General features: G+C 42.5%; 55 protein-coding genes (2 of these 55 running past the window's edge). 19 read left to right on the top strand and 36 right to left on the bottom strand.

Translation table 11 applies throughout. The features are described 5' to 3' along the window. From KXQ82_RS07740 to yidC, 4 genes are all read left to right on the top strand, one after another. Window positions 1-105: the final stretch of a deoxynucleoside kinase gene (locus KXQ82_RS07740; RefSeq protein ID WP_219487613.1), read on the top strand. 510 nt of this gene lie to the left of the window's left edge; 105 of the gene's 615 nt are visible here — the last part of the coding sequence; its start codon lies off the left edge, out of view; its stop codon occupies window positions 103-105. 3 nt (window positions 106-108) lie between these two features. Beyond that, entirely contained in the window at window positions 109-843 is a 735-nt protein-coding gene (kdsB, locus tag KXQ82_RS07745) for a 3-deoxy-manno-octulosonate cytidylyltransferase (protein ID WP_219487614.1), read from the top strand. A gap of 197 nt (window positions 844-1,040) precedes the next feature. Next, window positions 1,041-2,651 (top strand): CTP synthase, encoded by a 1,611-nt coding sequence (gene pyrG / locus KXQ82_RS07750; RefSeq protein ID WP_219487615.1) that lies wholly within the window; start codon window positions 1,041-1,043, stop codon window positions 2,649-2,651. Window positions 2,652-2,674: 23 nt separating this feature from the next. Beyond that, on the top strand, window positions 2,675-4,513 hold the full coding sequence (gene yidC, locus KXQ82_RS07755; protein WP_219487616.1) for a membrane protein insertase YidC: 1,839 nt from the start codon (window positions 2,675-2,677) through the stop codon (window positions 4,511-4,513). A 64-nt stretch (window positions 4,514-4,577) separates the two neighbouring features. Here yidC and KXQ82_RS07760 read toward each other — a convergent pair whose 3' ends face one another. From KXQ82_RS07760 to KXQ82_RS07775, 4 genes are all read right to left on the bottom strand, one after another. Further along, complete coding sequence (locus tag KXQ82_RS07760) at window positions 4,578-5,027, bottom strand: hypothetical protein (RefSeq protein WP_219487617.1); 450 nt, start codon at window positions 5,025-5,027, stop codon at window positions 4,578-4,580. A gap of 63 nt (window positions 5,028-5,090) precedes the next feature. Next, entirely contained in the window at window positions 5,091-5,660 is a 570-nt protein-coding gene (locus tag KXQ82_RS07765) for a Spy/CpxP family protein refolding chaperone (protein ID WP_219487618.1), read from the bottom strand. Window positions 5,661-5,675: 15 nt separating this feature from the next. Next, window positions 5,676-6,014, bottom strand: a complete 339-nt coding sequence (locus KXQ82_RS07770) for a hypothetical protein (protein WP_219487619.1) — start codon at window positions 6,012-6,014, stop codon at window positions 5,676-5,678. Then, on the bottom strand, window positions 6,004-6,576 hold the full coding sequence (locus KXQ82_RS07775) for an RNA polymerase sigma factor (RefSeq protein WP_219487620.1): 573 nt from the start codon (window positions 6,574-6,576) through the stop codon (window positions 6,004-6,006). Before KXQ82_RS07775 ends, KXQ82_RS07770 begins: the two co-directional genes overlap by 11 nt. 200 nt (window positions 6,577-6,776) lie before the next feature. Between KXQ82_RS07775 and KXQ82_RS19945 the strand changes: the two genes are divergently transcribed. Both KXQ82_RS19945 and KXQ82_RS07785 read left to right on the top strand, forming a co-directional pair. Further along, window positions 6,777-7,577 (top strand): energy transducer TonB, encoded by an 801-nt coding sequence (locus tag KXQ82_RS19945; protein WP_219487621.1) that lies wholly within the window; start codon window positions 6,777-6,779, stop codon window positions 7,575-7,577. 35 nt (window positions 7,578-7,612) lie between these two features. Continuing rightward, window positions 7,613-8,029 (top strand): energy transducer TonB, encoded by a 417-nt coding sequence (locus tag KXQ82_RS07785; protein WP_219487622.1) that lies wholly within the window; start codon window positions 7,613-7,615, stop codon window positions 8,027-8,029. Between the two features lie 104 nt (window positions 8,030-8,133). On the opposite strand, the gene rpmA is transcribed toward KXQ82_RS07785, so the two are convergent. From rpmA to KXQ82_RS07830, 9 genes are all read right to left on the bottom strand, one after another. Next, window positions 8,134-8,577: a 50S ribosomal protein L27 gene (rpmA, locus tag KXQ82_RS07790; protein ID WP_219487623.1), complete on the bottom strand. Its 444-nt coding sequence runs from the start codon at window positions 8,575-8,577 to the stop codon at window positions 8,134-8,136. A 51-nt stretch (window positions 8,578-8,628) separates the two neighbouring features. Next, window positions 8,629-8,937 carry a 50S ribosomal protein L21 gene (gene rplU, locus KXQ82_RS07795; RefSeq protein ID WP_219487624.1) on the bottom strand — a complete coding sequence of 103 codons (309 nt, stop codon included), beginning with the start codon at window positions 8,935-8,937 and terminating at the stop codon, window positions 8,629-8,631. Between the two features lie 310 nt (window positions 8,938-9,247). Beyond that, window positions 9,248-9,748, bottom strand: coding sequence for a hypothetical protein (locus KXQ82_RS07800; protein WP_219487625.1), 501 nt, complete (start codon window positions 9,746-9,748; stop codon window positions 9,248-9,250). Between the two features lie 60 nt (window positions 9,749-9,808). Continuing rightward, window positions 9,809-10,528 carry a Dph6-related ATP pyrophosphatase gene (locus tag KXQ82_RS07805; protein WP_255563517.1) on the bottom strand — a complete coding sequence of 240 codons (720 nt, stop codon included), beginning with the start codon at window positions 10,526-10,528 and terminating at the stop codon, window positions 9,809-9,811. 31 nt (window positions 10,529-10,559) lie between these two features. After that, window positions 10,560-11,015: a putative signal transducing protein gene (locus KXQ82_RS07810; RefSeq protein ID WP_219487626.1), complete on the bottom strand. Its 456-nt coding sequence runs from the start codon at window positions 11,013-11,015 to the stop codon at window positions 10,560-10,562. Between the two features lie 8 nt (window positions 11,016-11,023). After that, entirely contained in the window at window positions 11,024-11,446 is a 423-nt protein-coding gene (locus KXQ82_RS07815; protein ID WP_219487627.1) for a putative signal transducing protein, read from the bottom strand. Window positions 11,447-11,495: 49 nt separating this feature from the next. Then, window positions 11,496-12,218, bottom strand: coding sequence for a head GIN domain-containing protein (locus KXQ82_RS07820; protein ID WP_219487628.1), 723 nt, complete (start codon window positions 12,216-12,218; stop codon window positions 11,496-11,498). Window positions 12,219-12,267: 49 nt separating this feature from the next. Continuing rightward, window positions 12,268-14,160 (bottom strand): RecQ family ATP-dependent DNA helicase, encoded by a 1,893-nt coding sequence (locus tag KXQ82_RS07825; protein ID WP_219487629.1) that lies wholly within the window; start codon window positions 14,158-14,160, stop codon window positions 12,268-12,270. Window positions 14,161-14,205: 45 nt separating this feature from the next. Then, a complete protein-coding gene (locus tag KXQ82_RS07830) occupies window positions 14,206-14,808 on the bottom strand; it encodes a hypothetical protein (protein ID WP_219487630.1) in 603 nt (200 codons plus the stop codon). A 353-nt stretch (window positions 14,809-15,161) separates the two neighbouring features. Here KXQ82_RS07830 and KXQ82_RS07835 point away from each other — a divergent pair, with 353 nt between their 5' ends. From KXQ82_RS07835 to KXQ82_RS07850, 4 genes are all read left to right on the top strand, one after another. Continuing rightward, window positions 15,162-15,668, top strand: a complete 507-nt coding sequence (locus KXQ82_RS07835) for a hypothetical protein (RefSeq protein ID WP_219487631.1) — start codon at window positions 15,162-15,164, stop codon at window positions 15,666-15,668. Window positions 15,669-15,775: 107 nt separating this feature from the next. Continuing rightward, window positions 15,776-16,330: a hypothetical protein gene (locus tag KXQ82_RS07840; RefSeq protein ID WP_219487632.1), complete on the top strand. Its 555-nt coding sequence runs from the start codon at window positions 15,776-15,778 to the stop codon at window positions 16,328-16,330. A gap of 12 nt (window positions 16,331-16,342) precedes the next feature. After that, window positions 16,343-16,888 carry a hypothetical protein gene (locus KXQ82_RS07845; protein ID WP_219487633.1) on the top strand — a complete coding sequence of 182 codons (546 nt, stop codon included), beginning with the start codon at window positions 16,343-16,345 and terminating at the stop codon, window positions 16,886-16,888. Window positions 16,889-17,064: 176 nt separating this feature from the next. Further along, on the top strand, window positions 17,065-20,298 hold the full coding sequence (locus KXQ82_RS07850) for an amidohydrolase family protein (protein ID WP_219487634.1): 3,234 nt from the start codon (window positions 17,065-17,067) through the stop codon (window positions 20,296-20,298). 373 nt (window positions 20,299-20,671) lie between these two features. Here the strand turns inward: KXQ82_RS07850 and KXQ82_RS07855 are convergent, their stop codons facing one another. After that, window positions 20,672-21,886: a BaiN/RdsA family NAD(P)/FAD-dependent oxidoreductase gene (locus KXQ82_RS07855; protein WP_219487635.1), complete on the bottom strand. Its 1,215-nt coding sequence runs from the start codon at window positions 21,884-21,886 to the stop codon at window positions 20,672-20,674. On the opposite strand from KXQ82_RS07855, the gene KXQ82_RS07860 reads away from it, so the two are divergent. Continuing rightward, window positions 21,885-22,493 carry an NADH-quinone oxidoreductase subunit A gene (locus tag KXQ82_RS07860; RefSeq protein WP_219487636.1) on the top strand — a complete coding sequence of 203 codons (609 nt, stop codon included), beginning with the start codon at window positions 21,885-21,887 and terminating at the stop codon, window positions 22,491-22,493. The genes KXQ82_RS07855 and KXQ82_RS07860 overlap by 2 nt on opposite strands. After that, window positions 22,486-22,980, top strand: a complete 495-nt coding sequence (locus KXQ82_RS07865; RefSeq protein WP_219487637.1) for an NADH-quinone oxidoreductase subunit B — start codon at window positions 22,486-22,488, stop codon at window positions 22,978-22,980. Before KXQ82_RS07860 ends, KXQ82_RS07865 begins: the two co-directional genes overlap by 8 nt. 71 nt (window positions 22,981-23,051) lie before the next feature. Here KXQ82_RS07865 and KXQ82_RS07870 read toward each other — a convergent pair whose 3' ends face one another. Both KXQ82_RS07870 and KXQ82_RS07875 read right to left on the bottom strand, forming a co-directional pair. Then, window positions 23,052-23,645 (bottom strand): fasciclin domain-containing protein, encoded by a 594-nt coding sequence (locus tag KXQ82_RS07870; protein ID WP_219487638.1) that lies wholly within the window; start codon window positions 23,643-23,645, stop codon window positions 23,052-23,054. A gap of 245 nt (window positions 23,646-23,890) precedes the next feature. Continuing rightward, the gene (locus KXQ82_RS07875; RefSeq protein WP_219487639.1) at window positions 23,891-24,412 is read right to left on the bottom strand and encodes a fasciclin domain-containing protein; all 522 of its coding nucleotides are present in this window, start codon (window positions 24,410-24,412) and stop codon (window positions 23,891-23,893) included. A 207-nt stretch (window positions 24,413-24,619) separates the two neighbouring features. Here KXQ82_RS07875 and KXQ82_RS07880 point away from each other — a divergent pair, with 207 nt between their 5' ends. Both KXQ82_RS07880 and KXQ82_RS07885 read left to right on the top strand, forming a co-directional pair. Then, complete coding sequence (locus KXQ82_RS07880; protein ID WP_219487640.1) at window positions 24,620-25,417, top strand: S1/P1 nuclease; 798 nt, start codon at window positions 24,620-24,622, stop codon at window positions 25,415-25,417. Between the two features lie 164 nt (window positions 25,418-25,581). Next, on the top strand, window positions 25,582-26,451 hold the full coding sequence (locus tag KXQ82_RS07885) for a polysaccharide deacetylase family protein (RefSeq protein WP_219487641.1): 870 nt from the start codon (window positions 25,582-25,584) through the stop codon (window positions 26,449-26,451). A 299-nt stretch (window positions 26,452-26,750) separates the two neighbouring features. Here KXQ82_RS07885 and KXQ82_RS07890 read toward each other — a convergent pair whose 3' ends face one another. Genes KXQ82_RS07890 through KXQ82_RS07900 form a run of 3 tightly spaced genes read right to left on the bottom strand, consistent with a single transcriptional unit; the run spans window position 26,751 to window position 32,077 of the window. After that, window positions 26,751-29,846, bottom strand: a complete 3,096-nt coding sequence (locus KXQ82_RS07890) for an efflux RND transporter permease subunit (protein WP_219487642.1) — start codon at window positions 29,844-29,846, stop codon at window positions 26,751-26,753. A gap of 1 nt (window position 29,847) precedes the next feature. Then, entirely contained in the window at window positions 29,848-30,783 is a 936-nt protein-coding gene (locus KXQ82_RS07895; RefSeq protein ID WP_219487643.1) for an efflux RND transporter periplasmic adaptor subunit, read from the bottom strand. A gap of 1 nt (window position 30,784) precedes the next feature. Then, window positions 30,785-32,077 carry a TolC family protein gene (locus KXQ82_RS07900; protein ID WP_219487644.1) on the bottom strand — a complete coding sequence of 431 codons (1,293 nt, stop codon included), beginning with the start codon at window positions 32,075-32,077 and terminating at the stop codon, window positions 30,785-30,787. A 186-nt stretch (window positions 32,078-32,263) separates the two neighbouring features. On the opposite strand from KXQ82_RS07900, the gene KXQ82_RS07905 reads away from it, so the two are divergent. The 3 genes from KXQ82_RS07905 to KXQ82_RS07915 all read left to right on the top strand — a co-directional run bounded on the left by KXQ82_RS07905 (window position 32,264) and on the right by KXQ82_RS07915 (window position 37,540). Further along, window positions 32,264-33,331, top strand: a complete 1,068-nt coding sequence (locus tag KXQ82_RS07905) for a M20 family metallo-hydrolase (protein ID WP_219487645.1) — start codon at window positions 32,264-32,266, stop codon at window positions 33,329-33,331. Between the two features lie 161 nt (window positions 33,332-33,492). Then, entirely contained in the window at window positions 33,493-33,957 is a 465-nt protein-coding gene (locus KXQ82_RS07910) for a hypothetical protein (RefSeq protein ID WP_219487646.1), read from the top strand. A gap of 46 nt (window positions 33,958-34,003) precedes the next feature. After that, complete coding sequence (locus KXQ82_RS07915) at window positions 34,004-37,540, top strand: PKD domain-containing protein (protein WP_219487647.1); 3,537 nt, start codon at window positions 34,004-34,006, stop codon at window positions 37,538-37,540. 20 nt (window positions 37,541-37,560) lie between these two features. Here the strand turns inward: KXQ82_RS07915 and KXQ82_RS07920 are convergent, their stop codons facing one another. Both KXQ82_RS07920 and KXQ82_RS07925 read right to left on the bottom strand, forming a co-directional pair. After that, entirely contained in the window at window positions 37,561-38,037 is a 477-nt protein-coding gene (locus KXQ82_RS07920; protein WP_255563521.1) for a deoxycytidylate deaminase, read from the bottom strand. 29 nt (window positions 38,038-38,066) lie between these two features. After that, window positions 38,067-39,374, bottom strand: a complete 1,308-nt coding sequence (locus KXQ82_RS07925; RefSeq protein WP_219487648.1) for a sugar MFS transporter — start codon at window positions 39,372-39,374, stop codon at window positions 38,067-38,069. Between the two features lie 140 nt (window positions 39,375-39,514). On the opposite strand from KXQ82_RS07925, the gene KXQ82_RS07930 reads away from it, so the two are divergent. Both KXQ82_RS07930 and KXQ82_RS07935 read left to right on the top strand, forming a co-directional pair. Next, a complete protein-coding gene (locus KXQ82_RS07930; RefSeq protein WP_219487649.1) occupies window positions 39,515-40,156 on the top strand; it encodes a LysE family translocator in 642 nt (213 codons plus the stop codon). A gap of 20 nt (window positions 40,157-40,176) precedes the next feature. Further along, window positions 40,177-40,554 (top strand): hypothetical protein, encoded by a 378-nt coding sequence (locus tag KXQ82_RS07935; protein WP_219487650.1) that lies wholly within the window; start codon window positions 40,177-40,179, stop codon window positions 40,552-40,554. 210 nt (window positions 40,555-40,764) lie between these two features. On the opposite strand, the gene KXQ82_RS07940 is transcribed toward KXQ82_RS07935, so the two are convergent. From KXQ82_RS07940 to bamA, 15 genes are all read right to left on the bottom strand, one after another. Continuing rightward, a complete protein-coding gene (locus KXQ82_RS07940; protein ID WP_219487651.1) occupies window positions 40,765-42,672 on the bottom strand; it encodes a class II glutamine amidotransferase in 1,908 nt (635 codons plus the stop codon). Window positions 42,673-42,892: 220 nt separating this feature from the next. After that, window positions 42,893-44,197 carry an ammonium transporter gene (locus KXQ82_RS07945; RefSeq protein WP_219487652.1) on the bottom strand — a complete coding sequence of 435 codons (1,305 nt, stop codon included), beginning with the start codon at window positions 44,195-44,197 and terminating at the stop codon, window positions 42,893-42,895. An 85-nt stretch (window positions 44,198-44,282) separates the two neighbouring features. Beyond that, on the bottom strand, window positions 44,283-45,791 hold the full coding sequence (locus KXQ82_RS07950) for an NADH-quinone oxidoreductase subunit N (RefSeq protein ID WP_219487653.1): 1,509 nt from the start codon (window positions 45,789-45,791) through the stop codon (window positions 44,283-44,285). Window positions 45,792-45,797: 6 nt separating this feature from the next. Beyond that, window positions 45,798-47,687: a mucoidy inhibitor MuiA family protein gene (locus tag KXQ82_RS07955; RefSeq protein WP_219487654.1), complete on the bottom strand. Its 1,890-nt coding sequence runs from the start codon at window positions 47,685-47,687 to the stop codon at window positions 45,798-45,800. 9 nt (window positions 47,688-47,696) lie between these two features. Further along, window positions 47,697-49,298 (bottom strand): complex I subunit 4 family protein, encoded by a 1,602-nt coding sequence (locus KXQ82_RS07960; protein ID WP_219487655.1) that lies wholly within the window; start codon window positions 49,296-49,298, stop codon window positions 47,697-47,699. Window position 49,299: 1 nt separating this feature from the next. Beyond that, complete coding sequence (gene nuoL / locus KXQ82_RS07965) at window positions 49,300-51,327, bottom strand: NADH-quinone oxidoreductase subunit L (RefSeq protein WP_219487656.1); 2,028 nt, start codon at window positions 51,325-51,327, stop codon at window positions 49,300-49,302. 4 nt (window positions 51,328-51,331) lie between these two features. Next, window positions 51,332-51,631, bottom strand: coding sequence for an NADH-quinone oxidoreductase subunit NuoK (gene nuoK / locus KXQ82_RS07970; protein WP_219487657.1), 300 nt, complete (start codon window positions 51,629-51,631; stop codon window positions 51,332-51,334). Between the two features lie 2 nt (window positions 51,632-51,633). Then, window positions 51,634-52,179: an NADH-quinone oxidoreductase subunit J family protein gene (locus KXQ82_RS07975; RefSeq protein WP_255563524.1), complete on the bottom strand. Its 546-nt coding sequence runs from the start codon at window positions 52,177-52,179 to the stop codon at window positions 51,634-51,636. Window positions 52,180-52,181: 2 nt separating this feature from the next. Further along, window positions 52,182-52,772, bottom strand: coding sequence for a 4Fe-4S binding protein (locus KXQ82_RS07980; protein ID WP_219487658.1), 591 nt, complete (start codon window positions 52,770-52,772; stop codon window positions 52,182-52,184). An 8-nt stretch (window positions 52,773-52,780) separates the two neighbouring features. Continuing rightward, window positions 52,781-53,851, bottom strand: a complete 1,071-nt coding sequence (locus KXQ82_RS07985; RefSeq protein WP_219487659.1) for a complex I subunit 1/NuoH family protein — start codon at window positions 53,849-53,851, stop codon at window positions 52,781-52,783. An 82-nt stretch (window positions 53,852-53,933) separates the two neighbouring features. Next, the gene (gene murI / locus KXQ82_RS07990) at window positions 53,934-54,764 is read right to left on the bottom strand and encodes a glutamate racemase (RefSeq protein WP_219487660.1); all 831 of its coding nucleotides are present in this window, start codon (window positions 54,762-54,764) and stop codon (window positions 53,934-53,936) included. A gap of 72 nt (window positions 54,765-54,836) precedes the next feature. After that, the gene (locus KXQ82_RS07995; RefSeq protein ID WP_219487661.1) at window positions 54,837-55,373 is read right to left on the bottom strand and encodes an OmpH/Skp family outer membrane protein; all 537 of its coding nucleotides are present in this window, start codon (window positions 55,371-55,373) and stop codon (window positions 54,837-54,839) included. 80 nt (window positions 55,374-55,453) lie between these two features. Beyond that, the gene (locus tag KXQ82_RS08000; protein ID WP_219487662.1) at window positions 55,454-55,987 is read right to left on the bottom strand and encodes an OmpH/Skp family outer membrane protein; all 534 of its coding nucleotides are present in this window, start codon (window positions 55,985-55,987) and stop codon (window positions 55,454-55,456) included. A gap of 48 nt (window positions 55,988-56,035) precedes the next feature. Further along, window positions 56,036-56,566 carry an OmpH/Skp family outer membrane protein gene (locus KXQ82_RS08005; protein WP_219487663.1) on the bottom strand — a complete coding sequence of 177 codons (531 nt, stop codon included), beginning with the start codon at window positions 56,564-56,566 and terminating at the stop codon, window positions 56,036-56,038. A gap of 6 nt (window positions 56,567-56,572) precedes the next feature. Beyond that, window positions 56,573-57,671, bottom strand: partial view of an outer membrane protein assembly factor BamA gene (gene bamA / locus KXQ82_RS08010; protein WP_219487664.1) — the 3' portion only. It continues 1,454 nt past the right edge of the window; 1,099 of the gene's 2,553 nt are visible here — the last part of the coding sequence; its start codon lies off the right edge, out of view; the stop codon is at window positions 56,573-56,575.

The following is a 57,671-nucleotide window of genomic DNA, read 5'->3' on the forward strand; positions in this document are numbered from 1 at the left end:
AAGCTATTGATATTGGATAAAGATGTATTGGATTTTACCAATAACCCCGAAGACCTGGGTAATATCATCAACAAGATCGAGGTGGAGATAAATGGCTTGTTTTAACAGATGAAAGTACTTGGCATTATTCCCGCCCGCTATGCCTCTACCCGTTTCCCGGGAAAGCCATTGGTTGATATCGGTGGTAAAAGCATGATACAGCGCGTTTACGAACAGGCTAAAAAATGCACAGCGTTAAGCGATGTTTTTGTCGCGACGGATGATGAGCGCATTTTTAACCATGTGCAGCAATTTGGCGGCAAAGCGGTAATCACCTCCGATACCCACCAAAGCGGAACCGACCGCTGCGCCGAAGTAGCCCAAAAGCACCCTGAATACAACATCATTATCAATATACAGGGTGATGAGCCTTTTATTGACCCGGAGCAGATAGCCAAAGTGATCAGTTGTTTTGATGAGACAGGCACACAACTGGCTACCCTTATCAAAAAGATCAACACTACCGAAGAACTGTATAACCTGAGTTCGCCAAAGGTGATCGTTAATAAACTATCAGAAGCTATATATTTTTCCCGCTCAGCCATCCCCCATGTACGTGGCGAGGAGCCGCAGCGCTGGCTGTATCACAACACCTATTACAAACACATTGGTATTTACGGCTACCGTGCCGATATTTTGCAGCAAGTAACCCAACTACCCGTATCATCACTCGAAAAAGCAGAAAGCCTGGAGCAGCTACGCTGGATAGAAAATGGCTATCGCATTAAAGTTGCCGAAACCGACCTAGAAACATCGGCAATTGATACACCTGAAGATCTGGAAAAGCTGATAAAGAGTTTATAACTCCGGCCTGCCAATTAAATGGTTGATTTCAGGTACTAAAAAATCATTCATTCAATCACTCAGTAAATCAATCATTAACATCTAACAAAATCAATTTTCTCAACAAATTGGGCAAAACTCAGTATTTTTCTTACCTTTGAATCCCGTACACAAACATTTGGTTTCTTCGTTTTTGAAGCCCAAATCCATAAAAACATATGACTAAATATATTTTTGTTACGGGTGGCGTTACCTCGTCGTTAGGAAAAGGTATTATTTCTGCCTCTTTAGCTAAGCTGCTCCAGGCCCGCGGTTACCGGGTAACCATCCAAAAGTTCGACCCTTATATCAACATCGATCCGGGAACGTTAAATCCCTACGAACACGGCGAATGCTTTGTTACCGAAGATGGCGCTGAAACCGACTTGGACCTTGGCCACTATGAGCGCTTTTTGAACACCCCGACATCAAAAGCCAACAACATTACTACCGGCCGTATTTACCAGAACGTAATTAACCGTGAGCGCGAAGGTGCCTTTTTAGGTAAAACCGTACAGGTAGTACCCCACATTACCGATGAGATAAAACGCAACGTACGCATACTGGGCGAAACAGGCGACTATGATATCGTGATCACCGAAATTGGCGGTACCGTTGGCGATATCGAATCGTTACCATTCATTGAGGCTGTGCGCCAGTTCCGCTGGGAATTGGGTCAGAATGATTCATTGGTGATACACTTAACCCTTATCCCCTTTCTTGCTGCCGCAGGCGAGCTGAAAACCAAGCCAACACAGCACTCGGTAAAAATGTTATTGGAGTACGGTATACAACCCGATATTTTGGTTTGCCGTACAGAACACCACATTAATGCCGACATCCGTAAAAAGATCGCGTTATTTTGTAACGTAAATATCAACGCGGTAATCGAATCAATAGACGCGTCTACCATATACGACGTACCGTTGCTGATGTTGAAGGAACAATTAGATAAAACAGTATTAAGCAAGCTAAAGCTGCCAACCAAGCAAGAGCCCGTGCTGGATAACTGGAAAGACTTTTTGGGTCGCCTTAAAAACCCTACTGCCGAGATCAGGATTGGTTTGATAGGTAAATATGTAGAGCTACCCGATGCTTATAAATCAATCATCGAATCGTTCATCCACGCGGGTGCTAAAAACGAGTGTAAGGTTAAGGTAGAAAGTATCCAATCAGATTCGCTTACGCCCGATAATGCAGTTGAGCGCTTAAAAGGCCTGCATGGCGTATTGGTTGCACCGGGCTTTGGTATACGTGGTATAGAAGGTAAAATAGAAACCATTAAATACGTTCGCGAAAACAACATACCTTTCTTTGGCATTTGCCTGGGTATGCAGTGTGCCGTTGTTGAGTACGGCCGTAATGTACTGGGCCTGAAAGGCGCGCACAGCACCGAAATGGACCCTGAAACGCCATACCCGGTTATCGGCATGATGGAAGACCAGAAGAACATTACACAAATGGGCGGCACCATGCGCCTTGGCTCGTACGCTTGTGATCTGAAAAAAGGCAGTAAGGCTGCCGCCATATACGGCAAATCGCAGATCACGGAAAGGCACCGCCACCGTTATGAGTTTAACAACACGTACCGCAAACAATACGAAGCGGCAGGTCTTATCCCATCGGGTATAAACCCTGAAAATGACCTTGTTGAGATTGTTGAACTAAAAAACCACCCGTTTTTTGTAGGCGCTCAATTTCACCCCGAATTAAAATCAACGGTTGCTAATCCGCATCCACTTTTTGTTAACTTTGTGGCCGCTGCTCTGGCCTATAGCCGTAAAAATTAGTAGCAGATAGTTATTTTAAGATAATGGATAGAAATACGTACACAGGATTTTTCCTGATATTGCTTATTCTGGTAGGGTTCTCTTTTTGGATGAACAACGGAAATAAAGAAGAATTAGCAAAACAAAGAAAACAACACCTAACCGATTCGGTAAGAAGAGCCGACTCATTAAAACAGATCAAGCTTTCGGCCAAATTTGCTGCCGATACCACAAAAAAGGGCGTCGTAGTTGATTCGGCATTATTAAAAGCTCCATTTGGTGTAGCAACGGTAGGTACCGAGCAATTGGTTACTGTTGAGAACAAGGATGTTCGCATGATCGTGTCAACATTAGGTGGCCGCATCAAATCATTAGAGTTAAAAAACTTTAAAACATTTGATGGCAAACCGCTGATACAATTTAACGGTCCTCAAAACCACTTCGGTTTAAAATTTGCGGCAGCCGGTAAACCAATTAACACCAATAACTATTACTTTAAGCCAAGCGCAGGCGCATTGGTTGCTAACGGTGCCGATTCAACCATTACTTTTCGTTTAAGCTATAGCCCTACACAGTATATTGATTATATATACTCATTAAAAGCAAGCGGGTATAACGTTGGCTTATCCATTAAACTTACAGGCCTTGAGCAGGTTGTACCTAATACGGGCTTAAACCTGAGCTGGCAGGCAAGTTTACTGAAGACAGAAAAAGATATGTCGCAGGAGCGTTTATATTCTACAGTGTACTTTAAAAATACATTGGAAGAAGTAAATGAGCTAAGCACCGGTAAAGACGATACTATTGAAGTGAAAGATAAATCCATGCAATGGATTTCCTTCAAACAACACTTTTTCTCCAATGTGCTGATCTATAAAGATGGCTTTAAAAGCTCAAACCTAAAGGTTAGCGTTGATGAAAAATCGACCACCGAGGTTAAACAAATGCTGGCATCGGTACAGTTACCTGCTAACACCACGGGCGTTTACCCCTTCGAGTTTTACTTTGGGCCAAACTCATTTGATGTTTTAAAAGCACAACCTTACCAACTGGTTAAACAAATAGATTTTGGCTGGGGGCCGCTTAAATTCATCAACCGTTACGCGGTACTGTATGTTTGGGATTTCCTGAAATCATCCGGTTGGAATTATGGTATCATCATCTTGCTGCTTACACTGGCGCTTAAATTGGTATTATCGCCGCTTACCTACAAATCTTACCTGTCAATGGCTAAGATGCGTGTAATGAAGCCTGAAATTGACGAGATAAAAGCTAAAGTTGGCGAAGATAACCCTACACTGTTGCAACAGGAAACTATGAAGCTTTACAAAAAGGCTGGCGTTAATCCGCTGGGGGGTTGTTTACCAATGGTATTGCAGTTACCTATCGTATTCGCGTTCCTGCGTTTCTTCCCGGCTTTATTTGAGCTACGCGGCGAAAGCTTTTTATGGATGAAAGATCTGTCAACTTATGATGATGTGATCAAATTTGGCACAACCATACCTTTCCTTGGTGATCACTTAAGTTTAATGTGCTTGCTGATGACCATTTCAACATTCATTTATACTTACTTTAACAACCAGATATCGGGTGTTACCGGGCAAATGAAATACATTGGCTACATTACGCCGGTTATTTTTATCGTTGTGCTTAACAAATATCCATCGGGCTTAAATTACTATTACTTTTTAGCCAACATGATGACCTTTGCACAGCAATACATCATCCGCCTGATGGTTGATGATAGTAAGATACATGCCCAGCTTCAGGAAAACAAAAAGAAGCCTGAAGACAAAACCAAAAAGAAATCGGGCTTTGCCGACCGTATGGAACAATACATGCGCGATCAGCAAAAACAAGTTCCGGCTTCAAAAAAGAAATAACAAGTTACTTAGCTAAAAAAAACGATGGACCTTTTCAGGTCCATCGTTTTTTTTGTGATATAGTTTATGGTTTATTAGGGGCTGGTGGTGGCGGCCCTTGCTGACCGGGCGGATGCGGCGGGCGCATCGTTTTTTCTATCTCCTTGTATTTGGTAAACTGCGCCGGCGTTAAGGCTTTCTTTATCGATGCATCGCGTATCGCCGAAAGGCTATCTGCTTTTTTCTTTGTACCCGGCGGCATTGGCGGCGGCGGTGGCGGCAATTTCATTTTTCCACGTATCTTCTGCATTTCCGAAAAAAATGCCTGGTAAGCAGTTGATACCTTTGCGGCCTGGGCTTTACTCAGCGTCAGATCCTTTTCCAGTTTAGCTGCAACCTCTTTTGAATGTTCTTCGGGCGACCGTGGCGGCCCCTGTGGCCTGCCCTCTCCTGCCGGCGGCGGTTGTTGCTGCGCATTGGCTACGCAAGCTGCAAGCATCAAGCCGGATAACATCATCCTGATCTTTGTTTTCATAATTAATTAGTTTGGGTTTTATATATAAGATGCCATCCCGCGTCAAAACCTGCGCCGGTTTTATTATTGTTGTGGCGGTGGTGGCGGTAGCCTGTCGCCCTGTGGTGGCGGCATACCTCCTCCCGGCCCTCCTTCAGCATCAGGCGGCCCCTGTGGCCTTCCGCCCGGTGGCGGCGGTCCCATCATGCGCATTACCTGTTTTATACAGTTATCCATTTTTATCTTTTGCTCCGGCGTACACATGGCCCTCACTTGTTTAAAGTGGTTAAAGGTTTGTACATCCAGGTCTTTCTCCAATTTGCCTATGGTTGAGGACGCAGCATCAATAGTAGCTGCCGAAACCGTAGTATCGCTTAACTCATCAAAAAAGCTATCCTTGGCAATGTGCAGCTGATCACGTATATCGCGCACACGCTGTTGATGTTGCCTCACCAGTTCCAGATACCGGGCCTGCTGGCTTGCAGTAAAGCCCACCTGTTTAATAATAAAGGACGAAGCATTACCATTTCCTTGTGTATTACCAGCCTCTGATAGTTTAATATTATGTATTTTGTAATACCAAAATACACCGAGCGTGATGATGTTTGCCGCAACCAGCACAACTAATACAATACCTAAATACCTGCTTTTCATACTTACCCTCTTTTATTAATTTGCATATACCGATGTGCTGTTCAAATTATACTCTGTAGCAAAGCTCTGCGCATCCGATGAGTTGCTTTGCGTTTTTGATGGCGACATCACACCCTTAATGGCAACAACATTTAGCACTAAAAAAAGCACCAGTACACTAATGCCAATTACAGGTTTACTGAGAAATTTTAGTCCACGGCTAATTACCGAGCTCTGCTCCTTTTCCATCCGGCTAATAAGGCGGGTATAAAAGTATGGTGGGGCCTCGGCCCTTTTTATATTGTTGAGGCTGTTTAAAGTAGCCTCAATGTTTTTTTCTAATTTACTATCTGTTGCATTCATTTCATTGCTCATTAGTGTAAAAATCCTCTAATAGTTTACGCAGGTTTTGCTTGGCGCGATGCATGTACGATTCTACCGCCCCAACGCTCGCTCCCATTATTTCGGCTACCTCCTGGTAGGTTTGATCTTCTATTTTTATCAGTAAAAATGCCACTTTCTGATTTTCAGGTAATTTATCAATAGCCCTGAACAATATTGCTGATCGTTCTTTATTTTCCATTAACACGCCCGGGTGTATAAAATCAGGCGGATCGGTCAGTACTTCATTATTTATCCCGAAAAGGCTGGTCACCACCGCAAAGCGCTTTTTACGTTGTTTACGTCGTTGCCAGTCCAGCGCCTTGGTTATGGTAATACGGTAAAGCCATGTTGATAGTTTTGACTCGCCTTTAAACTGATCTATCGACTCATAAACCTGCATAAATACCTCCTGGGCAACATCTTCGGCTTCTTCCTGAACGTGAATGATACCAAGGGCTGTACTAAAAACCATGTGCTGAAAACTGTCAACCAAAGCTGAAAATGCAGCCTGTTGCCTGCTTTTTAACCCTTCAACCAATAGCTGTTCAACCAAACCCGGAGTATTATTTATGTTATTTGACGATAGCCGTTGCTAAAACCTGCGCAGCATTTAAATAAAATTTAAATTACTGAAAAATCTGATCACTATGATGTATTAACTATAATATAAATGTGCCGCAAGTCGTTTGTATTATACAGGTAAGAACAGTGTGAATTGCGCAAGCATCATTTATTTTTAATACATTAGTAATTGTGAAAAGGTACTTGCCCCTGCTGCTTTTATTTTACATACCCTTAGCTTTAAAAGCGCAAAAAGATACAGTAGCGCAAAAGATCAATAAGCTGCCTTATGTTCGTGTGGATGCCGACCCAAAGTTTCCCGGCCAAACATTCGAAAAATACCTTACGGACCATATTCTACTACGTACTTACTCAAAAGCTGTTAATTATGGCAATGCGGTAGTAGCTATAAAAATAGAAAGCAATGGTTCGGTATCAGATACAAAACTATTAAAAACCCTATCGCCCGATGTGGATAAAGAGATATTGCACATTATAAACACATCGCCAAAATGGAAGCCTGCAATTGCAAACAACAGCCCCATAGGCGTTTATGTAGTATTTAACATTGCCATTTCGGCTCAGGGTCCGTTGCAGGCCGCAATACCCAAAAAGCAGATCAGCATTACCCCGGTTACCATGCAAAATCCGGCACCTAAAGCACCTCCAAAACCCAAAATAAGACCAGTTTCTACAATACCCGAATTTCCCGGAGGCGATGATGCCTTTGGCAAGTACCTTGGTGCAAATATTGTTTATCCGGCAAATGCCAGAAAGGCTAAGGTAGAGGGCATTGTACTTATCGCTTTTGTGATAAACAATGATGGAATAGTAGGCCAAACCCGTATCATCAATTCACCATCGGCCGATCTGAGCGAAGAGGCTGTAAGAGTGATTAAGGCATCGCCCAAATGGAAACCGGCTACCGAAAATGGCAAGCCTGTTGAAGGCACCCGCACCATACCGATCAATTTTAAGCTTCAAAATAATTAATAAAACAATATCCGCCTTAAATTACTTTTATCTACATGACCAGGTATTTCCCACTCTTATTATTATTCTTGTTTTCATCCGCTTTAAAAGCGCAAACCATAAATGTAATTAAAACAGGGCCACCGCCTGCAATTAAGGCTATTGATGTTGAGCCGGAATTTCCGGGTGGTACTAAAGCATTTTATAAGTACATATCCAAAAGCATCACCTTCCCTGCCGATGTTGATCCCGAACAGGTACAGGGCATAATAACTTTAAGTATGGCCATTGAAAAAGATGGCAGCCTTACCGATATTAAGATACTAAAAGGGCTTACAGAAACAATGGACGTAGAAACCCTGCGAATAATGAAAGCATCGCCACGATGGAAACCAGGGATGCAGCATGGAAACCCCATCAGGGTACGTTATACGTTTAATATTAACTATTCGTTGGTCGGGAAAAAGAAATGATTGAACAAACATAGCGGGGTTCTAAAACCCGTACTAAATTGATCACAACAAAAAAGGCGTCACGATAATATCGCGACGCCTTTTTTGTAATGTTATATTGCTAATTAAGCTTCTGCTTCTTCAGACGGAGCTGCAGTTTCAGTAGCCGGAGCTTCTGCAGCTGGTGCTGCTTTTTTAGCTTTAGGTGCTTTAGCCACAGGTGCTTCTTCAGCAACAACTTCTGCAACCGGGGCAGCTTTCACTGCTTTTTTTGCAGCAGGCTTAGGTGCAGCTACTTCTGCAACTGGTGCAGCCTCGAAAGGAAGTACAGATACGTATGAACGGTTATCTGCTTTCTTTTTGAAAACTACTGTACCATCAATCAAAGCAAATAATGTATGATCTTTACCTATACCTACGTTTTTATCAGGGTTATGTGGGGTACCACGCTGACGAACGATAATATTGCCGGCAATTGCTGGCTGACCGCCAAAAATTTTAATACCTAAACGCTTGCTATGTGACTCGCGACCGTTTCTGGAACTACCGGCCCCTTTTTTGTGTGCCATTTTATTTTCTTTTATGATCCGTCAAATGACAGATCGTTGTTTTAAATTAAATTATAACGAAATACCTGTGATCTCGATCTTGGTGAATTGTTGACGGTGACCGTTTTTCTTTTTGTAACCTTTTCTGCGTTTCTTTTTGAAAACGATTACTTTATCACCTTTTAAATGAGACACGATCGTAGCTGTAACTTTAGCGCTTTTCAAATCGGAACCCAATTTTACTCCACCTTCGTTTTCTGCTAACAATACCTGGTCAAATTCAATACTAGCGCCCTCATCACCTTGTAACCTGTGTACAAAGATCTGCTGGTCTTTAGCAACTTTAAATTGCTGTCCGGCTATACTTACTATTGCGTACATTGTTAATTATTTATATTTATTTAAAATGAGGTGCAAATATATGGTTTTAGTTTTCAAATAACAAGAGGGATTTTAATATTAGTTGATTAAGTGAGATGTTTATTGGGTGAATGGTTATCATCTATTATGCACAAATCAACTAATGAACAAATAAACCAATTAACTAATTTGGGCGTTGCCTGCGGCCCGCGCTATCCGTTCCAAGTCCTCATTCAGCTGATAGAAGCCTCATTCCGGGCTTTCCACTGCTATCGCTAACGCGGGATTGTGGTTAAATAAAATCCGAAATCGAACATCCGAAATCAAAAAACTATCTTTTCTCTGCTTCTTCCAGGCGGGTTTGTATTTGTTTAATGAGCAGGTCGGCAGCCTCTTTTAACTTGGCATTATCATTATAAGCTGCATTGTATAGTACGGTTTTGCTTTTACGCTTGTAATTGAACTGGATATAATATTTAGGCGCTTTATCAAAACCGGGGGTTAAGCTATCTGCATCAATATGTGCCGGGAAATCCCAAAAACCAAGGTCGGCCGCTTTGCGGTGCAATATCACCAGATCGTTATCATTCAATTTTAAATGTTTATGAATGATCGAATCGTGCGCATTGACGAACTGGTAATCTCCCGTTTTTGAATTGTAGGTATTTTTCAGGCTGTCGCCATCTCCATATTTAAACACGATCGAATCGAACTCAGTAAATTTATAGGGTGCGTTTTTTATCATCATACCGTAATAGTAAAAGCAATACAGCAAAAACGGAACAACGATACTTAATATAAAGAATATCTTTTTTGAACGGAGAGAAGCCATGAGCGCATGTTAATTAAAATGCAAAAGTAAAAATTAAATAGAACCCGCAACCTTTAAATATCAAATGGCTAACAGATCGCAATACCAAAAGCCCGATATGGTTGTTGAGGGATTAGATGAGCCACAGGTATCATCGGCATTTTTTGGCGCCTCGTATTCTTTAAACACCTTCTCCCCTGTTTTGTAGGCAATTGGCGATGAAAATATCGGCCCTTTAAACGCGAAGGTATGGAACTCGCCGTTCTCGCCGCAAACATCAACTTCGGGTGGCAGGTTATTTATAAGCTCCCTGGTTATCTCTTTCCCAACAAAATCGCCGAGCCAGGCTTGTGTACAGGCTATTACAGTGCCAAAGCCCAGGTCAATAAACTCGTTTATCAGCTCATGAGTATCGCGCTTCCATAACGGGTATATACCCGTCATACCGGCTTCGGCCAAACGCTCATCCCTGTACTTTTTAAGGTCTTCCAAAAAGATATCGCCAAATATTGCGTGCGTTATACCCTCTTCTCTAAATTTTGCCATGTGCAGGCGCATGGTATCATCATACTCCTTCATTCCGGGCATTTCGGGCAGGCGTATCTGGTATAAGGGTATACCAATGCGCTCGGCCTGCAGCAACAGCAATTCTTCGCGTACACCATGCATAGATACCCGGTTCATGGCATCATTAACTGATGTAACCAGGTATTTTATTTCGATATCGGGGTTTTGAAGGCAGTGGTATAGGGCTAATGAACTATCCTTACCACCGCTCCAGTTGAAGATGCATTTTTTCAATGATCGAATGATTGATTTATTGAATGATTGATTATTGTTGTTCAAAATCTTTACCGCAATTAAAACAGTGCCAGGCTTTGCGCGTACCAAATGGTTTAAGCGCGATTGCCGAAAAAAGAGCCATTACAGCCAATAACATCGACCACCAATTATACTGCCTATCAATAGTGTAGCCATAGCGCACATTAGTTGAACTACAATTTGAACAAGTTATACCGTACGGATTTTTATCAGGCATTATCACCGGGCCTTCATTATCAGGTGCAACACTTTCGCTCAAAATTGCTTCGCAAGCTGCTATATCACGCTCAAATACTTTGAGTTTTATGCCGCCCGCGGCGATATTATAAAATGGATTGAGGGTTGATATATTCTCGTCTTGTATAAAGCAGTTAATACCTGCATCTTCCAGCCGGGAACGCTCAATGTGCGCCAGCATGGGGTCGTAATACGTGCGAAAGGTTACAATAGGTTCTTCCTTGGCCATAATTGGGGTCAAATATCAAAATCTTTCCCGCAATTAAAGCAATGCCACTCAGGGTCATCGCCCAGTGGGATACTTTTAAATAACGAATCCATGGTTTTGGTAAGCCAGTTGGAATCATCGGGGGTAGATAACTTATTACGCACATTATTAGAGCCGCAATTAGGGCAAATAACAGCGGTGTCTTCATCAGTAACGGGCTCTACGGTTAATTCAGCATCTTCTGCAAGTATGGCTTCGGCCTTTTCCACATCGCGCTTAAACACCCTTAGCTTTATACCACCGGCAGCGTTACTGTAAATAGGATAAACACTCATCATGTTATCATCAACAGTGCAGGGTATCCCGCTTTCTTCCAGCCTGGTGCGAATGATATGCGCCAGCATCGGATCATAATACGTACGGAGGATAACTATTGGTTCTTCGTCTTCCATGAGTTTTCTATTTCACAGATCTATAGTACTTTTTATTCCCCTTTAGGGGCTATTCTATCTCTTTTAATGAGCCTACACCAGATTTGTTATTACTGATGTTTTTAGGATTACCGCGGTATTCAATATTGGAAGCACCGCTGCTGTTAATGCTCAGATCGTTCAATACATTGATCTTAAAGTCGGTAGCGCCGCTGCTTTCAATTTTGTATTGACTAACTACAAAGTTCAACGCATCAACCTGCCCTGAGCCACTTAAATTTATTTTATGTGATACGGCCTGCCCTGTCAGGCTAAGGTCGGTTAAACCACTGCCAGTAGTGCTTACCTTATCTGCATTAAGGTCCATATTTATTTTTGCCACGCCCGAAAGATCAAACTCAAAGTCTTTAGCCGTTATTTTGCCTGCTGATGTTAATTTCACCTCTCCGGCGGTTTTAATGGCCGACAAATTTTTAGTACTGATACTCACAACAATCTGCCCTGATGGGCAGATGCCGCTTTCGGTTTTAACCTCAAGCTTATCGCCGCTAACATTGGTTTTGATCTCCTTCATCAGGTTATTATCAGCTGTAATTTTCACCGATGAAACACTGTCTTGTTTAACAGTTACCACAAACGGCCCCGAAATGTCAATTTTAGAAAATACGCCTGCATCACGTGTTTCGGTAGCGGAAATACCCGAGCCTTTTGTACAGCCCGAATGGCATGATGAAAATATGTTTGCGACAGCTAATACCGATAAGGCAAAAGCAAAGAGTTGAGTTTTTTTCATGGTTTTTTATGTGTTATAAAGGTATAACATTTACAGCGAGAATAGTTTGCTATAAATAGTAATGTTCGCCATCAGTTTTAATCTTACCGGCATCTAACAGCGTCCTGATGACTGTTATTCGCTCTTTCTCATTACCTGCGGTTACCGATCGTATCAGAGAATCAAGGTTCATCCTGTCGGTGCTTAGCGCCCGCGCTATTTCATCCGTGATCAGGTCAGCAGTATTAAAACTGCTCTCGCGGCGTTTCTCGTCCAGGCAAACATCGCAGATACCGCATTTGTGGGCATTATGTTCATCAAAATAAGCCAGCAATAGCTGGCTGCGGCATTGGCTTGTTTCGGCGTAATTAAACATAGCCTCCATTTTTTGCCTGAACACCTCTTTACGCTGCTCCAGATACCGTTTATCTATCAGTACATCTTTTATATTAAGCCGTTCGCTTAAAAAAGTAACCTGGGGCTTATCTGTTTGTGGCAAATAATAAAGCAGCTCCATTTGTTGCAGTTGATTTAACCCCTCTATTATTTGCTGCACGCTGGTATCCATACGTTTTGCCAGGTCAAACTCGCGGATGTTCACATAGTTTTCAAATGCCCCGGCGTATGAGCGCAATAAGGTTTTCACAAAATTATCCCAGCCACGGTTTTGGATCTGGAAATTGTACAGGTCCTCGTTCATTACCCTGAACCTGAAACGCGACGGTAAAAAAACGCTTTCGGTAAAAGCCACTAACTCACTGCGTTCTAAAAACTTAAGCGCATTGAGCGTCTTTATCGGATCGAATTGGAACTTAGCGCAAAAATTGCCAATATCAAGGTCAAAGTTAATGCCCTCGCCTGCTCCGTATGCCAACTGGTAATAGTTGCACAGGTTATGGTAAACTTTTTTTATCTCATCAACCGTAGGGAAGCTCAATTCGAACTTTTTAGCGAGCTTATGCCTGTCGCCCTGGTTATATAGTAATACGGCATAGGCCTTTTGTTCATCGCGACCCGCACGGCCGGCCTCCTGGTAATAGGCTTCAAGACTTTCAGGAATGTCTTTATGAATAACAAAGCGCACATCGGGTTTATCAATACCCATCCCGAACGCGTTTGTGGCAACTATGATACGGGTACGGCCTGTTTTCCAGTCCTCTTGCCTGCGCGAACGTTGGGTTGCCTCTAATCCCGCATGGTAATAGTCGGCAGAATAGCCTTCCTGGTTTAATATCCGGGCAATATCAACGGTTTCTTTACGGCTGCGAACGTATATGATACCTGTGCCTTTAACACCATTTACAATATCCAGCATTTTTTGCTGCTTATTTTCCTGCTGCTGTACCACATAGGCTACGTTTTTACGCTCAAAACTCTTTTGGAAAACGTTGTTTTCTTTAAAATTCAGCTTTTGCTGGATATCATCACGCACGGTAGCGGTAGCAGTGGCCGTTAAGGCCAGTACAGGTACATCCGGGTGTAATTCGCGCAGATCGGCAAGGTGCAGGTATGGCGGGCGGAAATCATATCCCCATTGTGATATACAATGCGCCTCATCCACCGCGATGAGGTTAACCTTCATGTAACGGATACGCTCCTGCACCAGTTCGGATAACAAACGCTCGGGCGAGAGGTACAGAAATTTAACATCGTTGTAAATAGCTTTATCCAAAGCCAGGTCAACCTCGCGCTTGCTCATGCCCGATACTATAGAAATGGCATTAATGCCTTTTTCTTTCAGGTTTTCTACCTGGTCTTTCATCAAGGCTATTAATGGCGATATGACAATGCATATCCCCTCTTTAGCTAAAGCGGGCACCTGGAAACATACAGACTTACCTCCGCCGGTAGGGAGCAACGCCAGGGTATCGCGACCTAAAAGCACAGACTGGATGATCTCTTTCTGTAAAGGGCGAAAATGATCGTGTTTCCAATAATGTTTAAGGATTTTCTGTATGGTCATTTGTACTAAAATGACCCGAATATATGAAAAATAGGCGGCAGCAGCTTAGTTGCCCAAATCGATCTTGTACACCAGCCTGAGACTCAGGAAACTTTTCAAAAACAATTCACCAAAAACATCGGTCTGGTTATAGGCTTCATACCGCAAACCAAGATCAAGTGCACCTTGCCCGAACGGGACAGCCACTCCAATACCCGGCGCGTATGTTAGCGTGGTTTTAAAACTGTTTGAAGCATTGACTATACCACCGGCCTCACCTTCAACATAAAAGTTTTCGCCCCAATAGTATTTTAAACCGGCCTTAACAGGAATAAAATAGTACACCCTTTCGGTATAGGTATTTGGTCTGCCCAAAATATGACGTACTGTTTGATCTGAAAGAAAAGCCGTTACACCTGTTGTTGCTGTAAAGTTGAGGTTTGATTCCATATTATAAAACGGATGCTCATACCTGCTCACAAAGCCAAGGCCTATTTGGTATGGTGCATATTGCTGTGTGCCGTCAAATTGTTTGGCAAAAGAACCATTGCCTTCAAAACCAAAACTTAAGGATTTGCCGATAGTTACAGGCGAACCACCATATTGCGCAAAAGCGGGTTGAACAAACTGCAAACAAAAAATAAAAGCCGCGGCGCAAAATAATTTCATAGAAAATAGTATATATTATATCGGGGTGTACTATTCAAAAACAATGCCTCACATACCCCACATTGATATTTCAGTCAATTTTACGATATTTTTTGGGAAAGGGTTTGTTTTTATTGCGCAAAGCCTCATGTTTTGGTATTATGTTTAATTAACCTGTGGAATTAAATCCCCTTTTCATATAAACCCTTCCACAATAAAATATCCCTTTATCAACTTTTAATAAAGGGATACAAATCATTTTATTATTAAATAACGTATCAGAGTAATATTTAACCTTAATTGATGCATGGTACATGGTATTGGTATGATTATGGAATAAGGCTCAATGACTTTATAGTTAAGATATTCTAACAATGAAAAAATTATTACTTATCATTTGTGTTTGTTTAATAGCAGCGGCATTTACATCTTGTAAAAAAATAGCCGAGCTTGAAACTGTTAACAGTACAACTTTTGGAGCCGGCAATTACCTGGTAAAAAAAGGTACCGTAGCTGTTACCACGCCGGATACTACATATGTATTTACTGCTCCTGCCGATCAGATCATCTTTTCGGGCGACGGTAACTATTTTAACATTAATTGTTACCGCGACAATACAACCAGCCTGAGCATTACCTCTACAGATAAAGCGGTTAGCAATGCTATCACAAATATTTATGAAGTACACCTGTTTGGGATGTATAAAAATACCGCGCAGGTTTATACCAATATTACAACAACCAATATTGGCACCATAACCTTAGGTGAGGTTAATTTAGGCGAAACAGCCGCTAAGGGAACCTTTATTGCCACTGCAGGTAATGGCGCTACCGCCACTGCAAAGATCACCGGGACATTTGATCTGCGATTGAATAAGTAATATAATCACCCGTAATAATTAGCTTAAAGGGCGATGAGTTTTAAATTTATCGCCTTTTTTGTGTACCTTAACCGTGATTTTTAAAATCACAATAAAAATAAAAGATCATGAGATCGTTATACATTCTGTTAGCCGTTATTATCACTATCGCTTTTGCATCATGCGGTAAAAAGAACAGTGCCGATCCGGCCGATCCTAATGCTAACTTTACTACCGTACCCGATACCGGCGGCTATCAAATAAAAACAGGTACCGTTACAGTTACCTCGCCGGATAGTACTTATTCTTACGATGCGACTAAAGACTACGTAGCTATTTACGGTAATACCACAAAATACTACATTGTGTGTAATAACATTAAAAACGAATTACTATTCATTCAGGCCGCGGCAAAACCAACCCTGTCTGCACCAGCCGCGCTCGAATTGGTGCAGCTTACCGGCGTACCGCTCAGGTTGGGTTATTATTATATAAACGTATCCACTATTAACCCTACTTTTGGTACAATCAGCTTAACTAATTATAACACCAATGCAGTGGCGGCATCGGGCAGCTTTACAGCCAGCCTGAATAAGGTTTATAATAACACCTACACATATGTAAATGCCAACAATTACACTGTTTCGGGCACATTTAACCTGAAATTGAATCCGAAACAGTAATTGGGTATAAATATGAAGCCGCTATTATTTTGTTTATGTATTGGTTTTATTATTGGCTTGGGTTCATGCAGCAAAAGCTCGGTTGATAGTAATACCAACTATTCGCTTGTACCCGATACCGGGGTATACATCGTTAAGGCCGGAACCATTACCGCTGTTTCACCGGACGGCACTTACATTTTTAACGGGGAGAAAGATAATATCACGCTCTACCATAGAAAAGATAAAAAAAATCCTGAAATATGGAGTATGTATTGTTATGGCAGCACAGGTGGTGGTTTTGAGATAGATGCTCCGGTGGTACCTACAACAGGAAACTCTGCTTTAAGCCTTTCGAGGCTTTACGTGCCGCCGCCACAAAATCTAAACTACTATTACTATTCATATTCCAACACTAACGCGGGCACAGTAACCATGAACACCTATAATTCTAATGGCGTAGCTGCTTTGGGTACCTTTACTCTGAACGTTGGAACATACTTAAACTCTTATTCAAGATTAGGATTTACAAATTACACCATCACCGGTTCGTTTGACCTGAAGTTGAACGCTAAATAACGCATCGTTTGCATATCAAAAAATAGCGGTGGGTTTAAAATCCACCGCTATTTTTTTGATGCCTAATTTCATAATGATTAACTGGCTTTCCGATAATTGTAAAATTTATGATCGTGATTAAAACCCGCGCTACAAAACCTTAAATTAGCCGTTCATAAAACTGCCCTTATAACAAAATGAAAAAACTGACCCTGCCACTGCTCCTGCTGCTATACATCAATACACAAGCTCAAAAATGGAGCGTTGATAAAGCACCGGAGCAATCCAAAAAAATAAGTTTCACTACCGACGAAGGCACCTGGATGGACCTTGATGTTAGTCCGGATGGTAAAACTATTGTTTTTGATATGCTGGGCGATATTTATACCATGCCCATTACAGGTGGTAAAGCTACGCTTATAGCGGGTGGACGTAGTTGGGATGTGCAGCCAAGGTTTAGCCCCGATGGGCACCTGATCAGCTATACCAGCGACCGTGATGGCGGCGATAACATATGGACAATGTATACCGATGGCAGCAACAAACGCGCCATTACCAAAGAGAATTTCAGGCTATTAAATAATGCCAGCTGGACACCAGACGGGCAATACCTGGTGGCACGCAAGCATTTTACAGCTACCCGCAGTTTGGGCGCGGGCGAAATGTGGTTATACAACAAAAATGGCGGCGATGGTGTACAACTTACCAAACGCAAAAACGACCAGCAGGATGCCGGCGAACCCGTAGCATCGCCGGATGGCAAATACATTTACTGGAGCGAAGATGATACCCAAGGGCCCGGTTTTCAATATAATAAAGATCCATACTCGGGTATATACGATATAAAACGCCTCAACCGCGAAACAGGGAAGATCGACATCGTTGCCGGTGGTTCGGGTGGTGCCTGCAGGCCACAACTATCGCCTGATGGTAAGCTGATGGCTTTTGTAAGGCGGGTGGGTTTAAAAAGCGTACTGTACCTTAAAAATTTGGATACCGAAGAAGAATGGCCCGTTTATGACGGCCTGAGTAAAGACCAGCAGGAAACCTGGGCGGTATTTGGCGTATATCCCAACTTTGCCTGGACACCCGATAGTAAAAACATTGTTTTTTACGCCAAAGGCAAAATATGGAACCTTGATATCAACACGCTTAATGCCGCGCAGATACCTTTTGAGGTAACGGCAACACAAACCATAACTGATGCCTTGCACTTCCAGCAAAAGGTTTACCAGCCTGAGTTTACAGCTAAGATGATTAGGGAGCTAACAACATCGCCTGATGGTAAACGTGTAGCATTTAACGCGGCAGGTTATATTTATGTAAAAGACCTGCCAAACGGTGCGCCACAGCGCATAACCGCCACCTCCGATTTTGAGTATGAGCCACAATTTAGCCCGGATGGTTCAACCTTGGTTTACGTAGATTGGACGGATGAGTTAAAGTCGTCGATAAATACCATTAACCTGGCAACCAAAATTATTACCCGCCTTACCGTGGATAAAGGTTTTTATTACTCGCCAAAATTTTCCAACCGTGGCGATAGGATCATCTACCGCAAGGGTGTGGGCAATGAAGTGCTGGGATATTTTTATGGTAAAGACCCGGGCATTTACATCATCCCGGTAACGGGCGGAAAACCACAAATGGTGATTAACAATGGCATACGCCCTGAGTTTTCGGCTGATGACAGCAAGATATATTACCAAAGCTCAGAAGGTGATAAAAAAGCTTTCAAGGTAATGGATGTAAGCGGCGCTAATCAAAAAACGTTATATACTTCTACTTACGTCACGCAATTTGCACCAAGCCCGGATGGTAAATGGATGGCTTTTACCGAACTGTTTAACTGTTACCTTACCCCTATGGTAAGCACCGGTAGCCCGCAAGATCTTTCTGCAAGCAATAAAGCTTTACCATTAAATAAGCTAACCCGCGATGCAGGCACCTATATACATTGGGCCAAAGACAGTCAGCGCCTGATGTGGACATTGGGGCCAAAATATTTTTCGAGAGAGGTACGTTCGGCATTTCCTTTTGTTAGCGGAGGGGCGGATAAAGCACCGGCAATTGACACCGCGGGTATAGAGATGGGGCTGAAGTTAAAAACGGATATACCTGACGGTAAAATAGCCTTTAAAAACGTACGTATTATTACCATGAAGGGGGATGAAGTGATCGAAAAAGGAACGATCGTTATCGACCAGAATAAGATAGCTGCGGTTGGTAAGGCTGCAGATGTGAACATCCCGGCTGATGCCAAAGTGTACGACCTGAACGGCGAAACCATTATGCCGGGTATTGTGGATGTGCACGCGCACCTGCATACCAGCCCCGATGGTGTTTCGCCACAGCAGGATTGGAGTTATTTTGCTAACCTTTCATACGGTGTAACTACCGCTCATGATCCGTCGAGCAATACCGAAATGGTGTTCAGCCAGTCGGAAATGCTAAAAACAGGTAATATGGTTGGCCCAAGAGTGTATTCAACGGGTACAATTTTATATGGCGCCGATGGCGATTTTAAAGCTGTGATAAATAGTTTAGACGATGCAGTATCGAGCTTGCGCCGGTTAAAAGAAGTGGGCGCGTTCTCTGTTAAAAGCTATAACCAGCCCCGCCGCGAGCAGCGCCAGCAAATTATTGAAGCCGCACGCCAGTTAAAAATGGAAGTAGTACCCGAGGGTGGTTCTACTTATTTTACCAACATGAATATGGTTGTTGACGGGCATACGGGCATTGAACACAACATACCGGTTTTACCTGTTTACAAGGATGTTAAAACCCTTTGGAATGAAAGCCGGAGCGGTTATACGCCCACCCTTATTGTAGCTTACGGTGGCTTGTTTGGCGAAAATTACTGGTATGACCGTACCGAGGTTTGGAAAGACCAGCACCTGCTTAACTTTACCCCCCGCAGTATTATTGATGCCCGCTCGCGCCGCCGCCCTACAGCCGAGTACGGCGATTATAACCATATCGAAATATCAAAAGCAGTAAAAGCAATAGCCGATGGCGGCACAAAGGTAAACCTGGGTGCCCACGGGCAATTACAAGGCCTGGGCGCGCATTGGGAGTTATGGATGCTGGCACAGGGTGGCATGTCGCCGTTGCAGGCCATACGCTGCGCCACCATGAACGGGGCGAATTATCTGGGTATGGATAAAGAGATAGGATCATTAGAAGTTGGTAAACTGGCAGACATGATCGTACTGAACCAAAATCCACTGGAAGATATCCGCAACAGCGATAAAATAAAGTACGTTATGCTGAACGGCAGACTGTACGATTCGGAATCGATGAACGAAATAGGCAACCATGAAAAACCCCGTCAGCGTTTTTGGTGGCAGCTAAACCGTGGCGATATTGCTAATTTACCTTTAGAGAATATCGAAACATACCTGTTTACCACCCAGGATGGGGAGCAATAAAAAAGAGCTGCAAATTGCAGCTCTTTAATTTGGGATATAAATTCAATTTAATTAGTAGGAAAAGGGATATTATTGATGAACTGTAACAACAGCCAACTTTTTAGCTTTTTGCGCCCTGAAGTAAAATACAATACGAGTAATAACAAATGCAATAATCATTTTGTAGCCTTTTTAGTGGTTAATTAATATTCAATAAATCAGGGTTAGGTGGCCTTTTGCAACAAAGACGTTACGAATATACTGACTACTTCGTCAGCATGCAAATTTTTTTGAAATTTATTTTCCTCGCGATTAAACCTTTTATAAAAATTATAGTATACCTAACTTACAGCAAGTTAAACGTTATAAAATTAAAAAAGGTTACGCGGTTTATTTATAAACCCTGTGCTATAACAAAACCGCTTGCCCAGGCCCACTGAAAGTTATAGCCACCAAGCCAACCGGTAACATCCACACACTCGCCGCCAAAATAAAGGCCGGGTATTTTTTTAGATTCAAGCGTTTTTGATGAAAGTTCATCGGTTGATATGCCGCCACGCATTACCTCGGCTTTATCATAGCCCTTATCGCCCGCAGGCTTTACTTTAAAGTTGTGGATAAGGTTATCTATGGCTTCCATATCTTGTCGCGTAAGCGAGGCCAGGTTCTTGTCAACAGGTAAAAACTTACTTAACGCATCGGCAAATTTTCGGGTATATAAATTAGCCAGTAAACCTGCCAGCGGGCGCTTGCCGTTAGTTTGGCGCTCTTGCGCTATCAGTTCGGTAATGTTTTGGTGTGGAAGCATATCCAGTTCGATACTTTGTCCGGGCCGCCAGTATGATGATATTTGTAGAATAGCCGGGCCGCTCAGTCCCCAGTGTGTAAACAGGATATTCTCTTCAAAACTGATCTCATCGTTTGATACACGGCAAAAAATAGTATTCCCCGATAATGCTTCGTACCATTCCTGGTCTTTACCGGTAATAGTGAGCGACACTAATGCTGGTGCGGTTTCGGTGAGTTTTAAACCCAGGTTACGCGCGGTGCGCAGCCCAAAATCAGTAGCACCCATTTTGGGGATAGGCAGGCCACCTGCTGCCATTACCACTTTTGGAGCAAAGAGTTGCTCTTCCCTCCCGTTGCGTTCATAAGTTATGGTAAAACCACCATCGGTTTGGGTTATGAGTTTTACTTCGGTATCACACCATATCTGCTGCTCCAGATCATCACATAGCGTGGTAAACACATTAACAATGTCTTTTGCATTATTTGTCGTCGGGAATAGCTGGCCAAGCGTTTTCTCCTGTCCTTCAATACCATAAGTTTCAAAAAAAATAATGGTATCCTCTACCGTCCATTGCGAAAATGCCGATTTACAGAAGTGCGGGTTTGCCGATATAAATTGCTGATCGGTGGCGTACATGTTAGTGTAGTTACAACGCCCGCCCCCACTGATGAGTATTTTGGCGCCGGGCTTGTCGTTCTTTTCGAGGATAAGTGTTTTTTTGCCAAGGTATCCGGCCTGAACGGCACACATTAAACCGCATGCGCCACCGCCTACAATTATTGCGTCGAAATAAGTTTGTTTTTTTAGATTTGTAGCCATGGGCGATTTACCGCAAATATCAGAATTTGGAAAGATACTCCTGTTTTTAATTATCGGTTTTATACTGGTGGGCTCAACTTTCTTTGTAAGCAAGCTCATCGCGCCTAATAACCCTAACCCCGAAAAACTAACATCATATGAATGCGGTGAAGAACCGGAGGGTAACAGCTGGATGCAGTTTAATCCAAAGTTTTACGTTATCGCGCTGATATTTCTGCTTTTTGATGTGGAGATGGTATTTATATTCCCCTGGGCAACCGTATTTGGCAGCCATGAATTGATAGCGGCCGACACGCGTTGGGGCTGGTTCAGTTTAACCGAAATGTTTGTTTTTGTTGGGATATTAATATTAGGATTAGTTTACGTTTGGGTAAAAGGCGATCTGGAATGGGTAAAAGGAAATCCTGTTAAACCCGTTGTTGATACCAAAATACCTGCATCGCTATATGAAAAGCTGAACATTGAGCAAAGCAGTTATAAAGTAAAAGCATTTACGATAAACATGAAACCTGAATTGGAAACCGCTCCAACAACTGCTGCTGAAGCACCTGCCGTAAGGAAGCCCATGTTTAAACCAACCTTTAAAAAACCTGCTGCCGATGAATAACGAGACAATGAACCAGGGTGGTGATGTTATTGTTACCAAATTAGATGACCTGATGAATTGGGCGCGCCTGTCATCATTATGGCCGCTAAGTTTTGGTATTGCCTGCTGTGCGATAGAAATGATGGGATCAATGGCATCTACTTATGATCTGGACCGCTTTGGCGTATTCCCGAGGCCGTCGGCAAGGCAGGCCGATGTAATTATCATTGCAGGTACGGTTACTTTTAAAATGGCCGAACGCATTAAACGCTTGTACGAGCAAATGCCGGAGCCTAAGTATGTGATATCAATGGGCTCGTGCTCCAACTGTGGTGGCCCCTACTGGCAGCACGGCTACCATGTAGTTAAAGGTGTTGACAGGGTAATACCTGTTGACATTTACGTACAGGGCTGCCCCCCGCGCCCCGAAGCGCTTATTGGCGGCATATTGGAATTGCAGAAGAAAATTGAGGGCGAAAGTTTAAGCGCCATGACTTCCAAGGCATAAAAAAATGCTATCCCAAATAGCCAAAAGGTTAAATTGGAATAGCATTAGATAATTACGGAATCAGTTTACTATTACATGCTTTGCTTATTGGCAGGCATCAATATATTATTGATACCGTTTACCACGCCATTGCTGGCTTGCAGATCATATAGAATAACCTCTGCCACGTTACCATTAACATCAGTTAATTGCAATGTACTTTTAGGGCTGATGGATAGTTTCAGTATTTGTCCGTCAATGGTGGTCAGTGTTGCCTTTCCCTTGCCAGCGCTCAATGCTTTAATAATTTCGGCCTTGCCGTATTTACCGGCCACTACATGGGTTTTCAATATACCCGATAGCTTGGTGGTATCTTTCATCAGGTTATCCTGAGCATCGGCAGGTAATTTGGCAAAAGCCGCGTTATTGGGTGCAAAAATTGTGTAAGGCCCCGCGCCCGAAACACTGGCACTCAGGTTACCTGCTTTTGCAGCTGCAGCTGCGGTAGAATAATCAGGATTGCTTAACAATGTCCTTACAACATCGCCAATGCTATCTGTTTTAACCGTAGTTGTGGTAGTAACGGTTGTTGTTTTACGGCTGGTGTCTTGCGTTTGTGCAGAAACGCTTTGTGTGGATACGGAAATGATCAGCAATGCTGCTACGCTCAAAATTGACTTTTTCATAAATTGTTTTTTGAATCAATAAATTGGTGAATGCGTAGCGTTTTTGTTCTATACGATCTGTATTTTTTTGCTTAATAGTTAAATTACAAACGCCAAATTTTAGAAATTGTTGGCAAAAAAAATCATTTATTCAATTAAATGAATGAGTATCAGTCGAAAAAATGTAGGTAAGTAGCCTTAATAAAACCATCATCCAATAAAAAGCCCGGACTTTTTAAGCCCGGGCTCTAAATTATTATGGTTAATTACTTACCTATAATCAGTACGTTATCAATACCATGTATAACGCCATGCGGATCCATAATATCAAACTTCAGGAAGAACGCCTGGTTGCCTTTGGCATCTATCAGCTCTAACTGGTTATCTTTAGTACGGGTTAGTTTTATGGTTTGGCCTAAAAGGTTTGTGAATGTTGCCTTACCTTTACCTAAACCCAATTTTTTAATAATATCTGCTTTGGTAAATTTACCTTTAACAATATGTGCCTTTAATACATTAGCCAGTTTTACAGGGTCGCTGGTTAAGCTATCTAATTTACCCCCGGTCATATTCCTGAATATTGCATTGTGCGGCGCGAAAACAGTGTAGGTACCTACGGCCTTTAAAGTTGCGTCCATATTAGCGGAACGCACCAGGCTGGCATATTTATAATAATCAGACTCATCGCCTATACCGCTTAATAATTGTGGAGGCGTAGTTTGCGCAAAACTTGATTTAACAGTTACAACCGAGGTAATGATGAACAATACAAAAAATAGTTTTCTCATTGATTTTAGAAATAGAATAACAGGTTTATTGAAAATTTTTTAACAAAAGGACAGTTTAAATATAGAGACAACTAAAATAGTCAGAAGTTTGATATGGCAATAACTGTAATATAAATTTTACCTGCCACAGATAATAAGTCTTTACATTTCACATTAAGTTAACATTGGCGCATTGCCTGTCATTGTAAAATATTTTACATTCGTTTTATGAAAATTTATCAAAAACTCTTTTTAATAGCTGTGCTTGCCTACCTGCCGGTTAAAACCATGGCCTGGGGGCAATTAGGGCACCGCGTGGTTGCACAGATAGCTGATAGCTATTTAACACCGAAAGCACGTATCGAAATTCAAAAAATATTGGGTAACGAATCGCTGGCGATGGCGGCTAACTGGGCTGATTTTATTAAATCGGACCCAAATTACAAATACCTGTATACCTGGCATTATGTTGACCTGAAACCGGGCGAGAGCTTTGAAAGCGCATCGGCATATTTACAAGCTGACACGATACCAAACGCTTACAACAAGCTGAATTTTATGATCAAAGAGTTAAAGACCAATAAATCTTTATCTGCCGATAAAAAATTGCTTTATGTACGAATGATCATCCATGTTATAGGAGATTTGCACCAGCCTTTCCATGCCGGCCGTACCGAAGACCAGGGTGGCAATAAAATACAACTGTTATGGGGAACGGAGCAAACCAATATACATAGCATTTGGGACACTAAGCTGATAGAAAGCCAGCAATACAGCTATACTGAGTATGCCAACAATATAAACCATACTACAGCCGCTCAACGCGCTGAATGGCAAAAAACAGATTTGATCCATTTGATATACGAATCGCACCAGATAGCAGAAGACTTATATAATGAGATAAAAGAGCCTAATCAAAAGCTTAACACGTACAATTACATTTTTCAGCATATCCACACTGCCGAAGAGCAAATGCTTAAAGGAGGCGTACGCTTAGCAGGTATATTGAATGGCATTTTTGGATAACAGTGAGTAGTTGATTGGTGAATAGTTGATAAATACACAATCATTTAACTATTCACCAATCAACAATTCTCCACTCACTAAACATTATGTTTAAAACTATTTAAACTTCCAATAAACAATGTTTTGTTAATTTGATTTATCGTATTAACTAAAAACATTACGCTTTGAAACTTATAAAATCTCTCCCTTTAGCTTTATCAATATTGCTATCCGGTGCATTATCAGCATCGGCAATAACTAATGGACCAACCGCTGTTGCCAACGGCCCCGGCGATGCGGCCTCTATTTTAGCCCGAAAACAGGTACCCATTTTATGCTATCACCAAATACGCGACTGGACCGCTAAAGACGGCAAAGTTGGCAAAGACTATATATGCCCTATAGCTACCTTTAAGGCACACATGAAATTACTGGCTGATAGTGGTTATCACACCATTCTGCCCGATCAGCTTTTTGCATATTTAACTACCGGCACAGCGTTACCGAGCAAACCCATTATGCTAACGTTTGATGATACCGACCTTGACCAGTTTACCATTGCCAACCCCGAGTTAAAGAAATACCATTTTAAGGCCGTTTATTTTGTAATGACGGTATCATTAGGCCGCCCGCGTTACATGAGCAAAGAACAGGTTAAAAAGCTATCAGACGAAGGGAATATTATTGGCAGCCACACCTGGGACCATCACATGGTAACCAAATACTCGCATAACTCTGAGCTGAAAATTATTGGCGATAAGGCACATGGCAGCAAAGTTACCATCCGCAAGGTTGATGACTGGGTTACCCAGATAGATAAGCCAACAAAAACACTGGAAGAAATTACCGGTAAAAAGATTGATTACTTTGCCTACCCTTTTGGTTTGTGGAATCCTGCTGCTTTCCCTGAGTTAAAAAAACGTGGCTTTAAAGCGGCCTTCTGTTTAGCCGAAAAACGTGATCAGAAAGACCCCTTATTTACCATCCGCCGCATTATAGCCAGCGGTTACTGGAGCGCGAAAACTTTGAGTAATAGTATCAGGCAAAGTTTTTAATTCAATTACACCTGTGTATGTTAGCTAAAAAATGGTTTTGGTATATTGCTGGTGGCCTGTTGTTATTGCTTAAGGGTATGTATGATATGGATCATGGAAAGTTTTATACTCAAAGATCTGCTTTTCGCCCCTCCAGGTCTACATTTGAATACATTATTGTAGGAATGATAGGAATAGCCTTCGGAATATATTACTACAATAAAGAGAGAACTTCCGATTGAAGAGAGATACTATCTATAAAGATTAAATACTTTATAGATAGTATAACTATCGAGTTAACGCTCGGTCGCTTCCTTAATCTATATATCATCCGCATCCAAAGCTAACTTCTTCTCGGCTTCGCGGTCTTTATCCTTACCTATCATTTTGAGCAGTACCGGTAAAACAATAAGCAATAAAGGCAAGGCGAATATTAGTCCGCCTATTACGGCTATGGCCAATGGTTGATGAAGTTGCGCACCGGTACCTATACCCAGGGCCAAGGGCAACAAGGCGATGATAGCTCCTGTGGCCGTCATTAACTTAGGCCGTAAGCGGGCAGCTATTGCGTGTACAATACTTTGCTCGCTTGTCCACTCGTAACTGCCGGTATCGTATTGGTGATAGGTAAATATGGCGTTCTCGGCTATGATACCGATGATCATGATAATACCGGTATAGCTACCCACATTTAACGGTGTGTGAGTAATAAGCAAGGCAAGGAAACATCCCGCAGCACCTAATACCGCCAGAAAAATGATAATGGCTGCCGCCAGGAAATTGCGGAAGAGCACCAGTAATACAATAAACACTAAAATGCTTGCTGTGATCAGGATGATCAACAATTCCTTAAATGCTTGTTGCTGCTGCGCATAATCGCCACCGTACTCAATGTGGTAGCCCGATGGCATACTCAGAGTACCTAATTTGCTTTGTATCTCTTTTAAGGTGCTCCCCAGGTCACGGTTATCTAAACGTGCGGTAATTACTCCCATCATTTTCTGGTTCTCGCGCACTATCTCAGCAACGCCGGGCTGCATGGTTACTTTGGCTAATGATGATAAGGTTTTTACTTGCCCTCCCGGTAAGAAAACACTCGTACCCTCAAACTGTTGCACAGATGTTTGAGAAGCCTTAGGATAAATGAGCCTGATATTTACCGATTGCTCCTTATCCACAATGGTGCTGATGATGTTACCATCCAATTGCGATTGCAACTGAAACTGGAAGTCGGCCGGGTTCATGCCCAGCTGCGCCAATTTGGTTACGTCGGGGTTTACGTTGATCTCTGGGCCTGCGATGGTAATGCCGTTAAAAACATCGGCGGTGCCTTTTACTTTGGTAACAAGTTCTGCTGCCTGGGTACTGATGTCTTGCAATTTGGCCTGGTCATCACCATATACCTTTATTTCGATGGGTTGGGCCGATGCCATCAGGTCGCCAAGCATATCTCCTATCACCTGTCCAAAATCTACCTGCAACTGCGGCAACACACCTTCTATTTCTTTACGGATATCATCCGAAACCTCATCGGTGGTCTTACCGCGTTTCTTTTTAAGTTGGATCAAATAATCGCCCGTATTAGGTTCGGTAATAAAGAAACCCATTTGTGTGCCCAAACGGCGCGAGTATGACGCTACCTCGGGCGTGTGCTGTACAATATCATCTACCTGGCGCAGCATGCGGTCGGTTTCTTCTAATGTCGTTCCGGGCGGGCTCTTAAAATCGAGCACGATGGCGCCTTCGTCCATCGACGGCAGAAAACCCGAATCTAACCTGCCGGGAACGATGACCATGATGGCAATGCAACCAATTATAAACACAATACTGATAACGGGTACTTTGAGAAAGAACTTTATCCAGCCATCTTTAACATGGTGGGGTTTGGCTTCCGTCCGCTTTAGCGGGATAAAAATAAAGAGCATGGGCAATAGCAGCCAGGTTACCAAAAACGACATGCTCAGCGTAATGATCATGGTAAAGGCCAGCACTTTAAAATACGCGCCCGCAACACCGCTCATCAATACAAACGGTATAAAAATTACGATGGTACTGAGCGATGAACCAAGCATAGATGAGAACAAATAAGCCATTGCCCTTTTTACCACGTGGTGCATTCCTTCACCCGGATGGTCTTCATGGCTGCGGAAGATCTGCTCGACCACAATCACCGCGTCATCTATCATTAAACCAATAGCCGCAGCTATTGCGCCAAGCGTCATGATATTTATGGTATAGTTGAACACCACCAGCGCGATAAGTGAAAGCGCCAAAGTTGTGGGGATAGTAATTAGCACAATAACACTTGCGCGGAACGAGCGCAGGAAGATCACCACTACAATGATAGCCAGCACCAGGCCTATCCACAATACATCTTCAATGCTTTTTACGCTATCGTTAACAAAATCAGCTTGTTTATAATATGGTATGATACGGACGTCTTTCGGCAGTATTTTGGTGAGCTCGGCAATCTTATCATTTACGCCTTTGTTCACGTCTATCAGGTTGGCATCTGGTTGTTTGATCACCGCGATCAGCGGCACATCCTTACCGTTGGCGTTGATGCGTACATATTCTTTTTGCTCGGTGATCTTGATATCGGCAACGTCTTTTAAAAATATGGTACGTTTCGGACTGTTGAGCACCACCAGGTTTTGTAGCTTGTCTATATTATCGATGGCGTTGTTGGTGAGGTTCAAATACAAACGCCCATGGTCGTTTATATAACCGTTGGATGTCAGGATATTTGCCTGTGTTATAGCCGTTGATATTTGCGATGGCGTAATGCTTAAAGCGGTTAACTTAGCTGGCTGCATAATTACCTGGTATTCTTTAGTCTTGCCCCCGGTTATGGCGATATCGGCCACGCCAGGTACAGCGGCTAAAAATGGCCTTACCTGAAACTGGGCTATCTTTTTCAGTTCGATGGGTGTGCGGTTACCTTCGAGCGAGAAACCCATTACCGGCAAAATGGATGGGTTCATTTTCTGCACCGTGATCTGGGTGTTTGGCAGCAGGTCTCCTTTTACCTGCTCGGTAAGTGCCTGCACCTGCGCCATGGCCTTATCAATATCGGTATTCCAATTTATAAAAATATTGATCTCAACGCTGCCGCGGGAGGTGTTGGTGCGGATGAGGTTCAATCCCTCGGTACGCTTGATGGCATTTTCCAACGGGATGGTTACCGTGGTCATCATCTTATCCACCGGCTGCTGTCCTGCATCGGCGATCACCTTTATTTTGGGGAAGGTAATATCGGGGAACAAGCCCGTTTTGAGCTGCATAAAGCTATACACACCTCCCATTAGGATGAGTATCAGCAAACCCAGCAAAGGTTTTTTATAGTGCGAGTGGAGCCCGCCCGACAAAAACCTTTTGGCGGCCAAAGAATTGGCTTTATTTGATTGCTCGGCCATATTAGTCTTCTTTGCCTCCCTTACCAGCCAGTTTCACTTTACTTGAATCAGCTAATCCATAAGCTCCATCTAAAATGATCTTGTCGCTGGTGCTGATGCCTTTGGCCTGTATTTCTTGTAATGAGTCAGTTGATATTTTGCCGGCTTGCACTTCTATCTTGTAAGCTTTGCCATCGGCACCCAACTTGAATATCCAGAAATGCTCCTGCGTTTCATCGGTTTGCACAGCTTTAACGGGAACGGCCAGGCCCTGCTCGGTAGTAGACAGATTGATAACCACCTTTAAGTTAGCGCCTTCCGGCAGGTTAGTTGAAGCGATGGGTACGATAAATGATTGCGTTTGCGAAGCCGGGTCGGCAGTGGGTAGGCCTGCCTGCAGGTTCTTGCTAAGCTTGGTACCATCTGGCATTACAACAGTACAGGCTGTACCCGCGTGAACTTTGCTTAGGTATTCCACAGGTACATTTACCAATAATACTAACGATGATTGTTGTGTCAAGGTTGCAAGTATATCCCCTTCGGCAACAAAATCGCCGTTTTGGTAATTTACAGCGGTAAGGATGCCACCTGTACCTGCTACTACCGGTATAGGGTTGCGAAACTTTTCGAGGATACCGCTTTTATCAATGTTCTTTAATGCTTCCTGCTCTTTGCTGGTAATGGTACAATAAACAGAACCACCTCTTACCACATCGCCCATTTTCCAACCACGGTGGTGTACGTAGCCTGCAATGCCTGCCCGTATAACGGCTTTTTGCTGGTATTGCGTAGTTCCTGTAAAAGTAACACTGTTACTAAAGCTGTGATTTGCCGGGTTACCAACGGTTACTACGGGAGTACTTTCTACGGCGGCGTCTTCGGCCGGGGGAGCGCTCGTACAGGCAGCCTGGATAAACAACACTCCTAATCCCAATATGTATAATCTATCTTTATGCATGTTACCAGTTATAATAATTGTATTGGTTAATAAGCAGCAAAACCTGTGTGCGGGCTGCCGTTAAACTCTGCTTTGCCGCTGCATAATCCTGCAGCGATTTTACATACTCAATAATAGATAGTTGCCCGCCCGCCAGTTTTTCCCTGTCGAGCTTAAGCAATAGTTCCTGCTTATCAATAAGGCCCTGTATTTGAGCGTTGCTGAGTTTAAACAAGTCTATCTGTTTGTGGATACTCTCCAAATAATTTTTCTGCTGAACGGTAAAGTTATCGCGTGCATAAGTAAGGTTTTGCTGCGTAATCTTGTTTTGGCTTTCCACTATTTTACGCTGGCGCCCGTCATATATCGGGATATTTAAATGTAGCGAAGCATCGAACCCTACATTGTGCGGGATATTTGTAAAATCAGATGCCAGCATACCTCCGCTCCCGCCCAGGGTTAATGTAGGCAGGTATTTGGTGTTAAATGCATTTTGTGCCAATACCAGGTTCAAGCTATCTAACTTAAATTTTTCTTTATAATAAAAAGCTGTTGGCTTGGTTATCAATGTCAAATCAGGCTCCTGCAGTTTAACCATACCGCTATCTGTAATTATGGCAAGGTTTTTCAAAGCTCCGTAAGCATTTATCTCTGTTATTTTAGCCTGACTCAGTTCATTTTCGCGGGTGTTGAGTTCTATGGCCAATAACAGGTAATCGCTTTGTTGCAGCAGTCCACGCTTTACCAATGCTTCAACCGCGGCATGGCGCTGTTTTATTTCATTAATTATAAGTGCTAAATATTCTTCCTGCTGTTGTATCTGGTAAACCTGTATGTATTGATCGGTGATGGATTTACGCAAGTCGTGTTCCAACTGCCCCTTGGCATAGCTGTTAGTGGCGCCAAGGTTGGTATTTTGATCTTGCAGGGCTTTAATAGTTTTTTTATTGAGCAGGTTAAGCGATACCTGCATCTGTGTGGCGTACATGCCGCCATTGGTTTGGCCAATATCATAGCCAAAAGCGTTTTCGGATGGCGCTGTGGTAATGGCGATGGGCTTTCCATCGCTGCCAAAAAACGGGGCGAAAAGGTAATCGGAAGTAAAATTGACTTGCGGTGCTTTATTCTGGGCATTTATCAGTTGGGCCTGCAGGCTATAAAATTGTTGCTGGTTTACATTACTGCGGATGTTGGGATCACTTTGCAGGGCATGATCAATAAAGTAACTGAGTGTGGGTTGCTGCTGCGCAAAAACAGGCTTCCTTACAAAAAACAATGCGAATATGATGAAAGTAGTACTTAAGCCTTGCCTCATTTATATTATAGATGTGTTAAACAAAAATAGTCGTAAAATCTGTAGAAAAACTAAACACCTGGCCTAATCTGAACTTTAATTTATATGATTTGTTTTGAGATAAAAGAAAGTAAGGGAAATGATGGTAATTGTATAATTTTACGGGTGAGTTACGCGAGCGATAAGATAACGAGTTTAAATTTATATATGACGACCAGTACCGATACTTTATACAACAATGCCATTAGCTTATTGCAGCAACTGATAGCAACGCCATCTGTTAGTAGGCAGGAGGCAGATACTGCATTGATTATTAACACCTTCCTGACCTCGCGTGAGGTGCTAACGTATCGTAAAGAAAATAATATTTGGGCATATAACGCTCATTTTGATGATGCCAAACCTACCATCCTGCTTAACTCGCACCATGATACTGTGAAGGCTAACCCCGGCTACACGCGCAACCCGCATGCCGCTGATATTGAAGATGGTAAGCTTTACGGGCTGGGCAGCAATGATGCCGGTGGCTGTTTGGTTTCGCTTATCGCGACGTTCCTGCATTTTTATGAGCGTACCGATCTGAAATATAACCTTTGCCTTGCGGCTACTGCCGAAGAAGAAATTTCGGGTAAGAACGGTATAGAATTGGTGCTGCCCGATCTTGGCGAGCTGGACTTTGCCATTGTTGGCGAGCCTACACTGATGAACCTGGCCATTGCTGAACGTGGCCTGATGGTTTTAGATTGTACCGCACATGGTAAAGCAGGCCATGCCGCCCGCGAAGAAGGCGACAATGCAATTTATAAGGCAATAAAAGATATCGAATGGTTCCGCACGTTCATATTCCCGAAGGAATCAGAATTATTCGGACCGATAAAGATGTCGGTTACCGTTATTAACGCAGGCACGCAGCATAATGTAGTACCCGAAAGCTGCAATTTTGTAGTTGATGTAAGGGTAACAGACGCCTACCGCAACGACGAGGTTTTAACCATTATTAGAGAACACGTAAACTGCGAAGTAAAGGCACGTTCAACACGGTTAAAGCCATCATCAATAGATAAGAACCACCCTATTGTACAAGCGGGTATTGCAATGGGTAAAAGTACTTATGGCTCCCCTACTACTTCTGACCAGGCCTTGTTGGATATCCCATCATTAAAAATGGGTCCCGGTGATTCGGCAAGATCACACATGGCGGATGAATATGTATATGTAGATGAAATCAGGAATGGGATAGACGGATATATCGGGCTATTGAAACAGGTATTATAAATCTCAATCATCAAACTAAAGCAATATTCTTCTCTGCAAAACAACTCAAGTACCGTGTTTAAACGTATGTGACAGTAAAGATTTAAATTATTATCTTCACCACAACTTCAATATATGATTTTAAACTTTTTAGCGTTCAATAGGTTGAAGTTTAATTGCCTATGAAGCGTTTGTTTACCACGATATTACTTGCCGCGATATTTAGCGGTGTATTTGGCAAAACGAGCCAATTTGCCGACTCCGTAGAGATATGCCACCGCAAATACGAAATCCCCGCCGGCTCAAAGCTTACCGCCCCAAATGAATTAACCGGGCCTGATTATTCGATATCCTGGGAATACGTTAACGAAAAAAAGCAGGAGAAACTGGTAAATAACACCCTCAGCGATATATCAAAACAGAAAAACTTCAGGCAAGCAGACTTGGAATGCTACTTTTTGTTCACCGAAGCTAAAGCGTATGCTTTAACTTTTGATAATAATTCGGGCGTACCTTCGGGTGCTATTATTATTGCGGCTACAGTAAAACAACAACCTGTGTTTATTAAAATAACCCTCACAAGAGCGAATTTTACCAATGAGGGCTTACCATTAATAATTTCATCATTAATTACTTTAAGATTGTAGCTGTATGCTGAAACATTGCTGTTATTGGTTTATCGGGATACTTATTATGATGATAAGTGTACATGGAACCAGCGCGCAAAGTATTAGCAACGCAGGTACCGAGTTTTGGTCTGTCTTCCCTACGCACCAGCCTAACAGCTCTACTGAATTAGCTACCAACAGCATTTTCATTACCAGTAGCCAGGCATCATCCGGAGTGGTAACCTGTGGTACATTCTCAACCACCTTTAGTGTAACACCTAATACCGTGGTTGAAGTACCAATACCCCGCGCCATATCTTATATTAATGCTACGGAAGGCAACACGGTATTGAAAAACAGGGCTATACACATAGTAGTGGATGCCGGAAAACCAAAAGTAGTAGTGTACAGCCATATTTTTGCAGGGAAGCGTTCGGCTGCATCGTTAATTTTACCTAAGGATGCATTGAGCCAAAAATACTTTAGCATGAACTACCAGGAGCTCAATCAGCAAAGCCCGGAAGGGCAAAATTATATTGCTATAGTGGCAACACAAGCCAATACAACAGTACATATAAAAAGAGGCACTACCGAACTGGTGCCGGGCGGTGTTACCTTAACCAATGTTAATGATGTATATGAATACCTTGTAACACCCGATCTTACCGGTGTATCGGTTTCTGTTGATACGCTTAATTCGGCATGCAAAAGTTTCGCTATGTTTAGCGGCAGTTCGGGTGCATATATATCCACCGCCACCTGTAGCCCTGCATCGCTCGATCCACTTTTTCAGCAATGTTACCCTATTGAAAGCTGGGGAATGGCCTATGGCTTTGTACCGTTTAGTACTAACAGCCCTAACTTTACTTTCCCGGTACGCACCGTGGGGCAATACGCACGCATAGTGGCCAAAGATGATAATACCGTAGTAAGAATTGATGGTACAGCGGTAGCCACACTTAATTCAGGTCAGTTTTACACCACACCATCGCCACTACAATCAGCATCATATATAACAGGGTCAAAACCAATTAGCGTAGCGCAGTATGCTTTAACACAAGCTTGCGCAACTACCGGAAGAGGCGTTGGTTATAGCGACCCGGATATGGTTATCCTTAATCCTATAAATTATAACATTAAAAACATAACCGTTTACTCATCCACCAAACAGGTAATCGAAGAAGAGTATATCAATGTACTCATCAAAACTTCGGCGGCAGCCAGTTTTCGTATCAATAACGCGGTACCCACGGGTAGTTTTTTCGCTATGCCAACCTTGCCGGGATATTCTTACATGCAGTTAGATCTGACCAAACTAAATACCGGCGGAACAAAAAGCTTTAATTTAACAGCCGATGATGGTTTTAACGCAATAGCATATGGTTTCGGCAATGTAGAATCATATTCCTATTCAGCGGGTACCAGCCTGGCATCATCACAAACGGTAAGCACCATAAAATCTTCAGATAATACGGTTATCGACTCGGCATGCGTTAACGAAAACTTCTTTTTTAAACTTACGCTCCCTTTTAAATCGCCCCAGATAACCTGGAACATGGACCCCGCGGATGCCCCCGTTGTACAAACCAGCCCCACAGCAAAAGCTGATACTACCAATGGTATAATTTCGTATTTATATACCTTACCCAAAACACCCGCATATAATACCGCCGGATCCCATAAGTATAACATATCAGCACAATACCCTACTACACAGGGCGGCTGTGCAACCGGTTCGCAAGATATATCGGGGACATTTTTTGTGGTTCCGCTGCCAGTAGTATCATTTACCCATACACCCGAAGCCTGCCATAGCATTATTGATTTTAAAGATAAAAGCACATCGCAGGTTGGTAGTGTTAACCAGTATTTATGGGATTTTGGCGACCCGAATAATAAACTAAGCAGCAATACATCAACTTTGGCTAACCCTATACATGCTTACGCGGATAGCGGATTATACTATGTAAAAGAAACGGTAACATCTACAACGGGCTGCCAAACATTTAAAATAGACACGGTACGGATATTGCAACATATAACATTAGATTTTTCTACACCAAACCTGAACTGCTCAAACTCGGCTGTTACCTTTACCGATCAGAGCACCACTATTGATTTTACCGTTGTTACACGCAAATGGTTTTTTGGCGATGGCTCATCGGATATTGTTAATAATGGCCCTACGGTATCACATCAGTATTTAAAAAGCGGAAACTATAATGTAAAACTGGTATTGGTAAGCAATACTGGCTGCCAAAGCGATACCATCACTAAGCAGGTTGTTATATCAGCCAGCCCGATAGCAAAATTTAATATACCCGGTGTTTGCGCAAAAGATAGTTATGCCCAATTTATTGATGAGTCGGCAATGTCTGACAATTCGACTGTAACCTTTAAATATCACTGGGATTTTGGAGATATCAATAACTCAGCACATACCGATACCTCATCCCAACAGTTTCCTAAATATTATTATAATACTATTGGTAAATACACGGTTACTTTAACCATAACCGCTCCATCCGGCTGTACAGATGTTACTCAAAAAACATTTGAAATTAACGGTGGCACACCTAAAGCCGATTTTGATATTATCAATACAGGCCCGGTTTGTAGCGGGCAGCCTGTAATGATATTGAATAAGTCCACCGTTGCTCCCGGGGTGATCACCAAAATAGAAATATTCTATGATAATGTAAACCAACCAACTGTTAAAACGATTATAGATACTCCGGGACGCTTTGAAGGCAATATTTTCAGTCATGTTTATACACTATACAACAGGCTGCCCGATAGCAAAGATTACGACATTAAATTAAAAGCATATTCAGGTGGAGTTTGTGTTGACTCGTTAACCCGCACGGTTACCATACTGCCGGTGCCTAAAGTAAAGTTTGATGCTTTGGATAAGATCTGTTTTTTAGCAACTCCTGTTCAGCTAACCCAGGGATCAGAAACAACAGGCATACAGGGAACAGGTACATATTCAGGGGATGGGGTATCGTTGGGCGGGCTATTTAACCCTGCTATTGCCGGGGTGGGTATTCATGTTATCACTTATAAATTTACCTCCACGTTTGGTTGTGTTGATTCGCTTACGCAGCCAATTACAGTACTCACCAGCCCGAGAGCTGATGCAGGCGAAACACTTTATGTACTGGAAGGCAAAAGCGTAGTTTTGAAACCAACCGTATCAGGCAATAATTTAACGTTTAGCTGGGATCCATCCGAAACACTGAGCCGGAGCGATGTGCTGAACCCTGTGGCAAAACCTACTGAAACTACAAAGTATACCCTAACGGTATCAAACGGAACGTGTGAAGATACCAGCAGTGTACGCGTAGTGGTACTCAGAATGCCAATAATACCCAATACTTTTACGCCTAATGCCGATGGTACAAACGATACATGGTTTATAAAGTACCTTGCCGATTATCCAAAAGCAACCATACAGATATTTAACCGTTATGGCACACAGATATACTATTCGTTAGGATACGGAAAACCATGGGATGGTACTTATAATGGCACGCCGGTACCTGTTGGTACATACTATTATAGCATATCGCCAAAAAACGGGCAGATCAACTTTGCCGGATCGGTAACCGTGATCAGATAACTAATAAGCTCAGGCAGGTTTTAATCCTGCCCTTCAATATCCGGGCTAAACTTACGTGCCTCTACGCCAAATTTGTTTAAAAAATCAACACCTTCATCAGATGGTATCTTTTTATACTCTGCATATGAGTATTTAAAATAGACTTTTTTTATACCTGCCGAAAAGATCAGCCGCGCGCAAGGCAGGCATGGTGATAAAGTAGTATACAACGTTGATCCGGCAAGGTTAGCACCATTTTTAGTGGCGAACAATATGGCATTCTCTTCAGCATGCAAAGCGAGCGAGCAACTGCCCTTTGAGTCGCGCGCGCAGCCCTCTTCGGGCCATTCTTCATCGCAGTTATGGGTGCCTGATGGCGGGCCATTATAGCCAATAGATATAATGCGGGTATCTTTAGCCAAAACCGCACCTACCTGTGCCTTTACACAGTGGGAGCGCTTAGCCAGGTCGAGCGCGAGGCTCATAAAAATATCATCGAAACTTGGTTTAGCAATCATGTGATCTGAAATACGTAAAAATTCTGGATCTACTTTTTACGGAATTGGCTCAGACCGGCTTTATGCCCGGCTACTGAATAATATAAAATATAGAGATAGCACGGCACCATCAGTAAAAAGAATACCCACTGAAAATTATATCTTTCTTTTAAAAAGCCAAACGCGAGCGGTAAAAGCGCACCGCCGGCAATTCCCATAATAAGCATGGCCGAGCCGGTTTCGGTAAACTTACCAAGGCCCCGTATTGCCATCGGGAAAATAGCGGGCCACATTAAAGCATTGGCTAAACCTAAAGCAGCCACAAAACCTACAGATATGTAACCCGTAGTAAGTAGTGCACCCAAGGCAAATACAATTCCCAACAAAGCTGATATTTTAAGGCTTTTTTCTTGCGAGATAAATTTAGGTATAGCAATAATTCCGGCTACATAACCAAACAGCATAGCAACCAGTGTAAAGGAGGTGAAATACTTGGTTTCATCTAAGGGCAAGCCAAAACTTTTGCCGTAGGTACCTATCGCATCACCAGCCATAACCTCAACCCCTACATACAAAAACAGGCAGATAACACCTAAAATCAGGTGTGGGAACTGAAAGATGGTGGTTTTACTTACATGTTCATCAACCGCCTCGGCATTGGCTTCTGTAACATCAATATCAGGTAACGATGAGCGCCGCGCCCAAATGGCTAACAGAACCAATACAACGGCCATTACCGCATACGGAACAATTACACGGCTTGCCAGTTCATCCAAAAGGTGACTGCGGGTTGCGGCATCTGTAGCGGCATTTATTTGAGTTTCTAATGCCGATGCGTTCTTTAACAGAATAGCACTTAAAATTATAGGGCTTAAAATACCGGCCAGTTTATTACAAATACCCATTATACTGATGCGTTGCGCGGCACTTTCAATTGGCCCTACAATGCTGATGTAAGGGTTTGACGCTGTTTGAAGCAATGAAAGACCCGCACCTTGAACAAATAATCCCGTAAGGAACAAAGCGAAGCTACGGCTATTTGCCGCCGGGATAAATATTATGGCTCCTATTGCCATTACCAGCAAACCGAGCGCCATACCATTTTTTAAACCTGTAGCTTTCAATATCCACGATGAGGGTATGGCCAGAAAAAAATAGGCCATATAAAATGCAAATGTTACAAAAAAGGCCTGGGCATCTGTTTTTAAGTTACATGCAAGTTTTAAAAAAGGTATTAACGTTCCGTTTAGCCAGGTTACAAAACCAAATATTGAAAACAATATGCCAATGACTACAATAGCGTTGGAGTTATTGGTTTTTGAAGATGTATCATTATTAATAGGTAACGTGGCTGCCATAGCAATCAAAAAGTTTTAAAGTTTACAATGTGTTCAAAGCTAAACTTACACAATAAATTTAAACAAGCACTGAATAAAATACTGTATTTTATTTAAAAGTTGCATATTCGCATTCTGTGAATTACCAAAGGCTATAATTAATGATAGAAGCCATTATAACAGGCATCGGGTTCGGGCTGGTACTTTCGGTTTTAACCGGGCCGGTTTTTTTTGCATTAATTAAAACCAGTATCGAGAAAGGTTTTCACGCCGGCGTGGCTATGGCCCTGGGCGTAGTTACCAGCGATATGGTTTTTATAGGCGCCATTCTGTTCGGGTCGCAGCTTATCAGTATTAATGTTGATACCAAAATAGTGGGTATGGTGGGCAGTTCCATCCTGTTTACCATTGGCGTGTACTATATTTTTAAGAAAGCCGAGATCAGCTACAACCAAACCCCCGTGAAGGCCAACCGAGCGGGTTTTTTTTTGAAAGGCTTTTTGATGTGCATCTTCAATCCTACCCTGTTATTTCATTGGATAACGGTAATTGGGGCGGCAAGTACCTATTACCCTGCCGATGCGCCCAACAGGCGCTTAATGATAGGCATTATGTTTATCACCATACTGTCGGTACAGTTCTCGCTCGATACTACCAAAGCGTTTTTTGCCAACAAACTCCGCGATAGGATCTCCGAAAAATCAGTCCACCGCTTAAACCAGGTTGCCGGTATCGCGCTTATTATTGCCGCGTTAGTACTGGTGGATAAATTGGTTACACATGTGGTGTTTGGGGTGAGGTAGGTTTATTTCTAACTTAGGATATGAAAAAAGTCGTCCTTATCATTCCTATTATCCTAATGTGTCTTACATCGTGCTTTGATGTTAGTCACAAAGAAATTCATTTAACAAGGAACTTTGCCCTGATACATAATGAAGGAGATTCTACCAATTATTATTCGGTTTGCGAAGTAGACGGAAATTTCAGCAACCCGATAGTAGAAAACAAAGCAATAGCTGTATATAATGATTCTTTGAATATCTTATTCAAAACAATCAATTGGAAAAAGGATACTGATTTTCATTATATAATACTAAACCAAAAACCATCCCTGCCTTTTGCAGTCCTTAAATTATCAAAGTCGGAGTTTTTGGAAAAGCTTAAATTATGTCCAGAATGCAAGAAAGTTACAATAAAGTAATCCATCCCCGCTACCGCAAGGGTCCTCCCTTGTGGTAAACTTGACAGGTAGGCAATCGGCAGTAATTAAGCGCCCCTGTTGTTCTGAATTTACTATCCTCGACCCCAAAGACCAGTAATTTGTAATCCCTCCCCAACAAAAAAACCAGAACCAAGCTAAGCTCAATTCCGGCTATTTATACTTTTAACATTCTACTTTAAACTCCAAAACCTACATATAAGCCCTTTGGTTCTTCCCCTCCATCCAGTTTACAAAGGCGCGGTTAACCACCTTATTACCACCTGCAGTTGGGTAATTACCACTAAAGTACCAATCGCCTTTATGGTCGGGACAAGCTTTGTGCAGGTTATCTAAGGTTTGATAAATTACTTTTATCTCAGCCTTTATCCCTTTTGGTGTGATGATCTGGGCAATACGGTCAGATATTTCCTGGTCGGTAAAAGGAGCGTAAATCTCTTTTACATAGTTTTCTACTTCTTCCTTTGGCAAGCTTGAGCTTTCCTTACATTTCTGATAAACATCAGCAATGATCTGGTAGCGGCCGCTGTCTTTCAGCAAGGCTATAGCAGCTTCAAATGCCACAAACTCGCCCATGCGCGACATATCTATACCATAACAATCAGGGTAACGTATCTGCGGCGCAGATGATACCACTACTATCTTTTTCGGCCCCAGCCTGTCCAGTATTTTTAAAATACTTTGCTTCAGCGTAGTGCCGCGAACGATAGAATCATCTAAAGCCACAAGGCTATCCGTGCCTGCTTTTACAACGCCATATGTTGTATCATAAACATGTGCCACCATTTCGCTACGGTCGGCATCCTGCGTAATAAATGTGCGCAGTTTTACATCCTTTATAGCTATTTTTTCAAAACGTGGAGCCATTTTTAAAACGCGGGTCAGCTCCTCGTCGGTAATTTTATCGGCACGGTTCAGCAGTATTTCGCGCTGGCGCTGTTTAACGTGTTTTTGTATCCCTTCAGCCAATCCATAATAGGCAACTTCGGCTGTGTTAGGAATATAAGAGAATACCGTATTTTCAACATCCTGATCTACCGCTTGCAATATCTGTTCGCAAAGCAGGCGGCCCAGTTGCTTACGTTCGCGGTAAATAGAGGCATCGCTTCCGCGCGAGAAATAGATCCGCTCAAAAGAGCATGCTTTCTTCTCCTTTGGCTCGCTGAACATCTCTTCGCTTATTTTACCATTCTTTTTGATGATAAGCGCGTGGCCGGGTTTTACTTCCCTGATATCTTCGATAGGAACATTGAATGCAGTTTGTATGGCTGGGCGCTCCGAAGCGGCAATTACCACTTCATCATTATAATAATAAAACGCCGGGCGTATGCCTGCCGGGTCGCGCATGATAAAGGCATCGCCATGGCCAAAAATACCGCCAATGGTATAACCACCATCCCAGTTCTTGGCTGATTTTTTTAACACCTTGGCCACATCCAGGTCGGTAGCTATCAGCTTACTGATCTCGGCGTTATCATCCAATCCCTCACGCTTATACTGATCAAACAAACCCTGAACTTCTGAATCTAAAAAGTGTCCTATTTTTTCCAGTACCGTTACGGTATCGGCTTTCTCTTTGGGGTGCTGACCAAGCTCATACAGTTGCTGTAACAGCTCATCAACGTTGGTCATGTTAAAATTACCGGCAATTACCAGGTTACGGGTCATCCAGTTATTTTGGCGCAGGAAAGGGTGACAATTCTCGACACTATTTTTGCCGTGTGTGCCATAACGTAAATGCCCTAACAAAACTTCGCCGGTAAAACTGACATTGTTTTTAAGCCATTCGGCATCTGTCAGTTTTTCCGGCTGCTCTTTTTGTATATCGGCAAATTTCTTCTGAATATACTCAAATATGTCGGCTACGGCATTTTGCGCCATCGATCGGTGTCGGCTAATGTAGCGCTTACCGGGCTCTATATCGAGCTTTATGGTAGCTACGCCTGCCCCATCCTGGCCGCGGTTATGCTGCTTCTCCATCAGGAGGTACAGCTTATTTAAACCGTAGAGTGCGGTGCCGTATTTTTTTTGATAAAATGATAAGGGTTTTAAAAGACGGATAAATGCGATGCCGCATTCGTGTTTTATCTGATCGCTCATGGTGAGTAATAAGTCCGCAAAGTTACTACTTTATATCAATTACGAAACATTTTTGACACCTTGGCTTAACAATTTCCAAACATTTTGGCACGTTTCAACAACAATATCCATGTTTAAACAACTAAATAGCAGAATTAACTTTCAGGTGTTAAAAAAATCCAAATTTTGCTAAAATCACACCCTGCAGGACAAAAAAAATCTATCCGCAAAATGTAAATTTTTAAAGCTTTTCGCCATGCTGGCTAATATCCAAACCTACAGCCTCCTCTTCAAGCGAAACACGCAGCGGCGATAACATATCTGTAATTTTTAAAAGAAGTAAAGAGCCAAAGAATGCAAATACAGATACGCCTACCAAAGCTTCACATTGTATCAAAAACAAATGTGTTTCGCCGAAGAACAAGCCGTTGCCGGTAATGTTGGCGCTGTTGATATTCTGATGCGCGAAAACACCGGTTAGTACCATGCCCACCATACCGCCAACACCGTGACAAGGGAAAACATCTAAAGTATCATCAATTGTAGTACGTGTGCGCCACTCTACTACCAGGTTACTGATAGAGGCCGACACTAAACCAATAATAAGCGAGTGCGGTATAGATACAAAACCAGACGCCGGAGTAATGGCAACCAAACCTACTACAGCACCTATACAGGCGCCCATGGCACTTGGTTTGCGCCCCCGCGCCATATCAAAAAATATCCAGCTTACCGCCGCGGCGGCCGATGCTGTAGTACTGGTAGCAAGCGCGGTAACAGCCAGACCATTTGCTGCAAAAGCCGAACCGGCATTAAAGCCAAACCAACCAAACCACAATAAGCCTGTGCCTATCATTACATAAGTAATGCGTGCGGGGGCGTGGTTCTGTTCGTTACGGCGTTTCATGTACAGGGCCGATGCCAGTGCAGCCCAACCTGCCGACATGTGCACAACCGTACCGCCGGCAAAATCCAGCACACCTAATTTTGCTAAAAAGCCATCCGGGTGCCACGTAGAGTGTGCAAGCGGCGCGTAGATGAACACAAAGAATAAACAGATAAACAACAGGTACGAATTAAAACGGATACGCTCTGCAAAAGCACCTGTTATTAGCGCCGGTGTAATAATGGCAAACTTTAACTGGTACATGGCAAACAGCAATATTGGTATGGTTGGTGCTAATTTCCAGGTGGCATTACCTAACATGCCTTTCATCATAAAAAAGGTTGAAGGATTACCTATTATACCATAAACAGTATCGCCAAAGGCCAGACTAAAGCCAAATACTACCCATATAACGGTAATTACAGCCATACAGATAAAGCTTTGGAACATGGTAGATATCACATTCTTTTTGTTGACCATGCCCCCGTAAAAAAAGGCTAGCCCCGGTGTCATGATCAATACTAAACCGGTTGCCGAAAGCATCCAGGCGGTATCGGCAGCATCAATATGAGCATTGGTGCTTGAAACATCAATTGATGGAAAAACAAGACAAAGCGCTGCAATAACAAGCAGGAAAGAAATAGGTATTAATTTTTTCATTTAACTCCGTTGTGTAAACGGCGCTAAATTATAAAAAAAGGAATTTTTTCTATAGATTAAATAGAATTATATGACCAAAATCATATTAAAGTTGCAAAAAGTTCAACATCTGGGGAAAAACACCGGTCAATAACAAGAAAGCACTTATAACACAAATGAATATCAGCAAATATTTGTGATTAACAATAAGATCATCGGCATGGTGGTCATTCTTTTTCAGGAACAGGTATAGTGGGATTTTGATGTAGTAAAACAAAGCTATAACCGTGGTGGCAGCACCTGTTATAAGTAAAGCTAATAACCATACATTGGGGCTGTGCTGATATACATCATACACTGCCGAAAACACCAGGAGTTTACCATTAAAACCCGCGCTAACGGGTAATCCCGCAAGTGATATCAATATCATAACAAAACAAACCGATGGCAGCGGGTAACGCAGGCCCACGCCTTTATAGCTATCCAGTGTATGCGCGCCTATTTTATTTACATAATAGCTGCATAGCATTAACGCGCCAATATTGGCTATGGCATAAACCGCCAGATAAAACAATAATGCCGATATGCCCTGCTCCGAAAAGGTAACCAAAGCCATCAACGCGAAACCGGTGTGGCCTATACTGGAATAGGCTAACAGCCGTTTTATATTGGTTTGCCAGATAGCCGCAATGTTGCCCACAATAAGGGTTATTACACCAACAACAGATAACAGCAACCTAAAATCAAAAGCTGCCCAACTTGTGCTGAATACAAAAGGCGTTAAAAAGTTGATGAGCATACCCAACCCGGCAATTTTGGGTAAAGTAGAAAGGTAGGCAGTAACCGGTGTAGCGGCTCCCTGGTAAACATCGGGCACCCAAAAATGCATGGGTACAAACGATAGCTTGAACCCTATCCCCACCATAACCAACACCAATGCCAGCGAAACACTCAACGGGCTAACATGAATTAAATTCTGGATAAAGCTATCGGCAAAAATATCGAGCGTGCCGCTAAAGCCATACAGCAGCGAGATGCCATACAGCATAATGGCTGATGCCACGGCGCCAAACAACACATATTTCATACCGGCTTCGGTTGTTGTTTGTGTATCTGAGCGGTAAGCTACCATGAGGTATGATGCGATAGACACCATCTCGACAGCCAGATAAATGCTTAACAGGTTTACGGCCATCAGCATTAAATGCAAACCCAATACCGATGCTATAATGATGGAATACAAATCGCCAAGGCCCTTAAAATGCGCGCGCAAAGCTTTATCCCATGGGATGTAAATGAGTACCAAAATAGCCAGCGCATCAATAACCAACTTAAAGCAAACCGATGTACGGTGCAGCAACAACATTCCGTTAAACACAAAATGCGATTCGCCAACCGGAACCAGTGGCAATTGCTGCAGCGCGGTAAACAATACTACCAGCATACCTATAATGGATACGGTTCGTGCTAAACCCGCCATTTTTTTACCCGCTATCAGGTCTGCCAGAAATACAATCAGGAAAAGTATACTTAAACCCAATTCCGGCACAAACCAGGGCATACTTTTCAGTATATCATCTAACTGTGCCGGAATATGGTGTATCAAATTATTCATTTGTTATTATTGAACTATAACTTGTTGATTTTTAGGATATTTTACCTGGTATTTCAACTCAACCTTTTTATCTTCAGATGGCGCCATCTTTAATGTCCATTGAACCTTGCCATCAGTGTCATTCACCTTACCGCCTGAAACCTCCTGCCGCTCCACCTCTATCGATGTATTTTGCGATACCGGGATCTGATCCTCAACCAACAAATTAACGGGTTGGTTCTTACGGTTTTTCACTTCGATGACCCAGTCTTTGGTTTCCTTTTTGTTCGATCCGATGATCTGGCGTTGGGTTAAATTTTTTTGCAAAGTACGGGTAACCACAATATTTTTATCTACACCTAATGACAGGTTAAGCGTATCGCTCGAAGCGTGGGTATCCAGTAATGATTTACCAATATAAGTACCCTCAAAAAATAAGTTAGCCTCTCCCGAAAGGAAATTGTATTTATTCCAGTCTATAATTTGCGAGGTAAGGAATACATCTGTATTGAGTTTTGGAGCTACGTAATATTCAAAAGTGGCATTCAGATCATAGTTGCCTATCTCAACCAAATATTGTTTACCATCGCCTGGGATGGTGTAAGGATTAGATATATTAAATTCAATATTTGTTTGATTTTCTGTTTGCTCAACAATCACGGGAAGCGTAGCATTACCTCTTACCTGATACGCTGATGCTTTGTATTCTACCTTGTCATAAGCCACATTTACCCCTGCCATTATACCTTCTGCATTATTCGATCCATATCCAATCACAACTTCATTTAGTTGATTTTGAGATTGCGACATACCTACGCTAATATTACCCGAATTAACTCTTCGCTCTATTGTTTGATAGCCAACATAATTGAATTGCAAAATTGGACTGCCTTGGGGCACTTGTATTGAATATTGCCCGTTTGCGTCAGTAGTTGCGCCTATCGAAGTGCCTTTAACTTTTATGGTTGCTCCTATTAACGCCGATCCATCTTTATTATCATATAAACGTCCAACAACCTTGGTAACATTTTCAGACTGGCCCTGGTATATCATACCAAAATTGAGATAATATGGATTTAGCTGTGGTTTACTGCCGCTAACAGTTGGGTTTGCTGTTGATAGGGTTAATTTAACGTTCTTCCATTCTTCACCGCACTTTTGCGAAACATTGGCTTTATAAGCGATATTGATAGGGCTGTTCACATCCTTAGCCCGCACATCATAGGTTGGGTACCAGCCTGCATTTTTTACAATATAACTCAACGAAAACTTCGTTTGCACTACTATTTTAGATGATATGGTTACGATGACATCATTGGTGATCTTAGTATCCCCCTTGGTAATATCTGCTATCTGCCTGTCGTATTTTTGTAATTCTTCGTTTAGTAAAGTAATATCATTACCTACCTGCTGTTCTTTCTTTTTTAACTCGGTTAAGGTTTGGGCCTGAAAATCTAAAGCTGCTTTTAGTTTCAGGATGTCGAGGTTAGCGTTTTGGCCGGTTACTACCTGGTTCTTGCTCAACATATCTTCCTGTGTGCGGTAAATTGCAAGCGCGCTGTTGTGCAGGTCTATTTTATCTCGCAAAGTTTTTTGCATTGCCTGCAGTTCCTCTACCTTTTTTTGCTTAACCTGTCTGCCTAAAAAGTTCAATTCATTTTTTACCGACATGATGGTAAAAGCACCATCTGCATGTACCTGTATACTTTGGGCATCAATATCAGGCGATAAGCCCTCAAATGTAATTGTGGATTCACCGGTAGTGACATTCACCGTAGCCGTCCGGGTAACTTGTGCGCCGTTTAAAAACACAATAACCTTTTCAACTTTCGATGCCACTTTCTGGTCGCCGGCAGCTTTTACTGTGGCCGAAAGCATGGGCAGGCACAGCATCATTAACATTAGTTTTTTCATCATTAATTTAATTTACTTGTGAATAAATTGAACAAATGCCAAAACCGAATCGTTGATCTTGACAAACACTAATGATGGCATGATGCCTAAAGTCAATGTTAAAAGCGACAATGGCACCAATACCAGCATTTCTCTGCTACTGATGTCAACTAAGGCCAATTTCCATACTTCGCCGCCTTTTAATTTTGTTTCGCCAAAAAACATGCGTTGCAGGGTCCAGAGGAAGTATCCTGCACTTAATAATATACCCAGGGCACCGCACATACCCATCCAGGCAGGCAACAATCCGTTAAAATTATGCGAGTTAAAAGCGCCTATCAAACTAAAAGCCTCGGCAATAAACGCCGAAAAGCCAGGTAAGCCTAATGACGCGAAGAAAGCGATCATGATAAATACCGTGTATTTAGGCATTAAGGTGCCCAATCCGCGGAAGCTGTAAATATCCCTGTCGTGTACACGATAGTAGATTACACCCACCAGGAAGAACAGCATCGATGATAAAAAGCCGTGGCTCACCATCTGCATCATGGCCCCACTTACACCTTCGGTAGTTTGCGATGCGATGCCCAGCAACACAAAACCCATATGTGATACGGATGAATAAGCGATCAAACGTTTCAAATCGCGCTGGGCAAGGGCATTGAACGCCCCGTATAAAATGGATATCACCCCCAATAAACCTATCCAGAATGCATACGAAGTAGCAACTTCGGGAAAGATGCCAAAGCAAATACGTAGCATACCATAGCCCCCTACTTTAAGCAACACGCCTGCCAGTATAATGGAGATTGGCGTTGGTGATTCCACGTGTGCGTCGGGCAGCCAGGTGTGCAGGGGTACTACGGGTATCTTTATCGCGAAAGCAACAAACAATACCATAAAACCCACGGTACGCGCAGGTAGGCCCAGTAACATATGCTGACCGATGAACCCGAATATCGAATCCTTATCGTAATTGGCCGGGTTCATCATCTGGATGATGTTAAAGGTATGCGCGCCGGTGGCCGGGTCTTTTACCGAAAAGTACAAGCCTACCATTACCAGCAGCATAAATACCGAACCGAACAGCGTGAACAGGAAGAACTTGATAGCGGCATATTCTCGCCTTGCGGCGCCCCATATCCCGATAAGGAAATAAAGCGGCAACAACATTAACTCGTAAAATATATAGAACAGGAAAAAATCCAATGAACAGAATACGCCCGTTATGGCCATATCCAATAGCAAAAACAGCGCGAAATACCCTTTATGATTTTTGTTAATTTCCCACGAAGCCAGCGCCGCTATCACCATTACTACTGATGACATGAGTAGCAGCATAATAGATATGCCATCAATACCTACAAAATAATCTATCTGCATTTTGCCCATACTGCCCAGGTTAAGGGCTATCCAATGCACTTTTTCGACAAACTGGTACTGGCCCTCGTTAGCAACGCCGGCATAACCCGCACCGTTTTTAAAAGCGATATAAAGCCATACGCTCAGCCCTAATTGCAGCAAAGTTGCCAACAGGGTAATGTAGCGGTAAATATAGCGTAAGCCCTCCGGCAGCACTAAAATAAGCGCACCGAACAGTACGGGCAGAAATATGAGTAGCGATAATATATTCATTTTAAATAAACGTCTTTAAAACGTAAATAACCACAATAACAAGCAACATGGTAAACAGGTAGTTTTGTACCCTGCCGGTTTGAAAGCCGCGCACAAAGTTACCCGCTTGTTTAATAATTAAAGTAAGCATGGTAATTAAACCATCAATAATGTATTTATCTGTCCAGACCGTGAGCTTACCAATGGCAACACCTGTATTGGCAAACAAATGTATAGTGCCATCCAATACATTTTTATCCAGCCATTTGGTCAGATCGCCAATGCGAAGTATATCTTTAACTATGATACGATGATAGAACCGGTCGATATACCATTCGTTGAAGGAAATCTTAAACAGGAGGCTTGTTGTTTTAAAACTAAACTTCTGTTTTACATATATACTATAAGCAAAATACGCTATCGGGATAACCAGCACATTAATGCTTAACAAAACAATGGTATGATAATCTAAGGCACTAACGGTATGCACTGCAATTGCAAAACCTCGATATATCCAGCTATGCTCATACTCAAACGGGTTTGTTGAAAACAGCGGGAACAAGCTGCACAGCGCCAAAAATATCATTGGTATTTTAAAAAGCGGGCTACCATCGTGTGCTTCAATATGCCAGGCGGGCATTACAGCTTTTAATCGCGATTTACCTAAAAACACCTTGAATAACAGTCGGCTAATGTAAAATATGGTCAGCAAGCTGGTTAATACCCCCATTACCGGTATGATAATGTAAAAGCCGCCTTTATTATCGGCCCACAAAAAGGCCTGTACTAAAATACCATCCTTTGATAAACAGCCCGACGTGAGTGGAAAACCGATAAGTGCCAGCGAAGCAATGATACAGGTAATAAATGTAACCGGCATATACTTGCCAAGGCCACCCATATTATTAATATCCTGCGGATCGATATCCAGGTTATGCTTTTCTTTGAGGTGCTGCATTTCGTGAATAATAACTCCTGCCGACAAGAACAACAGACATTTAAAGAAAGCATGTGCCGCCAAATGCAGCAAAGCTGATGAGTAAGCACCTACGCCCATCGCCATCATCATAAAGCCTAATTGCGATATGGTGGAATAAGCCAAAATACGTTTCAGATCATTTTGCGTAAGCGCGATGGTGGCCGCCATAAATGCTGTAAAGCAGCCGATGATGGTCATCACCATCAACACATTGGGGCTAAACAACACATATACCCTTGCCAGTAAAAATATACCGGCCGCAACCATAGTGGCCGCGTGGATGAGAGCAGATACAGAGGTAGGCCCTTCCATAGCATCGGGCAGCCAGGTATGGAGCGGAAACTGTGCCGATTTGGCAATGGCCCCTATTAAAAAGCATGCCCCCGGTAAGGTGATCCAGTAATTATCTGCCGTACCAATAAAGGCCGCTGTGGCATGGTTATCAAATAGTGTAACCAGGTTGAATGTATGAAAATCGGCATATAGCAGCAGGATGCCTGTAAGTAACGCCACATCGCCTATCCTGTTCATAATAAAAGCTTTTTTATTGGCCAGCACCGCCTTTTCGCGGATGAACCAGAAGCCGATTAACAGATACGATGCAAAACCCACCAGTTCCCAAAACGCGTACAGCAATACCAGGTTATCTACAATAACCAAAGCAAGCATGGCAAAACAGAAAAAGCTGAGGTAAGCAAAATAACGGGTGTACTTATCATCGCCTTTTAAGTATGCAATGGAATACACATGCACCGGCAAAGCAACTGCCGTTACCAGCAATAGCATTAATACCGACAAGTTGTTGAGCCAAATGCCAACATCAACCTGCATGGTGCCCACCACAAACCAAAGCTGCTGCGCGTGTAAGGCAGGTTGGTTCCATACTTTAGCAAATACCAACACCGACAATACCATACTCCCCAAAATAGCAAACGAAGAAAGCCAGCCCGATACCTTACTTTGGCTCTTTACCAAAACCAAATTCAGTAAACTGGCAGCAAGCGGCAGCAAAACCGCGACTATTGCCAGCTGAATGGTGAGGGTATCGGTATGTGGTAAGGTTGGGTTCAAATTATTAGTCTTTCAATTTATCAACCGCGTTAGGGTCGATGGTTTTGTATTGTTTGTATACGTTCAGTATAATGGCTAAGGCAACCGCGGCGGCGGCTCCTGCAAGCACTATCGCGAACAGTGCAAAAGTTTGCCCACCGTTATTCAGTTTATCGTATTTACCAAAGGCTACTAAGTTTAGTATTGCTGCGTTCAATATCAGTTCGATACCTATCAATACCTGTATAGCATTACGTTTGGATAGTACGATGAATATCCCGATGCAGAACAAGCCTGCACCTATCAGCAAAAGGTAGGTGAGCATACTCAAAACTTGTGTTCCTCCTTTCGTGCCAAATGCGCTGCGCCTATTAGTGCCATCATTAAAAATATCGATACCGCCTCGAAAGGCAATAAATACCTTGTCATTAAACTTATACCAATATTGGGTACCATATTATCTGTTGGTGATATTACGTTACCGCTTTGCGCGGATGCCTGTATCCATGCAAGGTTATCGGGTTGTGCTTTAATTATGGCGTTAACCAGTATCAGTAAAAACAGTACAGCTACCAATAAGGCAGGCAGCTTTTGCAGCGATATAAACCGCTTGCTACCTTGCTGAAGGTTATTCAATACCTCTTTATTGGTGAGCATAAACGCGAAGAGCATCAGAACCAAAACACCGCCAACATATATTACTACCTGTGTTATGGCCACAAAATCAGCCAAAGCAAACACATATAGTCCTGCCAGGGCAAATAAGGTAACAAAGAACATAAATATAGAACGCACCAGGTTTTTACTTGCAGCAACTGTTAGTGCCGATGCCAGCACAACAAAACCTAATACAAAAAATACAATTTGTTCCATACTTATACGCCTTCGTCTTTCTTTTTCATGGCAGCAAGCTTTGCCGCTTGTTTAGCTGCTTGCGCTTCGTCAAATAATCTGCGTTTTTCATCAGCTTCTTCAGCGGGCATATGTGCAAATACATAAGTAAGGTCGGCAAGTTCGGGCACGCTTACATCATATTCGTTAGTCATTACAATACATTCTGTAGGGCATACTACCGTGCATAAGCCGCAGTACATGCATTTGGCCATATCAATATCAAAATGTGCGGCATAGAGGCGTTTTACCGTCCCATCGGATGTTTGGCCGAGGGCCTCCGTGCCTTTTATACTTTCAATGGCAATACAATCAACCGGACAAACTTTGGCGCACAGATCACATACAATGCAATCGTCCATCTCCACATCCAACTGGTAGCGGCCAACTTCGGGAACGGGTAATTCCTGCGATGGATATTGTATGGTGTTTGTTCCCTTATCCTGCTGCGCAAAGTAATTAGCTGATTTTACCGTATCCATTACCCGCCGTTTTTTAGAGGCAAACAGGTGCTGCCACGTAAGGGACATCCCTCCGCTTATGGTTTTTATATTGGATATGATATTCTTAAACATCCTTCAAATTACATTAACAATAAACGCCATACACCCGATATGAGCATGCAAACAAAGGCCAGCGGTGTTAATACCTTCCAGCATAAATTCATTAACTGATCGATACGGAAACGCGGCAATGTCCAGCGGATCCACATCTGTACGCCAACCAGTGCCAGTGATTTTAGCGATATCCACAAAATACCCCATCCCCAGCCTGTAGTCCAATCGGCTAAATGTACAGTACCCATATTAGGTAGCGGGGTATTCCAGGCACCTAAAAACAACACCACGGCCAGCATAGATACCAAAAACATCATAGAATATTCCGCTAAAAACACAAAAGCGAAGCGCAAGCCGGTATATTCGGTATGGAAACCCGCCACCAGTTCAGACTCCGCTTCCGGGATATCAAATGGCGCACGGTTGCACTCGGCAAGTGATGCGATAAAGTATATGATAAAAGCAATGATGAGATGCGGGGCACGGAAAATATTCCAAGAAAGGATACCACCGATATGCGTTACATTGGCAAAGCCTAAAAATTTAATGGTTACTGTGGATAACGTACCTTGCTGAAGAGATATCTGCTGCAGATCGAGCGTTTGGGCTATCATTACTACCGATATAATGGCAAAGCCGGCAGGTATCTCGTAAGATATTACTTGCGCTACAGAACGCATCGCGCCAAGCAATGAGTATTTATTATTTGAACCCCAACCTGCCATCATGATGCCCAGGGTTTCTATCGATATGATAGCGAAAACATAGAACAAACCTATATTTAAGCTAACCGGTACCAGCCCCGGCCCCCAGGGCATTACCGCAAAACCGAGGTAAACGGCTATGAATATAATGAACGGAGCTAATACAAAAAGTACTTTATCGGCCGCGGCGGGAGTTATCAGCTCCTTTTGCAGCATTTTTAAAATATCTGCAAAGGTTTGCAGCGAGCCAAATTTACCGGTTTCGGTGGGGCCAAGCCTGTCTTGTATAAAGGCAGAAACCTTGCGCTCGGCATATACCCCAAACAAGGCAAACAACGCCGCGAATGCAAAAAGGCCAAGGGCAACCGCTATATATATCAGGTAAAAATTCAACTCAAATTTGCTTTGGCTGCAAACTTAGCTAATTGTGAGAAATTAATGCTGAATTAATATCCACATAATAGGTAGTCTTTTACTATTTGAGGTGTAAAAACGAAGATTTTACCGGTTCCGTGAAAAAAGATGTGGCTAAATTGTCGAAATCTGTCGTATCATCGCTGGTGGTAAAAAATCGCTTCTCCCCTGTTTTGCTTAGTTTGCTTTCCATTTCGGGATGGCGCTGCAGGTAATTGACCAGGCTTTGGGCTACAATATCGCCCTGTGCTACTACCCTGATATGGGCGGGCAGGTAAGCCTCTATCTTTTTTTGCAATAAGGGATAATGTGTACAGGCCAGTAAAATAGTATCAATATCTGCAGATTGCTCCAATAACTGATCGAGGTATTTTTTCACGAAGTAATCAGAGCCCGGCTTATCGTGTTCTGCATTTTCTATCAGCGGCACCCAAAGCGGACAGCTTTGCTGGTGAACGGTAACATCCGGAAAGAAATTTGCGATCTCCAATAAATAAGAACCCGATTGTACTGTTCCTTTGGTGCCTAATACACCAATGTGTTTTGTTTGTGTATAATTGCCTATTACTTCGGCAGTTGGCCTGATAACACCTAATACTCGCTTTGTGGGATCAACCGTTTTCAGGTCTTGCTGTTGTATGGTACGCAGCGCCTTTGCCGATGCGGTATTGCAGGCCAGTACTACCAAAGGGCATCCCATAGCAAATAACTCCTGCACACACTCCCAGGTATACTGGTGTATGGTATTGAATGAACGGTTGCCATAAGGCGCACGCGCGTTATCTCCCAAATAAACATAATCATACTGAGGTAAAAGGTTAGCTATCGATCTGAAAACCGTTAAGCCACCAATACCCGAATCAAAAATGCCTATAGGTTGTTTATTTACCATTTACTACAAATGTAAAAAGCGGGACCCAATAAAAAAACCGGGTTCCGCTTTTAGTATTATTAATAATGGCGACTATTTTTTAGTGCCGGTACCTGGTGCTACTATACCTAATTTCAATTTTACCGCGGCTGTGATATTGTCGGCAGCAGGCATAACTATCAATACCTGTGTAGTTGCATCAATAATGTAAGTATAGCCTTTTAATTTAGCTACGGCATCAATAGCTAACTTTATTTTTCCGAGCAAGGGCTTTGCTAACTCATTCTGTTTCGCATCACTTTGTTGTTGTGCCTGGGTGGAATAATCCTGTATCCTTTTTTGCATATCGGTTAATTCACTTTCCGATTGTATGCGTACCGCATCCGTCATTGTGGTACGGGTCTTTTGATAAACATCAACCTTTTTTTGGTATTCAGCCTGCATAACCTGCAACCTGTCTACAAAAGTTTTTTGATAAGCTTGCAGGTCTTTAGCAAGTTTTGCCCGTTCAGGCATTACGTCTAATATCGCGCTAAAATAAACATATCCTATTTTGGTTTGTGCCTTTGCGACATTTGATATAATAAAAAGGTAGAATACTATAGCTGCAACCTTAATTGATAATTTCATTTGTTGTTTTTTTGTTGGATTATAAATAAAAAACGGAGTCAATAAAAATTGGCTCCGTTTTCAATATTATAAAATGGTAATTATTTTTTTACAGCTGCAGGCGCACCTAAACCTAATTTGGCTTTAACAGCATCGGTAATATCATCGCCGGCAGGCATAACAACTAATACTTGTTGTGTTGCATCAATAATGTAGCCATAACCTTTTTCTTTAGCTACTGCATCAACTGCTGCTTTAACTTTATCGAACAATGGTTTTGCAAGCTCATTATTTTTTTGTTCTACTTGTTGCTGTGCAGTATTTTGATACTCTTGTGTACGTTTGTTCATGTCGTTCAATTCGCCTTCGGTTTGTAAACGTACCGCGTCGGTCATTTTATCGCGACCAGCTTCATAAGCTTTAACCTTTGTTTGAAGCTCAGTTTGCATTGCCTGTAGCCTGTCAACAAATGTTTTTTGGTAGTCTTGCAGGTCTTTTCCAAGCTTAGCTTTCTCAGGCATTACATCAATAACAGCGTTAAAGTAAACGTAGCCTATTTTAGATTGAGCCTTGGCAAGATTTGCAGTAAATACAACACAAAGGGCAACTAATACAACTTTAAATAATTTTTTCATTTTTAATTTTTCTGATTTCTATTTTGGTACGATTTTAAAGATTTTATTTTACTTAGCCAACACTCCGGGCTTTAAACCCAAACGTTTTATAATTTCGTCACTTTTATCATAACGGGGATTTGCATAAAGCATTATCACCTCGCTGTTTTTATCAAATATCATATCATCGCCGTCGCTTTCGGCAAAAGCTTGTATGGCTTTGGCTATCCTATCTTGTATAGGCTTAACTAAAGTATTGCTGCGTTGCGCCAATTCGCCATCGGGGCCAAATTTGGCACGCTGAAAATCTTTAGCAGCTTTTTCTTTTTCAATGATATCACTTTCGCGACGCTTTTTCATATCAGGTGTCATTAAAACCTGATCGGCCTGGTAAGCTTTGTACATACGGTCAAGTTCCTGAAAACGGGCATCAACCTCTTTTTGCCACTGATCTGATAATGCCTTTATCTCTTTTTGCGAAGAAATATAATCAGGCACGTGGTTTAGTATGTATTGCGAATCGACATAGGCAAAACGTTGCGCGAAACTGCTAAACCCTAACAGTAACGCAAAAGCCAGGGTGAAAAGTACTTTTTTCATTTCTTATTAATTAAATCCACCATTTAAGCTTTGGGAGATAGAGAAGTGGAACTGACCTTTGTTAGCATCTGTTGCACCCGGTATGGTATCGAAACCATAACCATAATCTAAACCAAGCAAGCCAAATATAGGCAAGAAAATACGAGCACCAAAACCTGCCGAACGTTTTACGTTAAAGGGTGTAAAATCGGCAAACCTGTTGTAAACATTACCGCCCTCGGCAAATGCCAGTAACACAATTTTAGCAGATTGGCCATCAATAAGCGGGTGGCGCAGCTCTAACATGTATTTATTAAATATAGGGCTACCAGGGTTGTTATCTGCATTGTAACCAGAGCCTTCCGGAACGATAGAGAAGTTTTTATAACCACGTAAACCAATGATCTCGCTGCCTTGTAAAAACTGGTAGCTTTGCATACCATCACCACCCAGTTTAAATCTTTCGAAAGGTGCCTGGCCTACTGCTGTGTTGTAAGAGCCCATAAACCCAAATTGGGTTTGGCCCTTTAATACCAGCTTACCAATTATTTTTTGGAACCATTGCGCCTCAAATTTCCATTTGTGGTATTCAACAAACTGGTAACGTTGCTGCGGTGTAGCAATAACATAATTTACACCGTTAAACAAAGAGTATGGCGGTGTTACCTGTACGGTAAACTTAATATTTGAACCCGATGTTGGGAATATAGGCTGATCTAAAGAGTTACGGCTAAACTCCTGGGTTAGCTTTATATTCCATGAGTTACCATTTTTAAACAGGTAACCCGGATAGTTGTTGAGGCTGTAGTGGTCAACGTTTAACGAGTAGTTTAACTGGAACAGGTTATCAGGTACTTTTAACTGCTCACCTAAGGTAATACCGGCACCGTTTATACGCAGGTTGTAATAGTTAGGGTCGCTTTTTTCGTACACAGAAGCGTTTGAGCTTAATTGTGTATAAGCGCTAACAGAAAAGTAAATTGGCTTTTTACCACCTAACCACGGCTCGGAGAAGGTGAACGAAAAGTTTTGATAGTTTTGCCCGTTTGACTGGCCACGCAAGCTTAGCTTCTCACCATCGCCTTTTGGCAAAGGCCTGTAAGCTTTGCCATTAAACAGGTTTTTG

The organism is Mucilaginibacter rivuli (assembly GCF_019391655.1).
In the GTDB taxonomy this organism is placed as follows: Bacteria; Bacteroidota; Bacteroidia; order Sphingobacteriales; family Sphingobacteriaceae; genus Mucilaginibacter; species Mucilaginibacter rivuli.

Excerpts from the sequence above, each read along its gene's own strand:
- kdsB (WP_219487614.1), top strand. The coding sequence starts at position 109 with ATGAAAGTACTTGGCATTATTCCCGCCCGCTATGCCTCTACCCGTTTC.
- pyrG (WP_219487615.1), top strand. The coding sequence starts at position 1,041 with ATGACTAAATATATTTTTGTTACGGGTGGCGTTACCTCGTCGTTAGGA.
- yidC (WP_219487616.1), top strand. The coding sequence starts at position 2,675 with ATGGATAGAAATACGTACACAGGATTTTTCCTGATATTGCTTATTCTG.
- KXQ82_RS07760 (WP_219487617.1), bottom strand. The coding sequence starts at position 5,027 with ATGAAAACAAAGATCAGGATGATGTTATCCGGCTTGATGCTTGCAGCT.
- KXQ82_RS07765 (WP_219487618.1), bottom strand. The coding sequence starts at position 5,660 with ATGAAAAGCAGGTATTTAGGTATTGTATTAGTTGTGCTGGTTGCGGCA.
- KXQ82_RS07770 (WP_219487619.1), bottom strand. The coding sequence starts at position 6,014 with ATGAGCAATGAAATGAATGCAACAGATAGTAAATTAGAAAAAAACATT.
- KXQ82_RS07785 (WP_219487622.1), top strand. The coding sequence starts at position 7,613 with ATGACCAGGTATTTCCCACTCTTATTATTATTCTTGTTTTCATCCGCT.
- rpmA (WP_219487623.1), bottom strand. The coding sequence starts at position 8,577 with ATGGCACACAAAAAAGGGGCCGGTAGTTCCAGAAACGGTCGCGAGTCA.
- rplU (WP_219487624.1), bottom strand. The coding sequence starts at position 8,937 with ATGTACGCAATAGTAAGTATAGCCGGACAGCAATTTAAAGTTGCTAAA.
- KXQ82_RS07800 (WP_219487625.1), bottom strand. The coding sequence starts at position 9,748 with ATGGCTTCTCTCCGTTCAAAAAAGATATTCTTTATATTAAGTATCGTT.
- KXQ82_RS07810 (WP_219487626.1), bottom strand. The coding sequence starts at position 11,015 with ATGGCCAAGGAAGAACCTATTGTAACCTTTCGCACGTATTACGACCCC.
- KXQ82_RS07815 (WP_219487627.1), bottom strand. The coding sequence starts at position 11,446 with ATGGAAGACGAAGAACCAATAGTTATCCTCCGTACGTATTATGATCCG.
- KXQ82_RS07820 (WP_219487628.1), bottom strand. The coding sequence starts at position 12,218 with ATGAAAAAAACTCAACTCTTTGCTTTTGCCTTATCGGTATTAGCTGTC.
- KXQ82_RS07825 (WP_219487629.1), bottom strand. The coding sequence starts at position 14,160 with ATGACCATACAGAAAATCCTTAAACATTATTGGAAACACGATCATTTT.
- KXQ82_RS07830 (WP_219487630.1), bottom strand. The coding sequence starts at position 14,808 with ATGAAATTATTTTGCGCCGCGGCTTTTATTTTTTGTTTGCAGTTTGTT.
- KXQ82_RS07835 (WP_219487631.1), top strand. The coding sequence starts at position 15,162 with ATGAAAAAATTATTACTTATCATTTGTGTTTGTTTAATAGCAGCGGCA.
- KXQ82_RS07840 (WP_219487632.1), top strand. The coding sequence starts at position 15,776 with ATGAGATCGTTATACATTCTGTTAGCCGTTATTATCACTATCGCTTTT.
- KXQ82_RS07845 (WP_219487633.1), top strand. The coding sequence starts at position 16,343 with ATGAAGCCGCTATTATTTTGTTTATGTATTGGTTTTATTATTGGCTTG.
- KXQ82_RS07850 (WP_219487634.1), top strand. The coding sequence starts at position 17,065 with ATGAAAAAACTGACCCTGCCACTGCTCCTGCTGCTATACATCAATACA.
- KXQ82_RS07860 (WP_219487636.1), top strand. The coding sequence starts at position 21,885 with ATGGGCGATTTACCGCAAATATCAGAATTTGGAAAGATACTCCTGTTT.
- KXQ82_RS07855 (WP_219487635.1), bottom strand. The coding sequence starts at position 21,886 with ATGGCTACAAATCTAAAAAAACAAACTTATTTCGACGCAATAATTGTA.
- KXQ82_RS07865 (WP_219487637.1), top strand. The coding sequence starts at position 22,486 with ATGAATAACGAGACAATGAACCAGGGTGGTGATGTTATTGTTACCAAA.
- KXQ82_RS07870 (WP_219487638.1), bottom strand. The coding sequence starts at position 23,645 with ATGAAAAAGTCAATTTTGAGCGTAGCAGCATTGCTGATCATTTCCGTA.
- KXQ82_RS07875 (WP_219487639.1), bottom strand. The coding sequence starts at position 24,412 with ATGAGAAAACTATTTTTTGTATTGTTCATCATTACCTCGGTTGTAACT.
- KXQ82_RS07880 (WP_219487640.1), top strand. The coding sequence starts at position 24,620 with ATGAAAATTTATCAAAAACTCTTTTTAATAGCTGTGCTTGCCTACCTG.
- KXQ82_RS07890 (WP_219487642.1), bottom strand. The coding sequence starts at position 29,846 with ATGGCCGAGCAATCAAATAAAGCCAATTCTTTGGCCGCCAAAAGGTTT.
- KXQ82_RS07895 (WP_219487643.1), bottom strand. The coding sequence starts at position 30,783 with ATGCATAAAGATAGATTATACATATTGGGATTAGGAGTGTTGTTTATC.
- KXQ82_RS07900 (WP_219487644.1), bottom strand. The coding sequence starts at position 32,077 with ATGAGGCAAGGCTTAAGTACTACTTTCATCATATTCGCATTGTTTTTT.
- KXQ82_RS07905 (WP_219487645.1), top strand. The coding sequence starts at position 32,264 with ATGACGACCAGTACCGATACTTTATACAACAATGCCATTAGCTTATTG.
- KXQ82_RS07910 (WP_219487646.1), top strand. The coding sequence starts at position 33,493 with ATGAAGCGTTTGTTTACCACGATATTACTTGCCGCGATATTTAGCGGT.
- KXQ82_RS07915 (WP_219487647.1), top strand. The coding sequence starts at position 34,004 with ATGATGATAAGTGTACATGGAACCAGCGCGCAAAGTATTAGCAACGCA.
- KXQ82_RS07920 (WP_255563521.1), bottom strand. The coding sequence starts at position 38,037 with ATGATTGCTAAACCAAGTTTCGATGATATTTTTATGAGCCTCGCGCTC.
- KXQ82_RS07925 (WP_219487648.1), bottom strand. The coding sequence starts at position 39,374 with ATGGCAGCCACGTTACCTATTAATAATGATACATCTTCAAAAACCAAT.
- KXQ82_RS07930 (WP_219487649.1), top strand. The coding sequence starts at position 39,515 with ATGATAGAAGCCATTATAACAGGCATCGGGTTCGGGCTGGTACTTTCG.
- KXQ82_RS07935 (WP_219487650.1), top strand. The coding sequence starts at position 40,177 with ATGAAAAAAGTCGTCCTTATCATTCCTATTATCCTAATGTGTCTTACA.
- KXQ82_RS07940 (WP_219487651.1), bottom strand. The coding sequence starts at position 42,672 with ATGAGCGATCAGATAAAACACGAATGCGGCATCGCATTTATCCGTCTT.
- KXQ82_RS07945 (WP_219487652.1), bottom strand. The coding sequence starts at position 44,197 with ATGAAAAAATTAATACCTATTTCTTTCCTGCTTGTTATTGCAGCGCTT.
- KXQ82_RS07950 (WP_219487653.1), bottom strand. The coding sequence starts at position 45,791 with ATGAATAATTTGATACACCATATTCCGGCACAGTTAGATGATATACTG.
- KXQ82_RS07955 (WP_219487654.1), bottom strand. The coding sequence starts at position 47,687 with ATGATGAAAAAACTAATGTTAATGATGCTGTGCCTGCCCATGCTTTCG.
- KXQ82_RS07960 (WP_219487655.1), bottom strand. The coding sequence starts at position 49,298 with ATGAATATATTATCGCTACTCATATTTCTGCCCGTACTGTTCGGTGCG.
- nuoK (WP_219487657.1), bottom strand. The coding sequence starts at position 51,631 with ATGCTCACCTACCTTTTGCTGATAGGTGCAGGCTTGTTCTGCATCGGG.
- KXQ82_RS07975 (WP_255563524.1), bottom strand. The coding sequence starts at position 52,179 with ATGGAACAAATTGTATTTTTTGTATTAGGTTTTGTTGTGCTGGCATCG.
- KXQ82_RS07980 (WP_219487658.1), bottom strand. The coding sequence starts at position 52,772 with ATGTTTAAGAATATCATATCCAATATAAAAACCATAAGCGGAGGGATG.
- murI (WP_219487660.1), bottom strand. The coding sequence starts at position 54,764 with ATGGTAAATAAACAACCTATAGGCATTTTTGATTCGGGTATTGGTGGC.
- KXQ82_RS07995 (WP_219487661.1), bottom strand. The coding sequence starts at position 55,373 with ATGAAATTATCAATTAAGGTTGCAGCTATAGTATTCTACCTTTTTATT.
- KXQ82_RS08000 (WP_219487662.1), bottom strand. The coding sequence starts at position 55,987 with ATGAAAAAATTATTTAAAGTTGTATTAGTTGCCCTTTGTGTTGTATTT.
- KXQ82_RS08005 (WP_219487663.1), bottom strand. The coding sequence starts at position 56,566 with ATGAAAAAAGTACTTTTCACCCTGGCTTTTGCGTTACTGTTAGGGTTT.